Origin of the sequence: Streptomyces sp. NRRL B-1140, from assembly GCF_001280065.1 — a bacterium.
Lineage (GTDB): Bacteria > Actinomycetota > Actinomycetes > Streptomycetales > Streptomycetaceae > Streptomyces.
The window spans coordinates 57672-115342 of record NZ_LGEA01000036.1 but is presented as its reverse complement, the minus strand read 5'-3'; the positions used below and the strand labels follow the sequence as shown (position 1 = coordinate 115342).

General features: G+C 71.1%; 46 protein-coding genes and 1 riboswitch (2 of these 47 cut by a window edge). Of the genes, 31 read left to right on the top strand and 15 right to left on the bottom strand.

Annotated elements, in window-relative coordinates; all coding sequences use genetic code 11:
* The 4 genes from rlmN to ADK65_RS05785 form a co-directional block, all read left to right on the top strand.
* A protein-coding gene (gene rlmN / locus ADK65_RS05800) for a 23S rRNA (adenine(2503)-C(2))-methyltransferase RlmN (RefSeq protein ID WP_053668718.1) crosses the window boundary here: on the top strand, nt 1-629 show its 3' portion. It extends 478 nt beyond the left edge of the window; 629 of the gene's 1107 nt are visible here — the last part of the coding sequence; the start codon falls outside the window, past its left edge; the stop codon is at nt 627-629.
* 53 nt (nt 630-682) lie between these two features.
* A riboswitch (TPP riboswitch) is annotated at nt 683-789 on the top strand.
* Between the two features lie 76 nt (nt 790-865).
* Nucleotides 866-1951 (top strand): thiamine ABC transporter substrate-binding protein, encoded by a 1086-nt coding sequence (locus ADK65_RS05795; protein WP_053668717.1) that lies wholly within the window; start codon nt 866-868, stop codon nt 1949-1951.
* Nucleotides 1927-3591, top strand: a complete 1665-nt coding sequence (locus ADK65_RS05790; protein ID WP_107092219.1) for an ABC transporter permease — start codon at nt 1927-1929, stop codon at nt 3589-3591. Before ADK65_RS05795 ends, ADK65_RS05790 begins: the two co-directional genes overlap by 25 nt.
* A complete protein-coding gene (locus ADK65_RS05785; RefSeq protein WP_053668715.1) occupies nt 3591-4610 on the top strand; it encodes an ABC transporter ATP-binding protein in 1020 nt (339 codons plus the stop codon). The genes ADK65_RS05790 and ADK65_RS05785 overlap by 1 nt, the downstream gene beginning before the upstream one ends.
* A gap of 181 nt (nt 4611-4791) precedes the next feature.
* On the opposite strand, the gene ADK65_RS05780 is transcribed toward ADK65_RS05785, so the two are convergent.
* From ADK65_RS05780 to ADK65_RS05750, 7 genes are all read right to left on the bottom strand, one after another.
* On the bottom strand, nt 4792-5481 hold the full coding sequence (locus ADK65_RS05780; RefSeq protein WP_199825571.1) for an LAETG motif-containing sortase-dependent surface protein: 690 nt from the start codon (nt 5479-5481) through the stop codon (nt 4792-4794).
* A gap of 147 nt (nt 5482-5628) precedes the next feature.
* Nucleotides 5629-6750, bottom strand: coding sequence for an LOG family protein (locus tag ADK65_RS05775; RefSeq protein WP_053668714.1), 1122 nt, complete (start codon nt 6748-6750; stop codon nt 5629-5631).
* A gap of 24 nt (nt 6751-6774) precedes the next feature.
* Nucleotides 6775-7182, bottom strand: a complete 408-nt coding sequence (locus ADK65_RS05770) for a VOC family protein (RefSeq protein WP_053668713.1) — start codon at nt 7180-7182, stop codon at nt 6775-6777.
* Between the two features lie 115 nt (nt 7183-7297).
* Nucleotides 7298-8944, bottom strand: a complete 1647-nt coding sequence (locus ADK65_RS05765; RefSeq protein WP_053668712.1) for a hypothetical protein — start codon at nt 8942-8944, stop codon at nt 7298-7300.
* Nucleotides 8926-9675, bottom strand: coding sequence for an ABC transporter ATP-binding protein (locus ADK65_RS05760; protein WP_053668711.1), 750 nt, complete (start codon nt 9673-9675; stop codon nt 8926-8928). The genes ADK65_RS05765 and ADK65_RS05760 overlap by 19 nt, the downstream gene beginning before the upstream one ends.
* Nucleotides 9676-9881: 206 nt before the next feature.
* Nucleotides 9882-11249, bottom strand: a complete 1368-nt coding sequence (locus ADK65_RS05755) for an aspartate aminotransferase family protein (RefSeq protein ID WP_078955824.1) — start codon at nt 11247-11249, stop codon at nt 9882-9884.
* Nucleotides 11250-11262: 13 nt separating this feature from the next.
* Nucleotides 11263-11802 (bottom strand): Lrp/AsnC family transcriptional regulator, encoded by a 540-nt coding sequence (locus ADK65_RS05750; protein ID WP_053668710.1) that lies wholly within the window; start codon nt 11800-11802, stop codon nt 11263-11265.
* A gap of 164 nt (nt 11803-11966) precedes the next feature.
* On the opposite strand from ADK65_RS05750, the gene ADK65_RS05745 reads away from it, so the two are divergent.
* Both ADK65_RS05745 and ADK65_RS05740 read left to right on the top strand, forming a co-directional pair.
* Nucleotides 11967-13406: a gamma-aminobutyraldehyde dehydrogenase gene (locus ADK65_RS05745; protein ID WP_053668709.1), complete on the top strand. Its 1440-nt coding sequence runs from the start codon at nt 11967-11969 to the stop codon at nt 13404-13406.
* Between the two features lie 121 nt (nt 13407-13527).
* A complete protein-coding gene (locus ADK65_RS05740) occupies nt 13528-14073 on the top strand; it encodes a hypothetical protein (protein WP_053668708.1) in 546 nt (181 codons plus the stop codon).
* An 87-nt stretch (nt 14074-14160) separates the two neighbouring features.
* Here ADK65_RS05740 and ADK65_RS05735 read toward each other — a convergent pair whose 3' ends face one another.
* Both ADK65_RS05735 and ADK65_RS05730 read right to left on the bottom strand, forming a co-directional pair.
* Entirely contained in the window at nt 14161-14898 is a 738-nt protein-coding gene (locus ADK65_RS05735; protein ID WP_078955823.1) for a glycerophosphodiester phosphodiesterase, read from the bottom strand.
* A complete protein-coding gene (locus ADK65_RS05730; protein ID WP_053668706.1) occupies nt 14883-15944 on the bottom strand; it encodes an adenosine deaminase in 1062 nt (353 codons plus the stop codon). The genes ADK65_RS05735 and ADK65_RS05730 overlap by 16 nt, the downstream gene beginning before the upstream one ends.
* Before the next feature lie 218 nt (nt 15945-16162).
* Here ADK65_RS05730 and ADK65_RS05725 point away from each other — a divergent pair, with 218 nt between their 5' ends.
* Both ADK65_RS05725 and ADK65_RS05720 read left to right on the top strand, forming a co-directional pair.
* Nucleotides 16163-16816, top strand: a complete 654-nt coding sequence (locus tag ADK65_RS05725; RefSeq protein WP_053668705.1) for a DUF4190 domain-containing protein — start codon at nt 16163-16165, stop codon at nt 16814-16816.
* A 68-nt stretch (nt 16817-16884) separates the two neighbouring features.
* Nucleotides 16885-17361 (top strand): DUF4190 domain-containing protein, encoded by a 477-nt coding sequence (locus ADK65_RS05720; protein WP_053668704.1) that lies wholly within the window; start codon nt 16885-16887, stop codon nt 17359-17361.
* 102 nt (nt 17362-17463) lie between these two features.
* Here ADK65_RS05720 and ADK65_RS05715 read toward each other — a convergent pair whose 3' ends face one another.
* On the bottom strand, nt 17464-18039 hold the full coding sequence (locus ADK65_RS05715) for an NADAR family protein (protein WP_053668703.1): 576 nt from the start codon (nt 18037-18039) through the stop codon (nt 17464-17466).
* A gap of 199 nt (nt 18040-18238) precedes the next feature.
* On the opposite strand from ADK65_RS05715, the gene ADK65_RS05710 reads away from it, so the two are divergent.
* From ADK65_RS05710 to ADK65_RS05680, 7 genes are all read left to right on the top strand, one after another.
* The gene (locus tag ADK65_RS05710) at nt 18239-19774 is read left to right on the top strand and encodes a gamma-aminobutyraldehyde dehydrogenase (RefSeq protein WP_053668702.1); all 1536 of its coding nucleotides are present in this window, start codon (nt 18239-18241) and stop codon (nt 19772-19774) included.
* 57 nt (nt 19775-19831) lie between these two features.
* The gene (locus ADK65_RS05705; protein ID WP_053668701.1) at nt 19832-21079 is read left to right on the top strand and encodes a polyamine ABC transporter substrate-binding protein; all 1248 of its coding nucleotides are present in this window, start codon (nt 19832-19834) and stop codon (nt 21077-21079) included.
* Nucleotides 21080-21084: 5 nt separating this feature from the next.
* Nucleotides 21085-22230, top strand: a complete 1146-nt coding sequence (locus tag ADK65_RS05700; protein ID WP_420708974.1) for an ABC transporter ATP-binding protein — start codon at nt 21085-21087, stop codon at nt 22228-22230.
* Nucleotides 22230-23159, top strand: a complete 930-nt coding sequence (locus ADK65_RS05695; RefSeq protein WP_053668699.1) for an ABC transporter permease — start codon at nt 22230-22232, stop codon at nt 23157-23159. The genes ADK65_RS05700 and ADK65_RS05695 overlap by 1 nt, the downstream gene beginning before the upstream one ends.
* Complete coding sequence (locus tag ADK65_RS05690) at nt 23160-23960, top strand: ABC transporter permease (protein WP_053668698.1); 801 nt, start codon at nt 23160-23162, stop codon at nt 23958-23960.
* A gap of 18 nt (nt 23961-23978) precedes the next feature.
* Nucleotides 23979-25397 (top strand): NAD(P)/FAD-dependent oxidoreductase, encoded by a 1419-nt coding sequence (locus ADK65_RS05685; protein ID WP_053668697.1) that lies wholly within the window; start codon nt 23979-23981, stop codon nt 25395-25397.
* Between the two features lie 142 nt (nt 25398-25539).
* Entirely contained in the window at nt 25540-26010 is a 471-nt protein-coding gene (locus ADK65_RS05680; RefSeq protein ID WP_053668696.1) for a hypothetical protein, read from the top strand.
* Here the strand turns inward: ADK65_RS05680 and ADK65_RS05675 are convergent.
* Nucleotides 25992-26663 carry a phosphatase PAP2 family protein gene (locus tag ADK65_RS05675; RefSeq protein WP_053668695.1) on the bottom strand — a complete coding sequence of 224 codons (672 nt, stop codon included), beginning with the start codon at nt 26661-26663 and terminating at the stop codon, nt 25992-25994. The genes ADK65_RS05680 and ADK65_RS05675 overlap by 19 nt on opposite strands.
* 412 nt (nt 26664-27075) lie before the next feature.
* Complete coding sequence (gene gabT, locus ADK65_RS05670) at nt 27076-28410, bottom strand: 4-aminobutyrate--2-oxoglutarate transaminase (RefSeq protein WP_053668694.1); 1335 nt, start codon at nt 28408-28410, stop codon at nt 27076-27078.
* A gap of 251 nt (nt 28411-28661) precedes the next feature.
* Here gabT and ADK65_RS05665 point away from each other — a divergent pair, with 251 nt between their 5' ends.
* The 3 genes from ADK65_RS05665 (at nt 28662) to ADK65_RS05655 (ending at nt 34155) form a co-directional block, all read left to right on the top strand.
* Entirely contained in the window at nt 28662-30794 is a 2133-nt protein-coding gene (locus tag ADK65_RS05665) for a hypothetical protein (RefSeq protein WP_053668693.1), read from the top strand.
* A 119-nt stretch (nt 30795-30913) separates the two neighbouring features.
* Nucleotides 30914-32587: a PucR family transcriptional regulator gene (locus ADK65_RS05660; RefSeq protein WP_053668692.1), complete on the top strand. Its 1674-nt coding sequence runs from the start codon at nt 30914-30916 to the stop codon at nt 32585-32587.
* 122 nt (nt 32588-32709) lie between these two features.
* The gene (locus ADK65_RS05655) at nt 32710-34155 is read left to right on the top strand and encodes an aldehyde dehydrogenase family protein (protein ID WP_053668691.1); all 1446 of its coding nucleotides are present in this window, start codon (nt 32710-32712) and stop codon (nt 34153-34155) included.
* 108 nt (nt 34156-34263) lie between these two features.
* On the opposite strand, the gene ADK65_RS05650 is transcribed toward ADK65_RS05655, so the two are convergent.
* Nucleotides 34264-37098, bottom strand: a complete 2835-nt coding sequence (locus ADK65_RS05650; RefSeq protein ID WP_053668690.1) for a glycoside hydrolase family 3 C-terminal domain-containing protein — start codon at nt 37096-37098, stop codon at nt 34264-34266.
* A gap of 321 nt (nt 37099-37419) precedes the next feature.
* Here ADK65_RS05650 and ADK65_RS05645 point away from each other — a divergent pair, with 321 nt between their 5' ends.
* From ADK65_RS05645 to ADK65_RS05620, 6 genes are all read left to right on the top strand, one after another.
* The gene (locus tag ADK65_RS05645) at nt 37420-39099 is read left to right on the top strand and encodes an extracellular solute-binding protein (RefSeq protein ID WP_053668689.1); all 1680 of its coding nucleotides are present in this window, start codon (nt 37420-37422) and stop codon (nt 39097-39099) included.
* Nucleotides 39099-40151, top strand: coding sequence for an ABC transporter permease (locus ADK65_RS05640; protein WP_053668688.1), 1053 nt, complete (start codon nt 39099-39101; stop codon nt 40149-40151). Before ADK65_RS05645 ends, ADK65_RS05640 begins: the two co-directional genes overlap by 1 nt.
* On the top strand, nt 40148-41074 hold the full coding sequence (locus tag ADK65_RS05635) for a carbohydrate ABC transporter permease (RefSeq protein ID WP_053668687.1): 927 nt from the start codon (nt 40148-40150) through the stop codon (nt 41072-41074). Before ADK65_RS05640 ends, ADK65_RS05635 begins: the two co-directional genes overlap by 4 nt.
* A gap of 125 nt (nt 41075-41199) precedes the next feature.
* On the top strand, nt 41200-43404 hold the full coding sequence (locus ADK65_RS05630; protein WP_053668686.1) for a WD40/YVTN/BNR-like repeat-containing protein: 2205 nt from the start codon (nt 41200-41202) through the stop codon (nt 43402-43404).
* Nucleotides 43405-43552: 148 nt separating this feature from the next.
* Entirely contained in the window at nt 43553-44266 is a 714-nt protein-coding gene (locus ADK65_RS05625; RefSeq protein ID WP_053668685.1) for a glycoside hydrolase family 12 protein, read from the top strand.
* Nucleotides 44267-44437: 171 nt separating this feature from the next.
* A complete protein-coding gene (locus ADK65_RS05620; RefSeq protein WP_234352807.1) occupies nt 44438-44917 on the top strand; it encodes a chorismate mutase in 480 nt (159 codons plus the stop codon).
* A gap of 56 nt (nt 44918-44973) precedes the next feature.
* On the opposite strand, the gene ADK65_RS05615 is transcribed toward ADK65_RS05620, so the two are convergent.
* The gene (locus ADK65_RS05615) at nt 44974-47016 is read right to left on the bottom strand and encodes a TIM-barrel domain-containing protein (RefSeq protein ID WP_053668684.1); all 2043 of its coding nucleotides are present in this window, start codon (nt 47014-47016) and stop codon (nt 44974-44976) included.
* 100 nt (nt 47017-47116) lie between these two features.
* The gene (locus ADK65_RS05610) at nt 47117-48130 is read right to left on the bottom strand and encodes a LacI family DNA-binding transcriptional regulator (protein WP_053668683.1); all 1014 of its coding nucleotides are present in this window, start codon (nt 48128-48130) and stop codon (nt 47117-47119) included.
* A 348-nt stretch (nt 48131-48478) separates the two neighbouring features.
* On the opposite strand from ADK65_RS05610, the gene ADK65_RS05605 reads away from it, so the two are divergent.
* The 7 genes from ADK65_RS05605 to ADK65_RS05575 all read left to right on the top strand — a co-directional run.
* A complete protein-coding gene (locus ADK65_RS05605) occupies nt 48479-50419 on the top strand; it encodes an acyl-CoA dehydrogenase family protein (RefSeq protein WP_053668682.1) in 1941 nt (646 codons plus the stop codon).
* A gap of 96 nt (nt 50420-50515) precedes the next feature.
* Nucleotides 50516-51772: a 1-deoxy-D-xylulose-5-phosphate reductoisomerase gene (dxr, locus tag ADK65_RS05600; protein ID WP_053668681.1), complete on the top strand. Its 1257-nt coding sequence runs from the start codon at nt 50516-50518 to the stop codon at nt 51770-51772.
* A gap of 8 nt (nt 51773-51780) precedes the next feature.
* Nucleotides 51781-53073, top strand: a complete 1293-nt coding sequence (locus ADK65_RS05595) for a M50 family metallopeptidase (RefSeq protein ID WP_107092224.1) — start codon at nt 51781-51783, stop codon at nt 53071-53073.
* A 168-nt stretch (nt 53074-53241) separates the two neighbouring features.
* On the top strand, nt 53242-54399 hold the full coding sequence (gene ispG, locus ADK65_RS05590) for a flavodoxin-dependent (E)-4-hydroxy-3-methylbut-2-enyl-diphosphate synthase (protein ID WP_053668679.1): 1158 nt from the start codon (nt 53242-53244) through the stop codon (nt 54397-54399).
* Nucleotides 54400-54576: 177 nt separating this feature from the next.
* Nucleotides 54577-55425 carry a GNAT family N-acetyltransferase gene (locus ADK65_RS05585; protein ID WP_053668678.1) on the top strand — a complete coding sequence of 283 codons (849 nt, stop codon included), beginning with the start codon at nt 54577-54579 and terminating at the stop codon, nt 55423-55425.
* A gap of 90 nt (nt 55426-55515) precedes the next feature.
* Complete coding sequence (locus ADK65_RS05580) at nt 55516-56046, top strand: GNAT family N-acetyltransferase (RefSeq protein WP_053668677.1); 531 nt, start codon at nt 55516-55518, stop codon at nt 56044-56046.
* Between the two features lie 107 nt (nt 56047-56153).
* Nucleotides 56154-57671, top strand: partial view of a proline--tRNA ligase gene (locus tag ADK65_RS05575; RefSeq protein WP_053668676.1) — the 5' portion only. 183 nt of this gene lie beyond the right edge of the window; the window shows 1518 of its 1701 coding nt (coding positions 1-1518); the start codon lies at nt 56154-56156; its stop codon lies off the right edge, out of view.

The window sequence follows — 57671 nt, the reverse complement described above, 5'->3', positions numbered from 1 at the left end:
TGCGGGCGTTGCGGGACGGGGAAGTGCCCGGAGGGCCGGCGCGTCTCAGCAACATCGTCTTCATGGGCATGGGCGAGCCGCTCGCCAACTACAACCGGGTCATCGGGTCCATCCGGCGGCTCACCGACCCCGAACCCGACGGCCTGGGCCTCTCCCAGCGTGGCATCACCGTCTCCACCGTCGGCCTCGTCCCGGCCATCCACCGGTTCGCCGACGAGGGCTTCAAGTGCCGCCTCGCCATCTCACTGCACGCGCCCGACGACGAGCTGCGCGACACCCTCGTGCCGGTGAACACCCGGTGGAAGGTGCGCGAGGTGCTGGACGCGGGCTTCGAGTACAGCGCCAAGTCGGGGCGCCGGCTGTCCATCGAGTACGCGCTGATCCGGGACATCAACGACCAGGCCTGGCGCGGTGACCGGCTCGGGCGGATGCTCAAGGGCAAGCCCGTGCATGTCAATCTCATTCCGCTGAACCCGACGCCCGGTTCCAAGTGGACCGCCTCGCGGCCCGAGGACGAGAAGGCCTTCGTGGAAGCCATCGCGGCGCATGGTGTGCCGGTGACGATCCGGGACACCCGTGGTCAGGAGATCGACGGGGCGTGTGGTCAGCTCGCCGCCACCGAACGGTAGTCTGACTGTCGTCAGTACATCTTCATAAGCGGCACCTTCACATCCACACCTGCATATTCCGACAGGGGAGCGCCACAGCGCTGAGAGTGCGGCACACGGCCGCAGACCCTCCGAACCTGGCCCAGGTCATTCTGGGTAGGGAGATCGGTCACCACTCGAGCTGTTGCGCCCTGCCCGGGACCCCGGAAGTCCCGGGCAGGGCCGCGTCTTCTCCTGGCCACCCCAGGAGGAATCCAGTGAGCATCAACGCACAGCGGCTGACGGCGGCGGTCGCCGGGCTCGGCCTGGTCGGCACGCTCGCCGCCTGCGGGTCGTCCGACGGCGGTCAGGGGTCCGGTGACCCCAAGACCGTGACGCTCGTCAGTCACGACTCGTGGGCCGCGTCCGAAGACGTCATCGCGGCCTTCGAGAAGCAGTCCGGCTACAAGGTCCGGGTCCTCAAGGACGGCGACGCCGGGCAGGCCGTGAACAAGGCCATCCTGACCAAGGACAACCCGCAGGGCGACGTCTTCTTCGGCGTCGACAACACCCTGCTGTCCCGCGCCCTCGACAACGGCCTGTTCCAGTCGTACGAGGCGAAGGGGTCCGAGCGGGTCAAGGCCGAGTACCGGGTCGACGAGGAGAAGCATCGCGTCACGCCCGTCGACACCGGCGACATCTGCGTCAACTACGACAAGAAGTACTTCGCCGACCACAAGCTGCAGCCGCCGCGCGGCTTCGACGACCTGGTCAAGCCGCAGTACAAGAACCTCCTCGTCACCGAGAACGCCTCCGCCTCCTCGCCCGGGCTCGGCTTCCTGCTCGGCACCGCCGCCCGGTACGGCGACGCGGGCTGGGAGGGCTACTGGAAGAAGCTCGAGGCCAACGGCGTGAAGGTCGTCGACGGCTGGGAGCAGGCCTACAACCAGGAGTTCTCCGGTTCGGCCAGTGGCAAGAAGGCCAAGGGCGACCGGCCGCTCGTCGTGTCGTACGCCTCCTCGCCGCCCGCCGAGGTCGTCTACGCCGACCCCAAGCCGAAGACGGCCCCGACCGGCGTCGCCGAGGGCACCTGCTTCCGGCAGGTCGAGTACGCGGGGCTGCTCGCCAACGCCAGGAACAGCAAGGGCGGCAAGGCCTTCCTCGACTTCCTCGTCAGCAAGAGGTTCCAGGAGGACATGCCGCTCAACATGTTCGTGTACCCGGTGACCGAGGGCGCCCAGGTCCCGCCGGAGTTCGCGAAGTTCGGGCCGCAGGCGAAGGACCCGGAGACCATGGACCCGGCGAAGATCGCCGACCACCGTGACCAGTGGGTCAAGTCGTGGACCTCACTCGTACTGAAGTAGCCCGCACCAGGCGCGGAAGCGCGGCGCGGCTCGGTCTCCTCGCCGTGCCAGTCGCGTTCTTCGCCGTCTTCTTCGCCTACCCCGTGGCCGCGATCGTCGCGCGCGGTCTGAAGGCGGACGGGGTCTGGCATCTCGGGCGGATCGGGGAGGTGCTGGCGCAGTCCGACGTCCGGCACGTCCTGTGGTTCACCACCTGGCAGGCGCTGGCCTCCACGGCGCTCACGCTGCTCGTCGCCCTCCCCGGTGCGTACGTCTTCGCCCGCCTGGACTTCCCCGGCAAGCAGGTCCTGCGGGCGGTCGTGACCATCCCGTTCGTGCTGCCGACGGTCGTCGTCGGTACGGCGTTCCTCGCGCTCGTCGGCCGGGGCGGGCTGCTCGACGAGCTGTGGGGCGTACGGCTGGACACCACCGTGTGGGCGATCCTGCTCGCGCACGTCTTCTTCAACTACGCGGTCGTCGTCCGGACCGTCGGCGGGCTCTGGGCGCAGCTCGACCCACGGCAGGAGGAGGCCGCGCGCATGCTCGGGGCGTCCCCGCTGCGGGCTTGGCGGCAGGTCACGCTGCCCGCGCTCGCCCCGGCCGTGGCCGCCGCCGCGCTGATGGTCTTCCTGTTCACCTTCACCTCCTTCGGTGTCGTGCAGATCCTGGGCGGCCCCACCTTCTCCACCCTGGAGGTGGAGATCTACCGGCAGACGTCGGAGATCTTCGACCTGTCCACGGCGGCCGTGCTGACCCTGATCCAGTTCGTCGCGGTGGGCGCGATTCTCGCCCTGCACGCCTGGACCGTGCGGCGGCGGGAGGCCGCGCTGCGGCTGGTGGACGCGTCCGTGACCGGGCGCAAACCACGAGGAGCGGGACAGTGGGCCCTGCTCGGCGGGGTGCTCGTCACCGTCGCCGTGCTGCTCGTGCTGCCGCTCGCCGTGCTGGTGCAGCGGTCCCTGGGCGCGCCGGGCCTCGGTTACTACCGGGCACTGACCCGCGAGGACGGGGGAGTGTTCCTGGTCCCGCCCATCGAGGCGATCGGCAACTCCCTGTCGTACGCCGTCGCCGCCACGCTCATCGCCGTGCTGATCGGCGGGCTCGCAGCGGCCGCGCTCACCCGCCGGGACGCCGGACGGTTCGTGCGCGGCTTCGACGCGCTGCTGATGCTGCCGCTCGGGGTGTCCGCGGTGACCGTCGGCTTCGGGTTCCTGATCTCCCTCGACGAGCCGCCGCTGGACCTCAGGTCCTCCTGGATCCTGGTGCCGCTCGCGCAGGCGCTGGTCGGGGTGCCGTTCGTGGTGCGGACCATGCTGCCCGTGCTGCGCGCGGTGGACGTGCGGCTGCGGGAGGCGGCCTCGGTGCTCGGGGCCTCGCCCTGGCGGGTCTGGCGGGAGGTGGACCTGCCGATGGTGCGGCGGGCGCTGCTGATCGCGGCCGGGTTCGCCTTCGCCGTGTCCCTCGGGGAGTTCGGCGCGACGGTGTTCATCGCGCGCCCCGACCGGCCGACTCTGCCGGTGGCCGTGGCCCGGCTGCTCGGGAGGCCCGGAGACCTCAACTACGGCCAGGCCATGGCCCTTTCGACGATGCTGATGGTGGTGTGCGCGGTGGCCTTGCTGGTGCTGGAGAGGCTGCGGACGGACCGGACGGGGGAGTTCTGATGCTGCTTGACCTGCGGAACGCGACGGTCCGCTTCGGTGGGCGTGCCGTGCTGGACGCCGTCGGTCTGGAGGTCGCCGAGCACGAGATCGTGTGCGTCCTGGGCCCCAGCGGCAGCGGCAAGTCGACCCTGCTGCGGGCGGTGGCCGGGCTGCAACCGCTCGACGCCGGCCGGGTGGTGCTCGACGGGCGTGACCAGGCGGGCGTGCCCGCCCACCGGCGCGGGGTCGGGCTGATGTTCCAGGACCACCAGCTCTTCCCGCAGCGGGACGTGGCCGGCAACGTGGCGTTCGGGTTGCGGATGCGCGGCGAGCCGAAGCGTCGACAGGCCGAGCGGGTCCAGGAGTTGCTGGACCTCGTGGGACTGCCGGGCGCGGGCCGCAGGGCCGTCGCCGCGCTGTCCGGCGGAGAGCAGCAGCGGGTGGCGCTGGCCCGGGCCCTCGCGCCGAGCCCCCGGCTGCTGATGCTGGACGAGCCGCTGGGACAGCTCGACCGGTCGCTGCGGGAACGGCTGGTCGTCGAACTGAAGGAACTGTTCGGCCGGTTGGGAACGACCGTGCTCGCCGTGACACACGACCAGGGGGAGGCCTTCGCGCTGGCCGACCGGGTCGTGGTGATGCGGGACGGGCGGATCGCCCAGTCCGGTACGCCCCTCGACGTGTGGCAGCGGCCCGCCGACGCCTTCGTGGCCCGCTTCCTCGGCTTCGAGAACGTGGCCGAGGCGACCGTCGGGACGGAGGCGGCGGACACGCCCTGGGGCAAGGTGCCGGTCCCGGAGGGCGCCCCGCAGGGCACCCGTACCCTGCTGGTGCGGCCCGCCGGGGTCCGCCTGGTGGCCGCCGACACGGGCCTGCGCTGCACGGTGACCGCGCGTACGTTCAAGGGCACCCATGTCGCCCTCCACCTCCAGCCCCAGGACGCCCCGCGCCTGGAGGCGGCGTGCGCACTGCGGGCGGCACCCGGGGTGGGGGACGAGGTCGGCGTGGAGTTCGACGCGGCGGAAGTCGTGGTGCTCGACTGATCGTCCCGCCCTGGGGTGCGGGGCATGACACCACTCGCGCACGACCGCTACCGCGATGAGATCGCCCGCCAGGTAGGCCTGTTGAGGTCGGTGGTCACTTCTGGCGGGCGACGTTCGGGTGAGACGGGACGTGGCCCGCCCCCGGGTTGGGGGACGGGCCACGTCACGGTCTGCGCGGGCGTCAGCTGTCGCTGTTCGCTCCGCGGCGGCGCATGCCGAAGAACACCGCACCGCCACCGACGACGACCAGGGCCGCCGCGATGCCGGCGATGAGGCCGGTGTTGGAGTTTGCACCGGTCTCGGCGAGGTTGGAGTCACCGGCCGGAGCGGGCGCGTTGCCCGCCGGCGAGCTGCTCTGGCTCTCCGACGGCTCCGGCGCCGGGCTCTCGCTCTCCTCGGCGGGCTTCGACGGGGACGCCGACGGGGTCGGAGTCGCCGGGGGAGTCGAAGCCGGGGGCTCCTCCTCCTTCTTGCAGGCCGTGGCCGGGGTGACGAGGTTCGGCTTGATGTCCTCGTCGACGTACGAAGCGGCCTTGACGTGGATGCGGTACTCGGCGTTCGCCTTCCAGTCGTCGGCGAAGGTGATGGTGGTCCCTTCGCGCGAGCCCTTGACGACCTGCTCGCCGACCTTCTTCGCGTCGGCGCCGTTGTTCTGCAGGTAGACGGTGACCGTCGCCGGGATGCCGGCGGGGTCCACGTCGGTGACCGTGATGACGCCCTTGTCGCCATCGCACTTCGCCTCGGCGGAGAACTCGCTGATGTTGCAGGCGAGCGCGTTGCCGGCGGTGCCGAGCGCGAGCGCGGCCGAAGCGGAGACGACACCGAGGACACGCACGGCACGTGCGCGGCGGGATACGGACAGAACTGCCACGTTTGTCCTTTACAGGATTGCTGATGCGGGGGGGCTGGGGCAGTGTTGACTGGGCATCAGCACTACCGTGAGACCCTCAGGTCTATAAGCGCCGCATAAGTAGTGTCAACGCATATGCAGCCTGCAAGCACTTGCTTTGCCTTCTTATTAACCGCCGAGACGTTTCAACGCCTCGGGCGCCTCCTCGATCCGCTCCACCAACGCGATCCGCGCCTCCATCGAGCGCCCCGCGGCCAGCGACCGGAGCAGCGGCCACGTGGGCAGCTTCTCCGTCCAGTGCACGCGGTTCACCAGCACCATCGGCGTGGGTTCGCCGCGCGACTCGTAGTAGTTGGGCGTCGCGTTGTCGAAGATCTCCTGGACGGTCCCGGCTGCTCCCGGCAGGAATACCACGCCCGCGTTCGACCGGGCCAGCAGGCCGTCCTCGCGGGTGGCGTTGGCGAAGTACTTGGCGATGTGGGAGGCGAAGGCGTTCGGCGGCTCGTGGCCGTAGAACCAGGTCGGGATGCCGACCGAACGGCCGCCCTGGGGCCAGCGGGCGCGGATCTCGAAGGCGGCCGCGGCCCACTGGGTGATCGACGGGGTGAAGTGCGGCGCCTTGCCGAGGAGTTCCAGCGACTCGGTGAGCATCGTGTCGTCGAAGGGGGCGGCGTAGGCGCCGAGGTTCGCCGCCTCCATGGCGCCCGGGCCGCCGCCGGTCGCGATCGTGAAGCCGGCCCGGGCCAGCTCCCGGCCGAGCCGTGCGGCGCCCGCGTACTCCTCGGTGCCGCGGGCCATCGCGTGACCGCCCATGACGCCCACGACCCGGGCGCCGGACAGGAGTTCGTCGAGCGCGTCCGAGACGGAGTCGTCGTGGATCGAGCGCAGCATGGACGCGTGGATGTCGCGGTCCGCCTTCGTGCGCTGGAACCAGGCGTAGGCGAGGGCGTCGGGCGTCGCCTCGTAGCCCTCGGCGAGCGACGCGAAGAGTTCCTCCGGCGAGTAGACCAGGCCGCGGTAGGGGTCGAACGGCAGACCCGGTACCGGGGGGAAGACCAGGGCGCCGTCGCCGCGGACCTTGGCGGCCGCGTCCTCCCGCATCGCGCAGCCCAGGAAGACGGCGCCCACCGTGTCGTGGGTGAGCAGTTCGCGCGTACGGTCCGTCAGATCGACGGCCTGGACGCGGTATCCGGCGAGGGTGCCGCGCGCCGAGACGGTCGCGTCGAACTCCTCGAGGCTCTCTATCTCATGGTCGTCGTGGTGGGCCGCATGGGCGGGCATCGTCTGCACGCGCCCATGCTGGCACAGCCGCCGTCAGCCCTGGACGGCCGCCGGGTCCATCCACACGACCTCGAAGGTGTGGCCGTCCAGGTCGTCGAAGGCGCGGCCGTACATGAAGCCGTGGTCCTGGGTCTCGCCCGAGACGGAACCGCCCGCCGCGACCGCCTTCTCGACCAGCTCGTCGACCTTCTCGCGGCTCTCGGCGCTCAGCGCGATCAGCACCTCGCTGGTCCTCGTCGAGTCCGCGACCTCCTTCTTGGTGAACTGGAGGTACTTCTCCTCGGTGTGCACCATGACCACGATGGTGTCGCTGATCACCACCGAGGCGGTCGTGTCGTCGCTGAACTGCTCGTTGATCGTGAAGCCCAGCTCCGTGAAGAACTTCTTCGAGGCGCCGAGGTCGCCGGTGCACAGGTTCACGAAGATCATCTGCTGGTACATGCGAGGTCTCTCCCATCACGTCCGTGTCGTTACGCGGGATAGACCGGGGGCCGGACCGGAACTCATCGCCGCACGGAGATTTTTTTCGTACGGGTTTTCCGGCGGGGCCGCGGCCTCAGCGCGCCAGGGGCAGCGCCGCCAGTTCCGCGACCGTCAGGGTGAGGGGACCGAACAGGGCGAGCAGGGCGCACGCGCGCAGGGCGGCGGCGCCGCGCAGCAGTGTGGCGGGGGCGCCGAGCCGCATCAGTGCGGCGGTGGTGCCGGCCCGGGCCTGACGGGCTTCGACGGCGGCCGTCAGGAGCGTCGCCGTGGTGCAGCCGGTCACGAGGACCACGCCGAGCGTGGTGAGCGGACCGAGTGCGAGTCCGTCGGGGGCGTGCAGCAGCGCCATGGCCCACGCGGCGGACAGGACCGCGCAGACGACGCCCAGCGGGCGCCCGATGCGGACGGACTCCGCCATCAGGATGCGGCCGGCCAGGAGCCGCCGGGCGCCGGGGCGTGCCGACTGGAGCAGCCGTCCGCACAGATGCGTCAGGCCCGGGCCGGCCAGGGCCAGGCCGGCGGCGGCCAGGGCCCAGCCCGCCATCACGCCGGGGGAGGCGCCGGAGAAGGACAGGTCGGGGGGAGTGGGGGAGGTGCGGCTCGTGTAGCTCTCCACCGCCAGGCCCGCGGCCAGCACCGTGAAGCCCCAGGGCAGACCGGAGGGGGCGGCGGTGGTGTCCGGCAGGGCCGCGTCGGGGGCGGTGAAGCCGTCGGGGGCGTCGAGGGCCGCGGTGTGCGAGCCCGGGTGCATGGTCAGGGCCCCGGCGGGGCTGATGGCGCCTGCCGCGTCCGGATCCGCCGCGCGGGGGCTGAGCCACTGGGCGGGATCGCCGGCCGGGGCGCTCGCGGCCGCTGCCTCCGGGGAGGCCTGGTGGGGGGCCGAGGGAAGCCGGGCCGGGTTCCCGGCGTCCGTCTCCGGGCCGGCCGGTTCAGCCGGTCCGGCGAGCGCGCGGTCCGGCATCCCGGCCGGTGGGTCCGCGACCGCGCTCACCGTCCCGCCGGGGCCCGCGACCGCCGCCGTGGCAGGCTCGCTCGTCCGGGCGGCGGGCGGCCCGCCCTTCGCGGCGGGCCCGGTCGCAGGGCCGCCCGTGGGCCGGACGATCTGCCGGCCGAACCGGCCGTACGCCCCGAACGTCTCGCGGGCGCTGGTGCGCCGGTACGCGCCGAAGCGGCCGTACGTCCGGGCCGGCCGGGGCTCGGCGGGCACCGCCTCGCGCGGCCGCAGGGCCAGGGCCACCGCCACCGACGCGCCGACGGGCACCAGCGACAGCAGGGTCAGGGCGGCCGGGAACGGCAGGGGCAGGCCCGCGGCGAGGGACTCGGCGGCGGCGCCGTCGAAGGGCATGCCCGTCAGGTCGCCCCGCAGATGCAGGAAGACCAGCAGGGCCAGCATCGAGCCGAGCGTGCAGGACAACGCCGTCGTCGTCGCCGACACGGCCATCAGGCGCACCGGGCCGAGGCCGATCGCCGAGAGAGCGGCGCGGGGCCTGGTACCGGGGTCGGTACGGGCGACCGCGACCGCGAAGTACACGGTGGCGGCCGTCGGGGCCGCGCACCAGGCGAGCCGCAGCGCGGCGGAACCGGGGGCACCGGGGTGTCCCAGCGCGTAGCCGAGGGCGCAGAGCAGCAGGAAGCCCGTGCCCGCCGAGGCGGCCGCCACGAGGAGACGGCGCAGCTGGACGGCCGGGTGGGCGCCGCGGGTCAGACGGAGAGCGAGCACGCCGCCCGGCCTTCCGGCTCGTTGGTCTCGGCGACCGGCGGGAGATGCACCGTCTGCACGCGCCGCCCGTCGAGCAGGGACACCGTGCGGTCGGCGAGGGCCGCGGTCTCCGGGTCGTGGGTGGCCAGGACGACGGTGATGCGGTGGGAGCGGGCCGCGGTGGTGAGGGTGCGCAGCACATGGGCGCGGTCGGCGCGGTGCAGGGGCGCCGTGGGCTCGTCGGCGAACAGCACCGAGGGCGCGGGGGCCAGCGCGCGGGCGATGCAGACCCGCTGCCGCTGGGCCTGCACCAGCTGGTGGGGCCGCTTGCGGGCGCTGTCGCCGATGTCCAGGCGCTCCAGCCACTCCAGGGCCGCGGTCTTGGCGCGGCGCCGGCTGGTGCCGCGCAGCATCAGCGGCAGGGCGGTGTTCTCCCAGGCGTTGAGCTCCGGGACCAGGGAGGGGGCCGGGTCGATCCAGCCGAAGCGGTCGCGGCGCAGCCGCTCGCGGGTGAGGGGACCCATGGTGTGCACGGGCACGCTGTTGAACCAGACCTCGCCGCGCCGGACGGGCACCAGACCGGACAGGCACCGCAGCAGGGTCGTCTTGCCGCTGCCGCGCGGGCCGCTCAGGGCGAGGATCTCACCCTCGCGCACGCCGAGCGAGACGCCGCAGAGCGCGGGCGAGCCGTCGTCGTGCTGGAAGTGCAGGGCGCGTGCCCAGAGCACGTCGTTGTCCGGCGGGGCCTCCATGCGCGTACACCTCGGTTCAGATCCGTAGTTCCCGTGCCATCCCCCGTGCGGGGGAACGAAGGCAGGGCCGATCGGTCACTGGGCACGCTAGGCAGAAGGCGGCGGGACGCCGGACAGCACGCGGCCCCGGGCCGCCGTTTCTCACTCGAACGGGCGGCACCGGGGCCGGTGTTGATCATCCAGGCAGACGATCGGAGCGACGGGCGTCAGAGCTTCGTCCACGCCTCCGTGAGGGTGGCGCGCAGGATCTGCTCGATCTCGTCGAACGTCGACTGGTCGGAGATCAGCGGCGGGGCGAGCTGCACGACCGGGTCGCCGCGGTCGTCGGCCCGGCAGTACAGGCCGTTCTCGTACAGCTTCTTGGAGAGGAAGCCGTACAGGACGCGTTCGGTCTCGTCGGCGTCGAAGGACTCCTTGGTTGCCTTGTCCTTCACGAGCTCGATGCCGTAGAAGAAGCCGTTGCCGCGCACGTCGCCGACGATCGGCAGGTCGTGCAGCTTCTCCAGGGTGGAGCGGAAGTTGCCCTCGTTGTCCAGGACGTGCTGGTTGAGGTTCTCGCGCTCGAACAGGTCCAGGTTGGCCAGGCCCACGGCCGCGGAGACCGGGTGGCCGCCGAAGGTGTAGCCGTGCAGGAAGGTGTTGTCGCCCTTGTAGAAGGGCTCGGCCAGGCGGTCGGAGATGATGCACGCGCCGATCGGGGAGTAGCCCGACGTCATGCCCTTGGCGCAGGTGATCATGTCCGGCACGTAGTCGAACTTGTCGCAGGCGAAGTACGTGCCCAGCCGGCCGAAGGCGCAGATGACCTCGTCCGAGACGAGCAGCACGTCGTACCGGTCGCAGATCTCGCGCACCCGCTGGAAGTAGCCGGGCGGGGGCGGGAAGCAGCCGCCGGCGTTCTGCACCGGCTCCAGGAAGACCGCGGCGACCGTGTCCGGGCCCTCGAAGAGGATCTGCTGCTCGATCTGGTCGGCTGCCCAGCGGCCGAAGGCCTCCGGGTCGTCGCCGAAGAGCGGGGCGCGGTAGATGTTGGTGTTCGGAACCTTGTGCGCGCCCGGCACCAGCGGCTCGAAGGGCGCCTTCAGCCCCGGCAGGCCGGTGATCGACAGGGCGCCCTGGGGGGTGCCGTGGTAGGCGACCGCGCGGGAGATCACCTTGTGCTTGGTGGGCTTGCCGACCAGCTTGAAATACTGCTTGGCGAGCTTCCAGGCGGTCTCCACCGCCTCACCGCCGCCGGTCGTGAAGAAGACCTTGTTCAGATCGCCCGGGGCGTGGTGGGCCAGGCGCTCGGCCAGCTCGACGGCCTTGGGGTGGGCGTAGGACCACACCGGGAAGAACGCGAGCTCCTGCGCCTGCTTGAAGGCGGTCTCGGCGAGCTCGACCCTGCCGTGCCCGGCCTGCACCACGAAGAGGCCGGCGAGGCCGTCCAGGTAGCGCTTGCCCTTGTCGTCGTAGATGTACGTGCCCTCGCCCCGGACGATGGTGGGGACGGGGGCCTTCTCGTACGACGACATGCGCGTGAAGTGCATCCACAGGTGGTCGTACGCGGACTGGGAGAGGTCCTTGCTCACGGCTATCGGGTCCTCACGGTTATCGGGTTCCCCACATGTAGGTCTGCTTCTTGAGCTTGAGGTAGACGAAGCTCTCGGTGGAGCGCACTCCGGGTACGGCCCGGATGCGTTTGTTGATGACGTCGAGGAGGTGGTCGTCGTCCTCGCAGACGATCTCCACCATCAGATCGAAGGAGCCCGCGGTCATCACCACGTACTCGCACTCGGACATGGCCGACAGCGCGTCCGCGACCGCCTCCACGTCGCCCTCGACGTTGACGCCGACCATCGCCTGTCTGCGGAAGCCCACGGTGAGCGGGTCCGTGACGGCGACGATCTGCATCACGCCCTGGTCGAGGAGTTTCTGGACGCGCTGGCGCACGGCCGCCTCCGACAGGCCCACGGCCTTGCCGATGGCGGCGTACGGCCGGCGGCCGTCCTCCTGGAGCTGCTCGATGATGGCGAGGGACACGGCGTCCAGCTGCGGCGAGCTGCCGTTCCTGGACTCGCGGGAGGGCTCGCGGGACTCCCGCGAGCCCTTCTGATCTGCGCTTCGACTGGCCACGAGGTCACTGTGCACGAGGTCTCGACACTTCCGCAAGCCTGGATCGATGAAATTCGTTGTTTCGGTCCTCTACTCCTGCGGATTCCGCACGATCGAAGGGAGTAGGGGTGTTGAAAACGTGGGTCGGCCGACTAGGGTGGGTGTCTCAAGTACTGGACATCCGAACTGGAGGGCCGGCAGTGAGCACCGAGCTGCGTCGTCTGCGCAACTACATCGGCGGTGAGTTCAAGGACGCCGCCGACGGACGGACCACCGAGGTGGTCAATCCCGCGACGGGCGAGGCGTACGCGACCGCTCCGCTGTCCGGGCAGGCGGACGTGGACGCCGCGATGGCGGCGGCCGCCGAGGCCTTCCCCGGCTGGCGCGACACCACGCCCGCCGAGCGCCAGAAGGCCCTGCTGAAGATCGCGGACGCCTTCGAGGAGCGCGCCGAGGAGCTGATCGCGGCCGAGGTGGAGAACACGGGCAAGCCCATCGGGCTGACCCGCTCCGAGGAGATCCCGCCGATGGTCGACCAGATCCGCTTCTTCGCGGGCGCGGCGCGGATGCTCGAGGGCCGCTCGGCCGGTGAGTACATGGAGGGCCTGACCTCCATCGTGCGCCGGGAGCCGGTCGGCGTCTGCGCGCAGGTCGCGCCGTGGAACTACCCGATGATGATGGCCGTGTGGAAGTTCGCCCCGGCGATCGCGGCGGGCAACACCGTCGTGCTGAAGCCGTCCGACACCACCCCGGCCTCGACGGTCCTCATGGCCGAGATCATCGGCTCGATCGTCCCCAAGGGCGTCTTCAACGTCATCTGCGGCGACCGCGAGACCGGCCGCATGATGGTCGAGCACGACACCCCGGCGATGGCCTCCATCACCGGTTCCGTGCGGGCCGGCATCCAGGTCGCGGAGTCCGCCGCCAAGGACGTCAAGCGCGTCCACCTGGAGCTCGGCGGCAAGGCCCCGGTCGTGGTCTTCGAGGACACCGACATCGCCAAGGCCGTCGAGGACATCTCGGTCGCCGGCTACTTCAACGCCGGCCAGGACTGTACGGCCGCCACGCGCGTGCTGGTGCACGAGTCCATCCACGACGAGTTCGTCTCCGCGCTGGCGAAGGCCGCCTCCGAGACGAAGACCGGGCAGCCGGACGACGAGGACGTGCTGTTCGGCCCGCTCAACAACCCCAACCAGCTCAAGCAGGTCGAGGGCTTCATCGACCGGCTGCCCGCGCACGCGCGCGTGGAGGCCGGAGGCAAGCGGGTCGGCGACAAGGGCTACTTCTACGCGCCGACCGTCGTCTCGGGCCTGAAGCAGACCGACGAGATCATCCAGAAGGAGGTCTTCGGCCCGGTCATCACCGTGCAGTCCTTCCGGGACGAGGACCAGGCGGTCGAGTGGGCCAACGGCGTCGAGTACGCGCTGGCCTCCTCGGTGTGGACGAAGGACCACGGCCGTGCCATGCGGATGTCCAAGAAGCTCGACTTCGGCTGTGTGTGGATCAACACGCACATCCCGCTGGTCGCCGAGATGCCGCACGGCGGCTTCAAGAAGTCCGGCTACGGCAAGGACCTCTCGGGCTACGGCTTCGACGACTACACGCGCATCAAGCATGTGATGACGTCGCTGGACGCGTAGTCCTTCCCGCATCGCCGAACGGCCCCGGACGATTTCTCTCCGTCCGGGGCCGTTCCCGCGTCTGGAGGCGAAGCGGCCCCCACTTTTGAACGTGTTCAATTGCAGGCGTAGAGTGCGCCTCATGAGCGACAGAGCCGCCCTGCTGAAGGGCATCCGCGCGTGGCTGGTCTTCTTCGTCGTGTGTCTGGTGCTCAGCGGCGCCACGGCCTTCCCCCTGGTCCACGAGCTGCGGTGGACCGAGGGCCTGTTGCGCGGGCTGTCCGTGGGTGAGTACCTGCCCGGGCTGACTGAGTGGATCGGGCGGGTGCGGGCCGGTCTCGACGAGGCCGACACCGCCTACCCGTTCCTCCTGTACGGCACCGACTGGCTGGCCTTCGCGCACCTGGTGATCGCGGTCGCCTTCTACGGGCCCTACCGCGATCCGGTCCGCAACATCTGGGTCGTCGAGTTCGGGATGATCGCCTGCGCGGGCATCGTTCCCCTCGCCCTGATCTGCGGGCCGATCCGCGGCATCCCCTTCTGGTGGTCGGTGATCGACATGGCCTTCGGCGTGTTCGGCGTGATTCCGCTGTACGTCGTACGGCAGCGGATCAAGCGGCTGGAGGCGCTGACCGTGCGGGCGGCGGACCCGGTGCCGGGCGTCCGGAGAGAACCGTCGACCGGCTGAGGGTGCGTGCGGAACATCGGTGCACCCGGGCGCCGAGAGGCCATCGTGGCGGCACCGGCAGGGACAGCGCGCCGGTGCCGCAGTACCTCACGCGCCCGACCCCGGCCGATCCGGCGACGGTGCCGCAGCGCTCGCGCGCGCGGCGCACAGCACGTCGACGCGGTTCGTCGTGATCGAGTCCACGCCCGCCGCCAGCAGTCGACGCATGGAGCGGCGGGTGTCCGGGGTCCAGACGGAGACGAGGTAACCGTCGGCGTGCACGCGCTCGGCGAGGGGGCGGTCCACCAGGGAGAAGCGGTAGTTGAGCCAGCGCGGGCGGATCGCCTCCAGCAGCACCGGCCGGGGCGGGGCCAGTGTCGTCCACGTGAGGGCGATCTCGGCGTCCGGATCCGCCGCCCGCACGGCGAGCATGGCGTCGGCGCCCGCGCAGTAGTAGACGCGCTCCGCCGCCCCGGCTTCCGCCACGACTCCCATGATCCTTCGTACCGCCCGCACCTCGGGTGACCCGGGCAGGTCGATCATCACCCGGTGCCCGTCGGTCGCGCTCAGTGCCTCGGCCAGGGTCGGCACTCCGCCGTCGGTCAGTCCGCGCACCTCCTCGGACGACAGCGCGCACAGGGGCCGCTCGTGCTCCCAGAGCCGTTTCAGCGTCGCGTCGTGCAGCAGCACCGGAACACCGTCCCGGGTGAGCCGTACGTCGATCTCCACCGCGTCCGCACCCCGGCGCAGCGCGGAACGCAGTGACGCGACGGTGTTCTCGCGGACGCGGTAGGGGTCGCCCCGGTGGGCCACGGCGACCGGGGCGGGTGTCACCGGCTCAGCCACTGCGCGGTGTACGTGTCGATCTCGCCGGCGATCCGGGCCTTGCCCGCCGCGTCCAGGAAGGACGCCTCGACGGCGTTCTTCGCCAGCTCGGCCAGACCCCGCTCGTCGAGGTCCAGCAGCCGGGCGGCGACCGCGTACTCGTTGTCGAGGTCGGTGCCGAACATCGGCGGATCGTCGGAGTTGATGGTGACGACGACCCCGGCCCGTACGAACTCCTTGACCGGGTGCTCGTCGAGGGTGCGCACCGCGCGCGTGGCGATGTTGGAGGTCGGGCACACCTCCAGCGGGATGCGGTGCTCGGCGAGGTGCGCGAGCAGCTTCGGGTCCTGCGCGGAACTGGTGCCGTGCCCGATGCGCTCGGCCCGCAGGTGGGTCAGCGCGTCCCACACCGTCTGCGGGCCGGTCGTCTCACCGGCGTGCGGCACGGAGTGCAGCCCGGCGGCGATCGCCCGGTCGAAGTACGGCTTGAACTGCGGCCTTCCCACGCCCACTTCGGGTCCGCCGAGACCGAAGGAGACCAGGCCCTCCGGGCGCAGCCGGTCGTCGGTGGCGAGCCGGGTCGTCTCCTCGGCGGCCTCCAGGCCGGCCTCGCCGGGGATGTCGAAGCACCAGCGCAGCACGGTCCCGAACTCGGACTCGGCGGCCTTGCGGGCGTCCTCGATCGCGTCCATGAAGGCCTGCTCGTCGATGCCGCGCCGGGTGGACGAGAAGGGGGTGATGGTCAGCTCGGCGTACCGCACCTGCTGCCGGGCCAGGTCCCGGGCCACCTCGTACGTGAGCAGCCGGACGTCCTCCGGGGTGCGGATCAGGTCGACGACCGACAGGTACACGTCGATGAAGTGCGCGAAGTCGGTGAACGTGAAGTAGTCGACCAGGGCCTCGGGGTCGGTCGGCACCTTCGAGTCCGGGTGCCGCGCGGCCAGTTCGGAGACGATCCGGGGGGAGGCGGATCCCACGTGGTGCACGTGCAGTTCGGCCTTGGGCAGCCCGGCGATGAAGGCCTTCAGGTCGCGTGGGGCACGGGGGTCGACAAGGTGCTCGGTCAAGGGTTCCTCCCCGGAACGGCGCCGCTGCCGGCGGGGGCCGGCCGGGCGCGGGTGATCGGCTGATCGATTGACGCGAATTCATCGTATGCCGTGTGCTGCGGCGCCCTTTCCAACGGGCGCGGTCGGCCGCGCGACCAGCCCCGCACGCACCCGCCCTGTGGTGCGCGCCGGGCGGCCCCGTAGCATGACGGGACGATCGACCCAGGGGGGACCGCACGATGACGGACGCGACGCAGCCCGACGGAGGCAGCCACGACCCGTGGGCGCCGCCGGAGAGCAAGCCCTCGCTCGACAAGAACCAGACGCCGCAGCCGCCGTCCGTCCACGACCAGGCCACGGTCACCTCCATGCCGGGCTTCACCCCGCCCACCGGCACGCCGCAGTACGACCCGGCCGGTGCCGGTGCCGTCCCGCCCCCGCCCGTGGCCCCGACCGGCCCCGGAGCGCCCGGCGGCTACGGGTACCCCGGCTACCCGCAGTCCGGATACACCCAGTCCGGATACACGCAGTCCGGCTACGGCTGGCCCGGCATGCCCCCGGCCCCCCAGAACGGCCTGGGCATCGCCGCGATGGTGCTCGGCATCGTCTCCTGCACCCTCTTCTGCCTCTACGGTGTGGTCTCGCTGATCACCGGCATCCTCGCCGTCGTCTTCGGCATCAAGGGCCGCAAGCGCGCCGAGGCCGGGGTCGCCACCAACCACGGGCAGGCCCAGGCCGGTCTGATCATGGGCATCATCGGGGTCATCCTCGGCATCACCGTGATCGTCCTGATCGCCGTCGGTATCACGGCCGCGATCAACAGCGACAGCTACGACGACGACTCGTCCTACGGCACCCTCGGCCCGGTGGCCACCGCCCCGTCCCATCGCTGAAACTCGGGCTCTGCGCGGCCGACTTGGCCACTACGATGCCCTGGTCTGACAACGAGGGGAGATCGTCCATGTCGCACACCAATCCACCCCCGGGTGGCTTCGGCCCACCGGCCCAGCCGCCGCAGCAGCCCCCGGGCACCCCCGGCTACGGCTATCCGCAGCAGCCCCCCGCGGCCCCGGGCTACGGCTACCCCCAGGGCGGCCCCGGCTACCCGGCCGCGCCGCCCGTGGGTTACCCGCAGACGCCCGGCTACGGGATGCCCGCGCAGCCGAGCAACGGCATGGGCACCACGGGACTGGTGCTGGGCATCATCGGCGTGGTGTGCAGCGTGACCTTCATCATGTGGTTCTTCGGCGTGATCCTGGGCATCCTCGCGATCATCTTCGGCGCCATCGGCCGCGGCAGGGCCACCCGCGGTGAGGCCACCAACAAGGGCGCGGCGACCGCGGGCCTGGTCTGCGGCATCATCGCCACCGTGATCCTGCCGCTGCTGGGTTTCCTGCTGTTCGCCAGCATCATGGGCGGGCTCGGCGCGGCGTCCTGAACGGGACGCGCGGAGCCGGAGAGGGCCGGTCCCCGGGGCCGGCGACCTGACGGGGACCCGCAGAGCCGGGAGGGGGCCGGTCGCCGCGACCGGCCCCCTGGCTCATGCTCCGGCCGCCCGCAGCCGCTCCCGCGCCTCCATCAGCGCGAACCCCAGCAGATTGGGCCCCCGCCACCGCTGCGGATCGGCCGCCGCCTCGTCGTCCGCGGCCAGCCCGATGCCCCACACCCGGTCCACGGGGCTCGCCTCCACCAGCACCCGGTCGCCCGTGCCCAGCAGATACCCCAGAAGCTCGGGATGCGCGGCGAACTTGTGGACACTGCCCTCCACGACGATCCGGAACCGCTCGCGCGCCCAGGCCGCCTCGTCGAAGCCGCGTACCAGCCGCCCCGCCTTCTTCGCCTGGGCGGGATGCTCCGCGACCAGCACGGCCCGCTCCGCCGCCGCGTCCTCGAAGAGCCGCGCCTTGCCCGCCATCATCCAGTGCTCGGCCGTCGCGTAGACCACGCCGTCGACCGTGAACGGCGCCGGCCACCACTGGCTCAGACAGCTCGCCCCGATCCGGCCGTCCGGCCGCGGCCGGTGCCCCCAGAAATGCAGATACCTGACCCTGGCCCCCTCGCGGATCGCCCTGATCAGGGCCTCCCGCGAACCGACCGCCCCCGTGATCCTCTCCATGCACGCGAGTCTGGCACGCACCACGGACACAGCGTCCTGCCTTTTCGCGGCGAACTCGACACCTGGTCGACAGATTCCGTCGCGTAACCAAAAATCAACAACGGAATCACTTGTTGGAGTGGCATACCTCTGTCAGGATCGGCACTCAAATCGAGCTTGAGCCACGCCGGCCCCACCAGGGGACACGGAGGAGATCGACATGCACAACCCGGGCATTGCCACCCCGGACCGATTTCCGGCCGAGGAACGCTTCGCGGAGGGCGCGCAGTACATCGCGGGCCGTCCGGCCAGGGGCACCTCCGGCCGCACGCACGCGGTCGTCGACCCGGCCTCGGGCGAGGAGGTCCTCACCTACGAGCTGGCGGGCCCGGCCGACGTCGACCGGGCCGTCGCCGCCGCCCGCGCGGCCTTCCCCGGCTGGGCGGGGACCACCCCCGGCGAGCGGTCCGACGCCCTGCACCGGTTCGCCGCGGTGCTCGCCGACCAGGCCGAGGACTTCGCCCGCGCCGAGTCGCTCCAGTGCGGCAAGCCGCTGAAGCTGACCCGCGAGTTCGACGTACCCGGGACCATCGACAACGCCGCCTTCTTCGCCGGTGCCGCACGGCACCTGCAGGGACAGTCCGCCGGTGAGTACTCCGGCGACCACACCTCCTACGTCCGGCGTGAGCCCATCGGGGTCGTCGGATCGATCGCGCCCTGGAACTACCCCCTCCAGATGGCCGCCTGGAAGATCCTCCCGGCCATCGCCGCGGGCAACACGATCGTCCTGAAGCCCGCCGAACTCACCCCGCTGACCTCGCTGCTCTTCGCGCAGGCGGCCACCGACGCCGGAATCCCGGACGGTGTGATCAACATCGTCACCGGCACCGGCCGGGAGGCCGGAGAGCACCTCGTCGGGCACCCCGACGTGGCCATGACCTCCTTCACCGGCTCCACCGCCGTCGGCAAGCGCGTCGCCGAGGTCGCCACCGCCACCGTCAAGCGTCTCCACCTGGAACTCGGCGGCAAGGCGCCCTTCGTGGTCTTCGACGACGCCGACCTGGAGGCCGCCGCCCACGGCGCGGTCGCGGGCTCCCTGATCAACACCGGGCAGGACTGCACGGCCGCCACGCGCGCGTATGTGCAGCGGCCGCTGTACGAGGCTTTCGTGGAGCGGACCGCGGCGCTCATGAAGAGCGTCCGGCTGGGCGACCCCTTCGCCGCGGGCACCGACCTCGGCCCGCTGATCTCGCACGTGCAGCGGGACCGGGTGGCCGGGTTCGTCGACCGGGCGCGGGCCTACGCCCGCGTGGTGACCGGCGGCGAGGCACCCGGGGGAGAGCTCGCCAAGGGCGCCTACTACCGGCCGACCCTCATCGCGGACGCCGCCCAGGACAGCGAGGTCGTCCAGTCGGAGATCTTCGGCCCGGTCCTGGTCGTGCTGCCCTTCGACACCGACGACGAGGGCCTCGCGCTCGCCAACGACACCCCGTACGGCCTGGCCGCCTCCGCCTGGAGCCGGGACGTGTACCGGGCGAACCGCGCCACCCGCGAGATCAAGGCCGGCTGCGTCTGGATCAACGACCACATCCCGATCATCAGCGAGATGCCGCACGGCGGCTACAAGTCCTCCGGCTACGGCAAGGACATGTCCGCGTACTCGTTCGAGGAGTACACCCAGATCAAGCACGTCATGTTCGACAACACTGCGGTCGCGGCCAAGGACTGGCACCGCACCGTCTTCGGGGATCGATAGCCGTTTTGCAGGCCGCCTGACCAACGGCCGTCCACCCTCCGAAAGGGCACCACGCGCATGGAGCAGTACGAGCCCGACCGCCTGTCCGCGGCCCAAAGGGCCGCCGTGAGGCGCAGTTTTGCAAACGGCAGGGCCTCCCTCACCCGGCGGTCCCTGCTGCGCGCCTCGGCGGGCGGGGCGCTCGCGGCCGGCGGACTCGGCACGCTGAGCGCCTGCGGCATCCCCGCCGCCGGTCAGACGCAGGGCGGCGTCTCGGCAGAGGACCACTCGGCCAAGGAGAAGACGGTGAACTTCTCCAACTGGACCGAGTACATGGACGTCGACGACAGCGGCAAGCACCACCCGACGCTGGACCAGTTCGCCAAGCGGACCGGCATCAAGGTCAAGTACAGCGAGGACATCAACGACAACAACGAGTTCTTCGGCAAGATCAAGCCGCAGCTCGCCGCAGGCCAGGACACCGGCCGCGACCTGATCGTCCTCACTGACTGGCTGGCCGCCCGCCTGATCCGCCTCGGCTGGGTGCAGAAGCTCGACCCGAGCAACCTGCCGCACGCCTACGCCAACCTGTCGGCCCAGTTCCGCAGCCCCGACTGGGACCCGGGCCGCGCCTACTCGTACGTCTGGCAGGGCATCTCCACCGTCATCGCGTACAACAAGAAGGCCCTCGACGGCGTCGAGGTGAAGTCGGTGTCCGACCTGCTGGACAACCCCAGGCTCAAGGGCCGGGTGGGCTTCCTGTCGGAGATGCGCGACAGCATCGGCATGACGCTGCTCGACATGGGCAAGGACCCGGCAGACTTCACCGCCGACGACTACGACGCCGCCATCGCCCGCCTGCAGAAGGCCGTCGACAAGGGCCAGATCCGCCGCTTCACCGGCAACGACTACACCTCGGACCTGACCAGCGGCGACTTCGCCGCCTGTGTCGCCTGGGCCGGTGACGTCGTCCAGCTCAAGGCGGACAGCCCCGACATCGACTTCCTCATCCCGGACAGCGGATACGTGACGTCCACCGACAACCTGCTGATCCCCAACAAGGCACGGCACAAGACCAACGCCGAACGGCTCATCGACTACTACTACGAGCCGAAGCCGGCCGCCGAACTCGCCGCGTACATCAACTACGTGTGCCCGGTCGACGGCGTGAAGGCCGAGCTCGAGAAGATCGACAAGGACGCGGCGAACAACCCGCTGATCATTCCCGACAAGGCCATGGCCGCCAAGTCCCATGCCTTCCGCTCCCTGAGCTCGAAGGAAGAGACCGAGTTCGAAGCGAAGTTCGCGAAGCTGACGGGGGCGTGACCACCATGACGAACAAGACCGACCCCGGCGGCGACGTCCGCCTCACCGGCATCGCCAAGACCTACGGCGCCTTCACCGCCGTCCACCCGCTCGACCTGACCGTGCCGCAGGGCTCCTTCTTCGCCCTGCTCGGCGCCTCGGGCTGCGGGAAGACCACCACCCTGCGCATGATCGCCGGGCTGGAGGAACCTTCCGCCGGCACCGTCTTCCTGGGCGACCAGGACGTGACCGCGCTCCCGCCGTACAGGCGGCCGGTGAACACGGTCTTCCAGTCCTACGCCCTCTTCCCGCACCTCGACATCTTCGAGAACGTCGCCTTCGGCCTGCGCCGACGGGGCCTCAAGTCGGTGAAGAAGCAGGTCGACGAGATGCTCGACCTCGTCCAGCTCGGCGAGCAGGCCCGCAAGAAGCCGCACCAGCTCTCCGGCGGCCAGCAGCAGCGCGTCGCCGTGGCCCGTGCGCTGATCAACCACCCCAAGGTGCTCCTGCTCGACGAGCCGCTCGGCGCGCTCGACCTGAAGCTGCGCCGCCAGATGCAACTGGAGCTCAAGCGCATCCAGACCGAGGTCGGCATCACCTTCATCCACGTCACGCACGACCAGGAGGAGGCCATGACCATGGCCGACACGGTCGCCGTGATGAACGCCGGCCGTGTCGAGCAACTGGGCGCGCCCACCGACCTCTACGAGAACCCGCGCACCACCTTCGTCGCCAACTTCCTCGGCACCTCGAACTTCATCGAGGCGGAGGTCGACTCGAAGAGCGGCGAGGAGATCGTGCTGAAGGCGGGCGGCGGCAAGCTCGTCCTGCCCGAGGCGCGATGTTCCGCCCCCGCGACGACCGGCGGCAGGGTGCTGGTCGGTGTACGCCCCGAGAAGATCTCCCTCACCCACGCCGACGACGCCGGTGAGATAGCCGAGGGCCGCAACCGCATCACCGGCCGGATCGCCGACTCCAGCTTCATCGGCGTCTCCACGCAGTACGTCGTCGACAGCCCGGTCTGCTCCGACTTCGAGGTCTACGCCCAGAACATCGACCGCGATCCGCGCCTGGTACCCGGCGCCGAGGTCGTCCTGCACTGGAACCCGGCCCACACCTTCGGCCTGGACGCCGCCCAGGACGTCGACGCGGGCGTGGAAGAGGCGGCCTGATGTCGACACTCACCGAGGCGCCACCGCCCCTCGCACCCGAAGCGCCCGAACCGACACCCCCGAAGCGCCGGGGCCGTTTCACGCCGTACTGGCTGCTGCTGCCCGGCATCCTCTGGCTGGTCGTCTTCTTCGCGCTGCCGATGATCTACCAGGCCTCCACGTCCGTGCAGACGGGCTCCCTGGAGGAGGGCTACAAGGTCACCTGGCACTTCGCCACCTACTGGGACGCGCTGTCCGCGTACTGGCCGCAGTTCGTCCGCTCCGTGCTCTACGCGGGCACGGCGACGATCCTGTGCCTGCTGCTCGGATACCCGCTGGCGTACCTGATCGCCTTCCGCGCGGGCCGCTGGAAGAACCTGATCATGATCCTGGTGATCGCGCCGTTCTTCACCAGCTTCCTCATCCGCACCCTCGCCTGGAAGACGATCCTCGCGGACGGCGGCCCGGTCGTCGGCGCGCTGAACACGCTGCACGTCCTGGACGTCACCGACTGGCTCGGCATGACCGCCGGCGACCGCGTCCTGGCCACCCCGCTCGCGGTGGTGTGCGGTCTGACGTACAACTTCCTGCCGTTCATGATCCTGCCGCTGTACACCTCGCTGGAGCGCATCGACGGCCGGCTTCACGAGGCCGCGGGGGACCTGTACGCCCGGCCCTGGACGACCTTCCGCAAGGTCACCTTCCCGCTGTCGATGCCGGGTGTCGTCTCCGGAACCCTGCTGACGTTCATTCCGGCGGCCGGTGACTACGTGAACGCCGATCTGCTCGGCTCCACCGACACCCGCATGGTCGGAAACGTCATCCAGACACAGTTCCTGAGAGTGCTCGACTACCCGACGGCGGCGGCGCTCTCCTTCATTCTCATGGCGGCCATTCTGCTCATGGTGACGCTCTACATCCGCAGGTCCGGGACGGAGGATCTGGTCTGAATGGCTTTCGTCAACTGGCTCAAGAGAAATCTCGTCGTCCTGGCGGGACTGCTGACCCTCGGCTATCTGCTCCTGCCGAACGCCGTCGTGACGGTGTTCTCCTTCAACAAACCGAAGGGGCGCTTCAACTACGAGTGGCAGCAGTTCTCCCTGGACGCCTGGAAGGACCCGTGCGGGGTCTCCGGACTGTGCGGATCGCTGTCCCTCAGCCTCCAGATCGCCGTGTGGGCGACGCTCGGCGCCACCCTCCTCGGCACCCTGATCGCCTTCGCCCTGGTCCGCTACCGGTTCCGCGCCCGCGGCGCCGTGAACTCGCTGATCTTCCTGCCGATGGCGATGCCCGAGGTCGTCATGGCCGCCTCGCTGCTCACCCTGTTCCTCAACATGGGCGCCCAGCTGGGCTTCTGGACGATCCTCATCGCCCACATCATGTTCTGCCTGAGTTTCGTGGTCACGGCCGTCAAGGCTCGCGTGATGTCGATGGACCCGAAGCTCGAGGAGGCGGCCCGGGATCTGTACGCGGGCCCGTTCCAGACCTTCGTCCGGGTCACGCTGCCGATCGCGGCACCCGGAATCGCGGCGGGCGCACTGCTCGCTTTCGCCCTCTCCTTCGACGATTTCATCATCACCAATTTCAACGCGGGCTCGACCGTCACCTTCCCCATGTTCGTGTGGGGCTCGGCGCAGCGCGGAACACCCGTCCAGATCAATGTCATCGGCACGACGATGTTCATTGTCGCCGTACTGTTCGTCCTGATTTCCATGCTCGCCGGAAACCGTCGCAACAGACAAAAGGCATAACCGTAGGGAGTTGACATCATGGCCCCGAGTGCCATGAATCAGTGGACCCGTTCGCTTTCCGACGCCCAGCCGGTCCCGTACTGGCTGGACGACCCCGGCCGGCCCCGTCCCGAACCCGCCCTCACCACCTCCGAGACCTGCGACCTGCTGGTCGTCGGCGGCGGCTACAGCGGACTGTGGACGGCGCTGATCGCCAAGGAGCGCGACCCGCAGCGGGACGTGGTGCTGGTGGAGGGCCGCGAGGTGGGCTGGGCCGCCTCCGGCCGCAACGGCGGATTCTGCGCCGCCTCCCTCACGCACGGCCTGCCCAACGGCCTCGCCCGCTGGCCCGACGAGATCCACACGCTCCAGGAGCTGGGCGACCGCAACCTCGACGCCATCGAGGCCGCCGTCGCCCGGCACTCCCTCGACTGCGACTTCGAGCGCACCGGCGAGATCGACGTCGCCACCGAGCCCTACCAGGCGCGCGAACTGCGCGAGTGGCACGAGGAGATCTCCCGCCGGGGCCTGGCCGAGGGCGTCGAGTTCCTGGACGCCGACGCCGTACGGGAGCAGGTGAACTCACCCACCTTCCAGGCCGGCCTGTGGGACCGCAGAGGCGTCGCCATGCTGCACCCGGCCAAGCTCGCCTGGGGCCTCAAGCGTGCCTGCCGGGAGCTCGGCGTGCGCGTCTACGAGCACACCCCCGCCCTGACCCTCAAGCCCTACGGCGCGGGCATGGCCGTCCGCACCCCCTACGGCCGGATCCGCGCCCGCCAGGTCGCCCTCGGGACCAACATCTTCCCGAACCTCGTCCGACGCGTCCGCTCGTACACCGTCCCGGTCTACGACTACGCCCTGATGACCGAGCCGCTCACGGCCGACCAGCTCGCGTCGATCGGCTGGAAGAACCGCCAGGGACTGGGCGACAGCGCCAACCAGTTCCACTACTTCCGGCTGTCCGCCGACCACCGGATCCTCTGGGGCGGCTACGACGCCATCTACCCCTACGGCGGCCGGGTGCGTGCCGAGTACGACGACCGTCCCGAGACCTACGCCAAGCTCGCCGGTCACTTCTTCACCTGCTTCCCGCAGCTGGAGGGCGTCCGCTTCAGCCACACCTGGGGCGGCGCGATCGACACCTGCTCCCGCTTCTCGGCGTTCTTCGGCACCGCCCACCAGGGCAAGGTGGCCTACGCGGCCGGGTACACCGGCCTCGGGGTCGGCGCGACCCGCTTCGGCGCCGACGTGATGCTGGACCTGCTGAGCGGGCAGCGCACCGAGCGCACGGAACTGCGGATGGTCCGCAGGAAGCCCATGCCCTTCCCGCCCGAGCCGTTCGCCTGGACGGGCATCGCCCTCACCAAGTGGTCACTGGCCCGCGCGGACGCCCAGGGCGGCCGCCGCAACCTGTGGCTGCGCACGATGGACCGGTTGGGGCTGGGATTCGACAGCTGATCGACCGGGCGTGATCCGGTTCACTCCAACGAGGTACCGGAACCCGCGTAATGGCCGGGGGGACACCCCCTTCTCCCTCGTGATGCCCTCGGCGGCGCCCCGCGCGCCGTTGAGGTTCGCGAGAGAGAAGGGGGTCTTTCCGATGACCGGTGCGAAAACGGCGGTCGAGTGGCTCGCATCCGTCGCGCCCGATCCCGAGGCCTGCCGCCGGGAATGGGAGCGCAGTCCGCTCGGCGTCGCGCTGCTGCCGGCCGGCCGTGCCTGGGACGTGCTCATCCTGCCCGGCGAACTGGGGTACGCCACGCTCGACGTGCTCACCCGTGTCCTCGACCGACCGGGCCCCGTGCTCGTCAACTTCGGCGACGCCCGCATGGGATTCCTCGTGCCGGCGGGCACCGCGGCCCGGTGGCTCGGCACGGGCATCCGCACGGCGGGCGCCGGGACCTGGATCGTCGTGCCGTACCCCGGCCGCTCCTCACCCGGCGGCGTCCGCTGGCTGGTCCCGCCGGACGGCTCGGGCATGCTGACGGACCCGGCACTGCTCGAACTGGCGATGCACGAGGCGGTGGCGGCCCTGGCGACGGAGCACGGGGGTCAGCACTCCGGTGGCTGAGACCGGCCGGGCGTCGTCACGGTCCGGAGGAACCACCACAGCGCCGACAGCAGCACCGTGCACAGGCACCAGCTGCCCACCACGTCGAGTGGCCAGTGGTAGCCCCGGCGGACGAGTCCGTAACTCGCCCCGAGGATCAGCACGACGCACAGGGCGACCAGGGCGCGGCGGGCCGGGGCGGTGCGGAGCCAGGGGAGCAGCAGCAGCGTCGCGCAGCCGTAGGCGACGACAGCGGTGGCGGTGTGGCCCGAGGGGTAGTAGCCGGTCGCGGGCGGGACGGCCGGGGTACCGGGGCGGGCCGTGAGTTCCTTCAGCGGGACGACCAGCGCCGGGACCAGGGCCATGAGCAGCGCCCCGGCGGCGACGGGCAGCCACCAGCGGTCCGTACCGGCGCGCCGGTGGCGTATGGCGACGTACCCGAGCGCGAGGGCGAGGACCGGGACCGCGACCGGGACGTTGCCCAGGTCGGCGAGGAGCTCGGAGCAGCGGTCCGGGTTCACGAGCACCCGGCTGAGGCGTTCGTCGAGCCGGACGAGCGGGCCGTCCACGACGACCTGCCAGGTGATCAGCGCGAAGAGGAGGGCCGGGAGGGCGAACATGAGGGCGGGGGAGCCCGGGGGAGCGGCGCGGTCCTGATACGCGGGGATCGGCATGCGGCACAGCTTGGCACGAGGGCGGACGCCGGCTCGCGGGCCCCTGAAGGCCGCGACTCGCGGTGCCGTACCAGGGGCGGGGAAGAGAGGTCGGCCGCCCCGGAACAGGGGGGGGAGTTCCGGGGCGGCCGTTCCGGACCGGAACGTCGCGCGCCCCGGGGGGTTTGGGGCGGGCGACTGTCCGATCGGTGAGGAGATCCAGAGCCTCAGGCTCCGGTTGTGTGCGCGAGGGCACGACCAGGTCGAAGCTGGGGAGGCCCCGGCCTGATGTCACCCACAGTCCCCTGTGGGCGGGGTGTATCTCTCATCTGGGTAGAACCTACGACAGCGGCGAGGCGCAGGACAGGCCGTGGGACGCCCTGTCATCCACCTCGCACACCTTCTTCACACGCTCTGCCGGTCCCCCGGAAGGTCAGACGCGGGAGAACGCCTGCTCGATGATGTCGAGACCCTCGTTCAGCAGGTCCTCGCCGATCACCAGCGGCGGCAGGAAGCGGAGCACGTTGCCGTAGGTGCCACAGGTCAGGACCAGCAGGCCCTCGGCGTGGCACGCCTTGGCCAGCGCGGCCGTCGCCTCCGGGTTCGGCTCCTTGGTGGCACGGTCCTTGACCAGCTCGATGGCGATCATGGCGCCGCGGCCCCGGACGTCGCCGATGATCTCGAACTTCTCGGCCATGGCGCCGAGGCGGGCCTTCATGACCGCCTCGATGTTCTTCGCCCTGGCGTTGAGGTCGAGCTCCTTCATCGTCTCGATCGAGCCGAGCGCGCCCGCGCAGGCGACCGGGTTGCCGCCGTAGGTGCCGCCCAGGCCGCCCGCGTGCGCGGCGTCCATGATCTCGGCGCGCCCGGTGACGGCCGCGAGCGGCAGACCGCCGGCGATGCCCTTCGCCGTCGTGATGAGGTCCGGGACGATGCCCTCGTCCTCGCACGCGAACCACTGGCCCGTACGGCAGAAGCCGGACTGGATCTCGTCGGCGACGAAGACGATGCCGTTGTCCTCGGTGAACTTGCGGATCGCCGGCAGGAAGCCCTTGGCCGGCTCGATGAAGCCGCCCTCGCCGAGGACCGGCTCGATGATGACCGCGGCGACGTTCTCCGCGCCGACCTGCTTGCTGATCTGGTCGATGGCCTGCGCGGCGGCCTCGGGGCCGGCGTTCTCGGGCCCGGTCGGCCAGCGGTAGCCGTACGCCACCGGCACGCGGTACACCTCGGGCGCGAACGGGCCGAAGCCGTGCTTGTACGGCATGTTCTTGGCCGTCAGCGCCATCGTCAGGTTGGTGCGCCCGTGGTAGCCGTGGTCGAACACCACGACGGCCTGCCGCTTGGTGTACGCCCGCGCGATCTTCACGGCGTTCTCGACGGCCTCGGCGCCCGAGTTGAACAGGGCGCTCTTCTTGGCGTGGTCACCGGGGGTCAGCTCGGCGAGCGCCTCGGCGACCTCGACGTACCCCTCGTAGGGCGTGACCATGAAACAGGTGTGGGTGAAGTCGGCCAGCTGCGCCGACGCCCGCCGCACGACGGCCTCGGCCGAGGCGCCCACGGAGGTCACGGCGATGCCCGACCCGAAGTCGATGAGGCGGTTGCCGTCGACGTCCTCGATGATCCCGCCACCGGCCCGCGCGGTGAACACGGGCAGCACGGACCCCACGCCCTGCGCGACCGCGGCGGTACGGCGGGCCTGCAGCTCCTGCGACTTCGGACCGGGAATGGCGGTGACGACGCGGCGCTCCTGCGGAAGTGCGGTCATGCGGGGCTCCTGGGGTGGTGCGGATGGTCTCTGCGGACGCTTGGCTTCTTTTCTCGCAGGCTAGGGCCGGGGAAGGGGGGTGGGCATGCTCCATGTGGGCGTTGTCGGCGGGGCGCCTTGTCCGGGGTGGACATGGCACTCTCGTGGACCGGTGCCCACGACCCGGCCGTGTAAGCGGTGAACTCCCCAGGAGAGGGCGTTAGATTGGCTCGCTGATGGTGGACGGAGCGGCTGGTCAGGGGGCAAGGGCGATGGACAGCGACGGGACGCAGGAGGCGCGGGGTACGCATGCGAGTCCCGTGCCGCGTCCGGCGGGACCTCCGCAGGTGCCGGCCATGCCTCCCCTGCCGCCCCGGGCGGCGCCGGGGATGCCGCCGCCGGACGGGTCGGCTTTCCTCGCCTGGCTGCGAGCGCCGCGCCCCGAGGCCGCGCCGGGCGTGTGGCGGTTCGGGCACCGGCCGCGGCCCGCGGAGGAACCCGAGGAGATCCCCACCCGGCAGCTGCTGAGCGGGGCGCTGATCGCCTTCCTCGTGGGATGGCTGATCTGGTCGCTCCTGCAGAACGGTTACCTCGGCACCTGGTGGTGGGTGCCGTTCGACCTGATCGTCCCCGACGCCTGGCGGGGCGGCGACAGCGATCTCGGGGAGACCGGGACGTACATCGTCTACCAGGGGTACGAGGTGCTCGTCGCCCTGGCGATCATGATCGGGGCGGCCCGGCTCGGACGCTGGGGCGAGGTGTGGCGCCGCTTCGTCACCTCCCGCTTCCGCCGCCCGGAGGCCCAGGAGGCCCGTACGAGCCCCGAGGACGACCCGGCCCAGTGGAACGAGCTGCGTGCCGCCGGGGCTCCCGACGCCGCCGAGCGGCTCGCCGCCGAGGCCCGCTCCGGGCTGATGCGGGACGTCGACCACGCCCGGATCATGCGTGCCTGGCAGGGCGTGCGCACCGGGCGGCACAGCCTGGCCACCTTCAGCGGCGCCGTGCTCGAGGACGGCGCCGCCGCGTGCCTGCACCCCTCGGGGGAGCGCGACCTGCCCGCCCGGCTCGCCCGGCACGATCTCCTCACCGGACAGGTGCGGCTCGGCACCACCGTCGACGACGTCCGCAACCCCTACACCTACCGAGGCACGGGGCTCGCCCTCGGGCCCGAGCTGCTCGGCACCTCGCTCGTCGCCGTCGGACCCGCGGGATCCGGCAAGACCGGGACCGTCGTCCGGCCCCTCGCCGAGTCGCTCTGCCTGCACGCCCTCGCCGGGCGGGCCGCCGTGGTCGTCGTCGGGGCGGCCGGTGCGGGGCTCGGACCGGCCGACGCCTACGACGTGGTCGTGCGCGTCGGGAACCAGGAGTCCGAGTACGACCTCGACCTGTACGGCGGCGCCGGCGACCCGGACGAGGCCGCGGCCGTGCTCGCCGAGGCGCTCGTCGGGGATCTCGCGGACCCGCACCCCGGCAGCGACAGCCGCCGGTCCACCACCGTCCTCGCCCAGCTGCTCGGGCCGTTCCGGGCCGTGCACGGGCGTTTCCCCTCCGTACCGGAGCTGCGGCAGCTGCTCGACGGCGCGCCGGGACCGTTCGCCGCGCTGCGGCAGGGGCTCCAGGAGGCCGGGCAGGAGTCGCTGCTGCGGGAACTCGACGCCCGGGAGCGGCAGATGGGACAGCCCGGTGACGTCGGCGGAGTGCTGGGCGATCGCGTCGCGCTGCTCGACCGGCCCGCCTTCGCCGGCTTCTTCGACACCTCGGGGCAGTCCCGGCCGTTCACGCTCAAGGCCCTCGACCACCCCGTGCGGGTGCGCATCGACCTGCCCCAGCGCGGCCACGCCGACGCGTCCAGGATGCTCGCACGGCTGGTGCTGGCGCAGTTCACGGCGAGTGTCGCCGTCCGCGAGGATCGGTCGCTGTTCGCCTGCCTGCTGCTGGACGACGCGACGGGCGTGGTGACGCCCGAGGCCGTGCGCGGCATCCAGCGACTGCGGTCCGGCAACGCCGGGGTCGTGCTCACGCTGCGGACGCTCGACGACGTGGCCCGGCCGCTGCGCGGGCCGCTGCTCGGCGCGACCGGCTGCCGGATGGCGCTGTCGGGGCTCACGCCCTGGGACGGGCAGGACTTCGCCGAGGTGTGGGGCAAGGAGTGGACCGAGGCCCGGGACGTCACCGACCGGCAGATCATCGCGGAGACCCCGGCGGGCAAGGCCGTGCACATGCTCCGCCGGGTGATCACCGGCAAGGCCCCGACCGCGCGGGCGGTGACCGTGCGGCAGGTCGAGCGGGAGCGCTGGTCCGCCTCCGAGCTGGCACACGCCGTGCCGGCGGGCCACGCCGTGCTGTCACTGACCGACGTCAGGGGCGAGCACGCGCCTCCGCTGCTGGTGGACCTGCGGAACTGACGCCTACCCGCCGGTGCGGGTACGCGGGGACCGTACGGTGAGGCAGAATCGTCACAGGTCGTTCATACGTGGCGGCCAAAAGACCACAGCGACCACACAGTCCTGACGCAGAAGGCCTCATGCCCCCGACGCTCGCCTCGCTCGTCCATCACTCCGCGCTGAAACTGACCGTGCGGGCGGGCGGAGACCGCCTCGACGTGCCGGTCCGCTGGGCACACGTCAGCGAGCTCGCCGACCCCGTCCCCTACATGGAGGGCGGCGAACTGCTGCTGATCACCGCGCTCAAGCTGGACGCCGAGGACCCGGAGGCCATGCGCCGCTACGTCCACCGCCTGGCGGGGGCCGGAGTCGTGGGGCTGGGCTTCGCCGTGGGCGTCAACTACGAGGAGATCCCCCAGGCGCTCGTCGACGCGGCCGCGAAGGAGGGCCTGCCGCTGCTGGAGGTGCCGCGCCGCACGCCGTTCCTCGCCATCAGCAAGGCCGTCTCCGCCGCGATCGCCGCCGACCAGTACCGGGCCGTCACCGCCGGGTTCGCCGCCCAGCGCGAACTGACGCGGCAGGCCCAGACCGGCGGCCCGGAGGGGGTGCTGGCCGCCCTGGCCGCGCAGGTCGACGGCTGGGCGGCGCTGTACGACGCCTCGGGCGCGGTCGTCGCCACGGCACCGGAGTGGGCGGGGCGGCGTGCCGCGCGGCTCACCGGCGACGTGCAGAAGCTGCGGGACCGCCCGGCGCCCGCCTCCGCCGTGTCCGGCGGGCCGGAGAACGAGGACCGGGTCGAACTGCACACCATCGGCACCGGCCGCCGCCCCCGCGCGGCCCTCGCCGTGGGCACCGCCGCCGCCCTCGGCACCGCCGAGCGCTACGCCGTCCACTCGGCCATCGCCCTGCTGACCCTGACCACGGAACGCTCCCGGTCCCTCCAGGCGGCCGAGCAGCGCGTCGGAGCGGCGGTGCTGCGCATGCTGCTGGCCGGTGAGCCGGACCACGCGCGGGCGGTCGCCGGGGACCTGTACGGCGAGCTGCTGGACGCGCCGTTCCGGATGCTGGTCGCGGAACGGGTGCCGGTGTCGGCGTCGGCCGCGCTGGCCCGGGCCGAGGCGCGCAAGGGGGCCCCGCCCGCCGAACGGCCCTCGGCCGCCGCGCTCGCCGCGGCCGACACCGGCGGCGATCCCCTCGCGGTTCTCGCCGACGTCGTGGAGTCCGCGGCGGCCCGGGCCGGCGAGGCCGTACTGGTCGTGCCGGAGGGGGAGCGGCTGGTGGTGCTGGCCGCGGACGGCGGCGCCGCCGCGGCGGCCTGCGGGGAGTACGCCGCCGCCCTGGAGACCGCCCGGGCCGGAATACGCGAGAAGGTGCCGGGCGGCGAGGACGACGAGCTCGTCGTCGGCCTGTCGGCACCGGCCGGACCCATTGCCGCGTCCGCCGCGTACAAGCAGGCCGAGCAGGCGCTGTCGGTGGCGAGGCGGCGCGGGCGCGTCCTCGTGGAGCACGAGCGGATGGCGGCCGGATCGGTGCTGCCGCTGCTGGCGGACGACGCGGTACGGGCCTTCGCCGACGGCATGCTGAGGCCGCTGTACGAGCACGACGCCACGGGCCGCGGTGACCTCGTCTCCTCCGTACGCGCCTGGCTGTCCAAGCACGGCCAGTGGGACGCGGCGGCGGCCGACCTGGGCGTCCACCGGCACACCCTGCGCTACCGCATGCGCCGCGTCGAGGAGATCCTCGGCCGGTCCCTGGACGACCCGGACGTCCGGATGGAGCTGTGGCTGGCCCTGAAGGCGGCCTCCGGCGAATAGCCAAACCGGAGTGTCCGCGGCCCCCACTGCTACGGCTCGGACAAACGCCCTTCGGCCACCTCGCGCCTACCGTTGGTCCGGTAGCACAGGATCACCCCCAACGCCGAAGGGCCGGAACCCACATGACCTCCACCCACGCCTTCTGGCTCGCCGGCCGCCAGGCCACCGGCGAGGAAACCTTCGACGTCACCTCCCCCTGGGACGGGCGGCTCGTGGGCAAGGTGAGCGTGCCGACGGACGCCCAGGTCGAGGAGGCCGTGGCCGCCGGGCACGCCGTGCTGGACGAGTTCGCCGCCACCCCCGCCCATGTCCGGGCCGCCGCCCTCGACCACGTCAGCAAGCGCCTGGCCGAGCGCACCGAGGAGATCGCGCAGCTGATCTCCGCCGAGAACGGCAAGCCCATGAAGTGGGCGCGCGGCGAGGTCGGCCGGGCCGTGTCCGTGTTCCGGTTCGCGGCCGAGGAGGCCCGGCGATTCAACGGCGGCGAGGCCCAGCGCCTCGACACCGACCTCGGCGGCCAGGGCCGGCTCGCCCTCACCCGCCGCTTCCCCAAGGGCGTCGTGCTCGGCATCGCGCCCTTCAACTTCCCGCTGAACCTCTGCGCCCACAAGATCGCCCCGGCCATCGCCGCCGGCGCCCCGATCATCCTGAAGCCGGCCCCGGCGACCCCGCTGTCCGGCCTGATCATCGGTGACCTGCTGGCCGAGACCGAGCTGCCGGCGGGCTCCTGGAGCATCCTGCCGGTCGCCAACGACAAGATGCCGGCCCTGGTGCAGGACGAGCGCCTGCCCGTCATCTCCTTCACGGGCTCCGAGAAGGTCGGCTACGCGATCATGGACTCGGTGCCGCGCAAGCACTGCACCCTGGAGCTGGGCGGCAACGGCGCGGCCGTCGTCCTCGCCGACTGGGCGAGCGACGAGGACCTGGACCGGGCGGCGAACCGCATCGCCATGTTCTCCAACTACCAGGGCGGCCAGTCCTGCATCTCCGTGCAGCGGGTCATCGCCGACGCCGCGGTGTACGACCGGCTGCTGCCGCGTATCGTCGCCGCCGTCGAGGCACAGGTCACCGGCGACCCGAGTGACGACAAGACGGACGTCGGCCCGCTGGTCGACGAGAACGCCGCGAAGCGCGTCGAGTCGTGGGTCCAGGAGGCCGTGGACGCCGGGGCGCAGCTGCTGACCGGCGGCAAGCGCGACGGCGCCTCCTACGCGCCGACCGTCCTGGCCGAGGTCCCTGCCGACGTGACGATCTCGTGCGAGGAGGTCTTCGGGCCGGTCCTCACCGTGCAGAAGGCGGACGGCGAGGCCGCGGCCTTCTCCGCGGTCAACGACTCCAAGTACGGCCTCCAGGCGGGCGTGTTCACCCACGACCTGCAGACCGCCTTCCGTGCCCACCGGGCCCTGGAGGTCGGCGGCGTGGTCATCGGTGACGTGCCGTCCTACCGCGCCGACCAGATGCCGTACGGCGGCGTCAAGCAGTCCGGCGTGGGCCGCGAGGGCGTGCGGTTCGCGATGGAGGACTACACGTACGAGCGGGTGCTGGTCCTGACCGGCATCGACCTCTGACGCCCGCCTGGCTTATGGAAACCATTTTCATATAGGCTCTGTGAAAGGGCCCGGCGCCGATGCCTTCCGGTGCCGGGCCCCTTCTGCGTGCCGGCCTGCTCCGGACCCTCAGCCGGAGAAGCCGACGTGCGCGAGCCGCAGCGGGCCGCGCAGTCCGAGGCGCACGTCGTGGACGCCCGAGGCGTCGACGGCTGCGCCGAGGGAGACGTAGTCGTACGGGCCCGAGGCCGCGGTGGGTGACAGCGTCGCGAGGACCGGGCCGCCGTCGAGGGACAGCTCGACCGTGCCCTCGCCGGCCACCTCGACCGTCACCTCGCTGACGCCCTCACCGAAGTCACAGGCTCGGTAGACCAGTTCACCGGAAGCGCAGTCCGCGGGTGTCACGGCGTCGCCCGAGACCTTCGTCCGGTCGACGATCTCGATGCCGCTGTGCTCGTCGAACGACGCCGCCGGGAGGCCGACCGTGACGACCGCGCGCGGCCGGGCGGGTTCGCCGTCCAGCGCGACGGTCCTCCGCAGCCGGACGTCCTCACTGGACGCCCCGGCCAGCAGCTCGTACGCGCCGGGCTCCACACGCCACCGGTCCTGGGCGACGTCCCAGAACCCGAAGGCACTCAGCGGGACCTCGAAGTTCAGCTCGGCCGTCGCCCCGGGGGCGAGGGTGACGCGGCGGTGGTCCAGCAACTCGCGGCGCGGGCGCGGCACGGACGGACCGACGGCCCGGGCGTAGAGCTGGGCCACCTCGTCGGCCGTGACGTCGCCGGTGTTGGTGACGGAGAAGGAGACGCGCACCGCCGCCTTCTCGACCCGGGCCGTCAGGCCGCCGTACGCGAAGGACGCGTACGACAGGCCGTGCCCGAACGGAAACAGGGGCGTGCCCTCGAAGTAGAGGTACGTCTGGCGGGCGCCGATCACGTCGTAGTCGAGCAGGCCCGGCAGGTCGGTGTCGTCGGCGTACCAGGTCTGCGGCAGACGGCCGCCGGGGGAGACGTCACCGGCCAGGACGCGGGCCAGGGCGGTGCCCGCCGCCTGGCCGCCGTGCGCGCTCCAGAGCACGGCGGCCGGCCCCGCCGGGTCGACCGCGTACGGGTAGGCGGAAACCAGCGCCAGCACGGTCGCCGGATTCGCCGCCCGGGCCGCCCGCACCAGACGCTCCTGCTGCTCCGGCAGCCGCAGGGTCGTACGGTCCTCGGTCTCGCGGCCGTTGATGTGCGGGTCGTTGCCCGCGACCACCACGACCACGTCGGCGCCCGCGGCGGCACGCGCCACCGCCTCCTCGCCCCGCTCGACGACGACCAGCTCGAAGACCTCGGGATCTCCCTCGGCAACCTTCACACCGTCGGCGGAGACAGACACGTGCCGGCCCGTCCCCAGGTGCTTCAGGAGGTGCCCGTCACCGTGCGGTTCCAGGCGGAACGTCTCCTGCACGAACCAGCCGCCGGGCTGGTCGGCCGAGGCACGCACGCACCCGTCGTCGGCGACCGACAGATAGCGGCCGTCGGGGGCGCGCAAGGTCAGCACGCCCCCGCCCCAGTCGGCCAGCGCCAGCTCGGTGCCGGCCGCGTCGGTGGTGAGCGGGGGCAGATCGGTGCGGCCGGACAGCAGCGCCGGGTCCAGCGCGCCCTCGGCGCCGCGCACCTCGTCGGCGGCGCCCTCCACCACCGGCACGTGCAGGAACGCACCCGCGGAGGTCCTCAGCCGGACCCGGTCCACACCCTCGGCGAACTCCACCCGCTGCGCGCCGAACCGCTCGTACAGGCCCTCCAGCGGGGTCGAGCGGTGGATGAGCGTGCCGCTGTACCAGTCGAGCTTGCACTCGTCGGCGAGTGGCCCGACCACCGCGATCCGGGTGTCCGGTGCCAGCGGCAGCACCCCGTCGTTCTTGAGCAGCACGACCGCCTGTTCGGCCGCCTCCTGGGCGAGGGCCCGGTGCGCCGGGGTGTCGAACTCGGCGGTGGCGTGGTGCGGGTCGTCATCCGGATCGAACTCACCGAGCCGGAAGCGCACCGACAGCTGGCGGCGGACGGCCGTGTCGATGTCGGCCTCCGTCAGCAGGCCCCGCTCCAGCGCCCCGCGCGCCCGCCCGGTGATCTGCGAGGAGTCCGTGCCGTGGTCGGTGAAGCTGTCGACACCCGCGAGGAGGGAGGCGGCGGTGGCCTCCTCGTGGGTGTCGAAGTAGTGCTCGGCGTCGACGAGGTTGCTCGGCGCACCCGCGTCCGAGCAGACCAGCAGGTCCTCGTCGGTCCAGGTCCGCAGGTGCTCGGCCAGGTACGGGGAGACGTGGTTGGGGCGGCCGTTCACCAGGTTGTACGCCGGCATCACCCCGGCCACCGCACCCGCCTCCACGGTCTCGCGGAAGGCCCGCAGGTCGTACTCGTGCAGCACGCGTGGGCGCACCGAGCTCGACGTGGTGGCGCGGTCCGTCTCGTTGTTGTGGGCCAGCCAGTGCTTCAGCACCGGCGCGGTGCGCCAGTAGACCGGGTGGTCACCGCGCAGACCGTGCGTGTAGGCCGTGGCGATCGCCGAGGTGAGCTTCGGGTCCTCCGAGTAGCCCTCCTCGTTGCGGCCCCACAGGGGGTGGCGCAGCAGGTTGACCGTCGGGGCCCAGACGTTCAGGCCGACCCGGTCGTCCTTGGCGCGCATCGCGCGGACCTCCTTGGACACCGCGTCGCCGACCCGCCGCACCAGCTCCGGGTTCCAGGTCGCGCCCAGGCCGACCGCCTGCGGGAACACCGTCGCCGGGCCCATCCACGCCACGCCGTGCAGCGCCTCCTGGCCGGTGCGGAAGGCGGCGACGCCGAGTCGTTCGACGGCGGGTGTGCATTGGTGCAGGAACGACAGCTTCTCGTCGAGGGTGAGCCGTCCGAGCAGATCGTCGACGCGCTTCGCGAACGGCAGCCGCGGGTCGCGGAAGGGTGCGGTGGGTGGCGTGTGTGCGGTCACGTGGGGATCCCTTGCAATGGATCGGCGAGGCACTTTCGAAGCGCTTCGATGCTGGTGGCCGACGGGTCGAGTGTCAAGACATGAGCACCGTCACTTCAAGCAAGGCATGAGGAATGGTCCCTTCTGACGCCCGCGGAGAAGTTTGGGAACGACCCTTGTGCGCCCATGGGTGTTCACTTAACCTCACAGCAACATCGAAGCGCTTCGACTGATGAGGCACCTCTGGTCGGAGTCCCGCTTCCGCTCAGCCAGTTCCACTCGAGACACCGCAGCCGACGGCCTACCGCCGGGTGTCCTGGTGCGCCACGAAGGGTTGACGCAATGACGCCGAACGCCGCCTCCACCTCCTCCGGACCGAGCCGGAGAAGTTTCCTCGCCTCCACGGCGGTCGCCACCGCGGCCGTGGCGGGCGGGATGCCGCTGCTCGCCGCGTGCGGCGGGTCGGAGGGCGGGTCGCGGGACGGCACCACGTCGGGCAAGGACGCGGCGAAGCTGCTCCCGACATTCGTCACCAGCGCGTTCGCCAAGCCGGACCTTCCGCCCAAGAACGGGTCGGCGGCCGGATACACCGGCAAGGTCGATCTGAAGGCCCTTCCCGCTTCGGTGCCGGACAAGTTGGGCACCGGTGCCCCGCTCAAGATCATGTCGCCCTTCTGGGGCTCGCCGCCGAAGCCCGGATGCGCGTACTACAAGGCGCTCGACGCGGCGGCGGGCACCAAGGTCACCTGGCAGAACCAGGACGGCAACACCTACGGTGAGAAGCTCGGTGCCGTCCTCGCCTCCAGCTCCATACCCGACATGGTGGTCGTGCCCAGCTGGGAGCTGGTCGGCAAGATCTCGAGCGCGGTCACGGCGAAGTTCATGGACCTCGGCCCCTACCTGGCCGGCGACAAGGTCAAGAAGTACCCGAACCTGGCCGCCATCCCCTCGGACTCCTGGCGCATGAGCATCTTCGGCGGCGCGCTGCGCGGCATCCCGATGCCGGCCGCCTCCGTGCCCAACATCGTGCCCTTCTATCGCAAGGACGTCTTCGACAAGAAGGGCTACACCGTTCCGAAGTCGCCCGACGAGTTCCTCAGCTGGGCCAAGGAGGCCACCAGCGCCAAGGCCAAGGTGTGGGCGTGCAGTGACATGAGGTGGTCGGCGGCCGGCTTCTTCGGTGTCCGGCCCGCAGGGTCGCTCGGCTGGAACATAGGGGACGACGGCAAGCTGACCTACCGCATCGAGCATCCCGAGTACCTCGAACATCTGGAGTGGGTCCGCAAGCTGTTCGCCGCGGGCGTGGTGCATCCCGACGACAAGGCAAACACGGGCGACGCGAGCCAGCGGTTCACCGCCGGGCAGACTCTGGTCTTCAACGGCGACATGTCCGCCTGGTACGGCAAGACCACCGAACAGGCCCAGTCCAACCCGGAGTTCGTGATCGCGGGCATGGACTACTTCGGCGCCGACGGCGGCGACCCGACGCTGTACGCGGGCCAGCCCGCCTCCATCTGGTCGATGATCCGCAAGGGCGCCTCGAAGGAGACGATCGAGAACGCGCTGGCGGCCGCCAACTTCGCGGCGGCACCCTACGGCACCAAGGAGCGGATGTTCGTCGACTATGGCGTCGAGGGCACCCACTACACGGTCAAGAACGGCGCGCCGGTCAAGAACGACCTGGGCAACCAGGAGGTGAACAACGCCTGGTCGATGCTGGCGGCCCCCGCTCCCTACCTCGCGCACCCCGACTTTCCCGAGATCGCCCGCAAGCAGGTCGAGTGGCAGCAGCGGCAGGGGGCCTTCGTCAGGAGGACGTCCACCTACGGCATGAACATCGTCGAGCCCAGCCGCTACGCCACCCTCTCCAGCCAGTTCGAGCAGCTGGAGATCGACTTCGTGCGCGGCAACAAGAAGCTGTCCGACATACAGCAGGCCATCTCCACCTGGAAGTCCTCCGGCGGCGACAAGCTGCGCGACTGGTACAAGCAGCTCATCGACAAGAACGGCAGTGGCAACTGATGTCCCTCACGGCCGGGAGCAGGCCCGACGGGACGCGTCCCCCCGCGGCCGTCGAGGAGCCGACGGCCGCGGTCGCCGCAGCGGGGGCGAAGGAGCCGTTGCCGCGCCGCCAGGGCAGGGCGGTCAAGGTGCCGTTCCGGGTCCGGCTGCGCCGCGACCGCACGCTCATCCTGATGACGCTGCCCGTCATCGTCCTGCTCCTGATCTTCAACTACGTCCCACTGCTGGGCAATGTCGTCGCTTTCCAGGAGTACGACCCGTACGTCGCAGGCAACGGCGTCACGGCGATCTTCCACAGCCCCTGGGTCGGGGTCGAGCAGTTCTCGCGGATGCTCGACGACCCGCTGTTCTGGAGCGCCACGAAAAACACCCTCGTGCTGTTCGTGCTCCAGCTGGTGCTGTTCTTCCCCGTCCCCATAGCCCTCGCGCTGGTCATCAACAGCGTGATCCGGCCGCGAGTGCGGGCCGTGGCCCAGGCGATCATGTATCTGCCGCACTTCTTCTCCTGGGTGCTGGTGGTCACCGTCTTCCAGCAGATCCTCGGCGGCGCGGGCATCATCGCGCAGACGCTGGAGAAGCACGGGTGGAGCGGCTTCGACCTGATGACCGACGCGGACTTCTTCAAGTACCTCGTCACCGCGCAGGCGGTGTGGAAGGACGCCGGCTGGGGGATCATCGTCTTCCTCGCGGCGCTGGCCGCCGTCAGCACCGATCTGTACGAGGCCGCCGCCATGGACGGCGCGGGACGCTGGCGCCGCATGTGGCATGTGACGCTGCCCGCGCTGCGCCCCGTGATCGCACTGCTGCTGGTGCTGCGCGTGGGTGACGCACTCAGCGTCGGATTCGAGCAGTTTCTGCTCCAGAGGTACGCGGTCGGTGCGGGAGCAAGTGAGGTCCTGGACACCTACGTGTGGAACATGGGCATCCAGAACGGCGACTTCAGCTACGCGGCCGCGGTCGGCCTCGTCAAGGGAGTCATCGGAGTGTGTCTCGTCCTGGGTGCGAACAAGGTCGCGCATCTGCTCGGCGAGCAGGGGGTGTACAAGAAGTGAGTCTCAACACGCAGCTCGTCCGCAGCCTGAAGGCTCCCGCCCGGCCCGTGTGGGAGGAGCCTCCCAGCAAGGTGGGGCTCACCGCCAAGGGCGGATTCCTCGCCCTGTGCTGTCTGGGCGTCCTCGGGCCGCTGTGGATCGTGATCGTCACCAGCCTCTCGCCCAAGCCCGTGATCGACCGGGTCGGCGGTCTGGTCGTGATCCCCGAGGGCATCACCTTCGTCAACTACACCGAACTGCTCAGCGGCGGCCAGGTCAGCCGGGCGATCATGGTCTCGGTCGGTGTCACGCTCGTCGGCACGCTGTTCTCGATGACGGTGTCGGTGCTCGCCGCCTACGGGCTGTCCCGGCGGGGCACTCTGGGCCACCGGTTCTTCCTGATGACCATCATGGCCACCATGTTCTTCGGAGCCGGCCTCATCCCGACGTACCTTCTGGTGCAGTCGCTGAGGCTCACCGACACCTACCTGTCGCTGATCCTTCCGAGCGCGGTCAGTGTCTTCAACATCCTCGTCCTGCGCGCCTTCTTCATGGGCATCTCGCCCGAACTCACCGAGTCGGCCCGTATCGACGGGGCCGGTGACCTGCGCATCCTGCTGACCATCATCATGCCGCTGTCGCGCGCCGTGCTGGCCGTCATCTCACTGTTCTACGCGGTCGGTTACTGGAGCGCCTGGTTCAACGCGTCCATCTATCTCTCCGACCAGCAGATGATGCCGCTTCAGAACGTCCTCATCCAGCTCGTCCAGAAGAACACCGAGGCCCCCACCGGTCTCCAGCAGGCGGTCCGCACCGGACACCTCTCCCCGCTGGGCCTGCAGATGGCGGTCATGGTCCTCGCCCTCGTCCCCGTCGCGGTCGCCTCCCCGTTCGTCCAGCGGCACTTCAAGAAGGGCATGCTCACCGGGGCAGTCAAAGGCTGACCGACTCCCACCCGGTGGGGTGCCCCCTCGTCCGGCGGCCGCGGGCGCATGTGGCCGGTCGCGCAGTTCCCCGCGCCCCTTCAGGGCGCTTCCCCCCTCCCACTCAGAACGCCGAGGTGTGTGTCATGCATGCGTCCAGCCTCTCCAGACGTGCCGTTCTCGCCGGGACCGCGGCCGCCGCCGCGGCCGGGTCCCTGCCGCTGACCCAGGGGCGGGCCCGAGCCGCCGCCACCCCCGAGGCGCCGAGCGGCTACCGCTGGCGCAACGCCGTCCAGGGCGGCACCGGGTTCATCACCGGCGTGCTGTTCCACCCCTCCGTCGAAGGGCTCGCCTATCTCCGCACCGACATCGGCGGTGCCTACCGCTGGGACGACCGGACCGACCGGTGGATCCCGCTGACCGACCACATCGGCTGGGACGACTGGAACCTGCTCGGTGTGGAGGCCATGGCCGTCGACCCGGCGCACCCGGACCGGGTCTACCTCGCCCTCGGCACGTACACGCAGTCCTGGGCCGGCAACGGGGCCGTGCTGCGGTCCGAGGACCGGGGCGCGACCTGGCAGCGCACCGACCTCACCGTGAAGCTCGGGGCCAACGAGGACGGGCGCGGCTGCGGTGAACGGCTGCTCGTCGACCCGCGGGACAGCGACACCCTGTGGCTGGGCACCCGGCACGACGGACTGCTCAAGTCCACCGACCGGGGCGCCACATGGAAGGCCGTGAGCTTCCCTGCCACCCCGAGCGCCACCGGCCAGGGCGTCACCCTGCTGGTCGCCGCCGGCCGCAGCGTCTACGCCGGCTGGGGCGACTCAAACGGCACCTCCGGGAACCTCTACCGCACGTCCGACGGCGTCACCTGGGAGGCCGTCCCGGGGCAGCCCGCCGGCACCGCCGCCAAGGTCCCGGTCCGGGCCGCCTACGACCGGCACACGCGTGAGCTGTACGTCAGCTACGGCGACGCCCCCGGCCCCAACGGCCAGTCCGACGGCAGCGTGCACAAGCTGCGGACGACGACCGGGAAGTGGACCGAGGTCACGCCGGTGAAGCCCGGCGGGCCCACGGGGGACGGCGGGACCGACTCCTTCGCCTACGGCGGTGTCGCCGTGGACGCCCGGCGCCCGGGCACCGTCGTCGTGGCCACCAACAACCGCTGGTCGCTGGTGGACACCGTGTACCGGACCACCGACGGCGGCCGCACCTGGACGTCCCTCAAGGAAAGGGCCGTCCTCGACGTCTCGGAGACGCCGTTCCTCACCTTCGGCGCCGACAAGCCCAAGTTCGGCTGGTGGATGCAGGCCGTCGCCCTCGACCCGTACGACTCCCGGCACGTCGTGTACGGCACCGGCGCCACCCTGTACGGCACCCGTGACCTCAGGCACTGGGCCCCGCAGATCCGCGGAGTGGAGGAGGCGTCCGTACGGCACCTGGTCTCGCCCCCGGCCGGCAAGGCGCACCTGATCAGCGGATGCGGGGACGTCGGCGTGATGTACCACGAGCGGCTCACGGCGTCGCCCTCGCGCGGCATGGCGACGAACCCGGTCTTCAGCACGGCGACCGGCGTGTCGCTGGCCGCGGCCAGACCGTCCTACGTGGTCCGGTCCGGGTGGGGCGACCACGGCAACGGCGCCTTCTCGAACGACGGCGGCAGGACCTGGGCCCCCTTCGCGACCCAGCCCGCCGTCGCCAAGTCCGCGCCCGGCCCGATCGCCACCAACGCCGACGGCAGCGTGCTGGTGTGGTCCTTCGGCACGTCCGACCCGGGCCACCGCTCGGCGGACAACGGCGTCACCTGGTCCGAGACCGCCACCTTCCCGAAGGGCGCCAAGCCGGTCGCGGACCCCGTCGACCCGGCCCGCTTCTACGCCTTCGACACCACCACCGGCACGCTCTTCGCCAGCACCGACAGCGGCCGGACCTTCACCGCGCTGGCCACCGGCCTGGCTTCCGGAGACAGCGAGTTCCAGCTGGTCGCGGCACCGGGGCGCTCCGGTGACCTGTGGCTGAGCCTCAAGTGGAACGGGCTGTACCGCTCGACCGACGGCGGCGCGGCCTTCACCAAGGTCAGCAGCTGCTGGGCCTCGTACGCCCTGGGCTTCGGCAAGGCCGCCGAGGGCGCCTCCTACCCGGCGATCTACATGGTCGGCTCCACCGAGAACGTCACCGCCGTGTACCGCTCCGACGACGAGGCGAAGACCTGGACGCGGATCAACGACGACCGGCACCAGTGGGGCTGGACCGGAGCCGCCATCACCGGCGACCCGCGCGTGTACGGCCGGGTCTACATCGCCACCAACGGACGCGGCGTGCAGTACGGGGACCCCGTCCGGTGAGCGAAGGGAAACGGCCCCCGCTGCTCGACCCGAGGACTTCCACCGGCGCCGAACGCTCGACCCGGTCGCCGGAGAAGACCGCGTCCTCGCGCTGAGGGCGTGGTGATCCCCCCACCTCCGCAATCCCCCCACCCATGGAAGGGACACCATGGCATCACGCACGCCGAGCAGGGTCACCAAGGCCCTGCTGGCTCCCGCCCTGGCGCTCGGCGCCACGATCGGTCTCGCCTCCGCCCCCGCCTCCGCCGCGGTCTGGAACACCTGCGACCAGTGGGGCCAGACCAACCTGAACGGCTACACGCTCTACAACAACATCTGGGGCGGCGGCGCCGGCAGCCAGTGCATCTGGGCCAACTCCGGCACCAACTGGGGCATCTGGGCCAACCACCCCAACACCGGCGGCATCAAGTCCTACCCGAACCAGACGAAGGCGATCAACAAGTCGATCACCTCGCTGGGGTCGCTCTCCAGCAGCTACAACGTCAGCGTCCCGTCGTCCGGCGCGTACAACACGTCGTACGACATCTGGGACACGGACCACGACTACGAGATCATGCTCTGGGTCAACAAGACCGGGCCCGTGGGCCCGCTCGGCAGCTCGCAGGGCACGGTGAGTCTCGGCGGCCACTCCTGGAACGTCTTCAAGGGCACCAACGGCTCCAACGAGGTGTTCTCGTTCATCCGCACCTCCAACTCCAGCTCCGGCACCGTGAACATCCTGCCGATCCTGAAGTGGATCAAGGACACCAAGAAGTGGATGGGCAACGAGACGATCGGTGACGTGCAGTTCGGCTACGAGGTCACCTCGTCGTCCGGCGGCCTGAACTTCACCACCAACAACCTTACTGTGAGCAGCAGTTGACCTGATCTTGGGGAAACGTCGGGTTTGATGGGGACATGCGTACCACCACCCCCCTCCGACGTGCTCTGATCACCGTGACCGCGACCGCGGCCGTCGTCCTCACGGCGACGTTCCGCGGTCGCGGTTCCGCTCTCCGGCACCGCGACGGCCCCTCACGCCGCCGCCCTCTCCCTGTCCCCCCTGCACTCCGTCGCCGAGCTCGCCGCCGAACGCCTGGCCACCGCCGACCTGGTCGCCGCGGCCAAGTGGGGCACCGACAGCCCCATCGACGACCCCGCCCGCGAGCAGCAGGTCCTCGACAACGTGGCCGCCCAGGCCCGGCAGCTCGGCGCCGACCCGGACGAGATCCGTGCGATCTTCCGCGACCAGATCGAGGCCAACAAGATCGTGCAGCGCGGCCTCTTCCAGCGCTGGACCGACCATCCGGAAGAAGCACCGACGACCAAGCCGGACCTGAACGTCGTACGGCAGAAGATCAACCAGGTCACCGGTGCGCTCGTCGAAGCCGTCGCCGACAGCTCCGCGGACCGCGGCGCCTTCACCTGCCGCCCCGAACTGGCACTCGCCGGCCTCGAGGTCCACCACGAGAACCACCTCGACGCCCTGCACACCCGGGCCTTGGTCCGCGCGCTGGCCTCCGTCTGCCGCTGAACTCATGAGAACGCGGCCGTTCCCCCCCCTGGGCGGGAACGGCCGCACAGCTGAGATCACTCCGCGATCGGCAACTCCGCCCCGTCCCGCAGGAACAGCGGGATCCGGTCCAGCGGGGCGTCGACCGTCACGGTCCGCCCGCCCTCGTAGGTCTCACCCGTCCACGCGTCCGTCCAGGTGGCCCCGGCCGGCAGGTACGCCGCACGGGCCGTGGCGCCGGCCGTCAGCACCGGCGCGACCAGCAGGTCCGGGCCGAAGAGGTAGGAGTCGTCGACCGACCAGGCCGTCCGGTCGTCCGGGAACTCCAGGAACAGCGGCCGCATCACCGGCAGCCCCTCCTCGTGGGCGGCGCGCATGACGTCCAGCACATACGGCTTCAGCCGCTCGCGCAGCCGCAGGTACCGCTCCAGGATCGCCCCGGCCTCCTCGCCGTAGGACCACACCTCGTTGGGCCCGCCCGTCATCTGAGGGCCCAGCGGCATGCCGGGGTCGCGGAAGCCGTGCAGCCGCATCAGCGGGGACAGCGCGCCGAACTGGAACCAGCGGACCATCACCTCCCGGTAGGCCGGGTCGTCCGGGTCGCCGCCGTGGAAGCCGCCGATGTCGGTGTTCCACCACGGGATGCCCGACAGGGCCGTGTTGAGTCCGGCCGCGATCTGGCGGCGCAGGGTCGGGAAGTCGGTGCCGATGTCACCGGACCACAGGGCGGCGCCGTAGCGCTGACTGCCCGCCCAGGCCGAGCGGTTGAGGGTGACGATCTCCTCCTCGCCGGTGGCGGCCAGGCCCTCGTGGAAGGTGCGGGCGTTCTCCGCCGGGTAGGCGTTGCCGACCTCCAGGCCCGGGCCCGCCCAGTAGCGCAGGTTCTCCTGGAAACCCGGCTTCAGCTCCGGCTCGCAGGCGTCCAGCCAGAACGCCGTGATGCCGTACGGGTCGAGGTAGTTCTCCTTCACCTTCGACCACACGAACTCCCGGGCCTCGGGGTTGGTGGCGTCGTAGAAGGCCACCTGGACCGTGGAGGCGACCTCCTTGTCGGGCCAGTCCGCGTGCGCCATCGGTCCGTACTGGGTGCCGATGAAGTACCCGCGCTGCTCCATGACCGGATGGTTCTCGCTCAGCGGCGACACCGACGGCCAGACGCTCACCACCAGCTTGATGCCGAGCTCGTCCAGCTCGCGGACCATAGCCGCCGGGTCCGGCCACTCCTTCGGGTCGAACTTCCACTCGCCGAGGTGCGTCCAGTGGAAGAAGTCGCAGACGATCGCCGAGATGGGCAGCCCGCGCCGCTTGTACTCCCGGGCGACCGCCATGAGTTCGTCCTGGGTGCGGTAGCGCAGCTTGCACTGCCAGAAGCCCGCCGCCCACTGAGGCAGCATCGGGCTGCGGCCGGTCACCGCGCTGTAGCGGCGCTGGCCGGCGGCCGGGTCGCCCGCGGTGATCCAGTAGTCGATCTGCCGGGCCGAGTCGGCGACCCACCGGGTGCCGTTGTGCGCCAGCTCCACGCGGCCGATCGCCGGGTTGTTCCACAGCAGGGTGTAGCCGCGGCTGGAGGTCAGCACCGGGATGCCGACCTCGGCGTTGCGCTGGACCAGGTCCAGGACCAGGCCCTTCTGGTCGAAGCGCCCGTGCTGGTGCTGGCCGAGGCCGTACAGCTTCTCGTCGTCGTAGGCGGCGAAGCGCTGCTCCAGGCGGTGGTGGCCGTTGCCGACGGCCGTGTAGAGGCGGGAGCCGGGCCACCAGAAGTGGGCGCGGTCCTCGGCGAGGATCTCGGCGGAGTCCTCCGTCCGCAGGAAGCGGATCAGGCCCTCGGCGCTCACCTCGACGGTGAGCGCGCCGACGGTCAGCAGCCCGGTGCCGTCCTCGATCTTGACCGTGGCCGGGGTCGCGGGGGCCTCGTCGAGCAGGGCGCCCGGGAGTCCTTCCAGGACGGGACCGCCGAGCCGGGCACGCACCCGGACCGCGTCCGGGCCCCACGGCTCGATCCGGAGGGTCTCCTGGCGGCCGCTCCACTCCAGCGCACCGCCCCGCTCCCGGAAGGTGCCGACGGTGGGGGAGGACTGCGCCAGACTCACCTGGGGCTGGGTTTCAGCAGGCTGATTCACGCGTGCTCCTGTGCTCCTGGAGGAGGGCGGACATGGGGTGCAGGCATGGGGGTGCCCTGCGGGGAGGGCGGCGGTGTTCAGGACTGGTGGGGACGGGCGCCTACGACCGGCTCGGCGCCGGGCCCGTGCTCCCCCGCACCGTCAGCTCGGGCGAGATCAGCACGACCTCGTCGCTGCCGCGCCCCTCGAGCTTGGCGACCAGATGGTCCACGGCGTGCCGGCCCATCTCCTGCGCGGGGATGGCCACCGACGTGAGCCGCACCGAGGCCTGCGTCGCGACCTGGTCGGGGCAGATCGCGACCACCGACACGTCCTCGGGAACGGCCCGGCCCTGCTGTCGCAGCAGCGCGAGCAGCGGCTCCACCGCCGACTCGTTCTGCACGATCAGTCCCGAGGTGTCAGGGCGTTCGTCGAGGATCCGGGCGAGGGTGACCGCCATCGCGTCGTAGCCGCCCTCGCACGGCCGGTGCAGCAGCCGCACCCCCAGTTCCCGGGCACGGGAACGGAGCCCGTCGAGGGTGCGCTCGGCGAAGCCCGTGTGCCGCTCGTACACGGCCGGGGCTTCGCCGATGACGGCGATGTCCTGGTGCCCCTGCTTGGCCAGGTGCTCCACGCACAGTGCGCCCGTCGCGCGGAAGTCCAGATCGACGCAGGTCAGCCCGGTGGTGTCGGCGGGCAGACCGATCAGCACGGACGGCTGGTCCGTCGCGCGCAGCAACGGCAGCCGCTCGTCGTCGAGTTCGACGTCCATGAGGATCATGCCGTCGGCGAGCCCGCTGCCGGCCACGCGGCGCACCGCGTCGGGGCCCTCCTCGCCGGTGAGCAGCAGCACGTCGTACCCGTGGGCGCGGGCGGAGGTGGCGACGGCGATGGCGATCTCCATCATCACCGGCACGTACATGTCCGTGCGCAGCGGGACCATGAGCGCGATGATGTTCGACTTGCTGCTGGCCAGGGCGCGGGCCCCGGCGTTCGGGTGGTACCCGAGCTCGCGGATGCTCCGCTCGACCCGCTGCCGGGTGTTCGCGGAGATGGACCGCTTGCCGCTGAGGACATAGCTCACCGTGCTCGCCGAGACTCCGGCGTGCTGGGCGACCTCGGCGAGGGTGACCATCCAGCTCTCCAAGCTCTTGTGAAGCGCTTCGATAGTGCGCCTGGCTGATACGGGTGTGTGAGGGTGGTTCGACAGTAGCCCCAGTGGGAGTGGGTGTCCATAGATTATCGAAGCGCTTCGATACCTATTTCCGGAAGCGCCTCAAGGCCGGATCCGCCACGGGCCCGGCACCTCGATGCAACACCGTCGCCAGGCGGCCGACAAGGGCCGGGGGCGCTCCGCCCCCCTTCGGCTGAACGGACGCGCGAGGACTGGTGAGAGCGTCCGGATTCGGGTACCAACGATCCAGTAGCACTGGTCGGTAACGAAACGGTCCTCCATCTTCCTAGTTGCGGCGAGGTGCCCCTCATGTCCGCTTCCACCACCCCCTCTTCCCGTCCCGCCGTCACCGAGCGGGAGGCCCGTGAGGTGGCGGAGGCCGCCCGGGAACAGCACTGGCGCAAGCCCAGCTTCGCCAAGGAGCTGTTCCTCGGCCGCTTCCGGCTCGACCTCATCCACCCCCACCCCCTCCCCGCCGACGAGGCGGCCCAGCGCGGCGAGGAGTTCCTCGCCAAGCTCCGCGACTTCGTCGAGACCAAGGTCGACGGGGCCCTCATCGAACGCGAGGCCCGGATCCCCGACGAGGTGATCGACGGCCTGAAGGAGCTCGGCGCCTTCGGCATGAAGATCGACACCAAGTACGGCGGCCTCGGCCTCGGACAGGTGTACTACAACAAGGCGCTCGCCCTGGCCGGCTCGGCGAGCCCCGCGATCGGCGTCCTGCTCTCCGCGCACCAGTCGATCGGCGTGCCCCAGCCCCTGAAGCTGTTCGGCACGCAGGAGCAGCGGGAGCGCTTCCTCCCGCGCTGCGCCCGCACGGACATCAGCGCCTTCCTGCTCACCGAGCCCGACGTCGGCTCCGACCCGGCCCGCCTGGCCACCACGGCCGTGCCCGACGGGGACGACTACGTCCTCGACGGGGTGAAACTGTGGACCACCAACGGCGTCGTCGCGGACCTGCTGGTCGTCATGGCCCGGGTCCCCAAGAGCGAGGGCCACCGCGGCGGCATCACCGCCTTCGTCGTCGAGACGAACTCGCCGGGCGTCACGGTCGAGAACCGCAACGCCTTCATGGGTCTGCGCGGCATCGAGAACGGCGTCACCCGCTTCCACCAGGTCCGCGTCCCCGCCGCCAACCGCGTCGGCGAGGAGGGCCAGGGCCTGAAGATCGCCCTGACCACCCTCAACACCGGACGGCTCTCGCTGCCGGCCTCCTGTGTCGCGGCCGGCAAGTGGTGCCTGAAGATCGCCCGGGAGTGGTCGGCGGCCCGCGAGCAGTGGGGCAAGCCCGTCGCGCACCACGAGGCGGTCGGCTCCAAGATCTCCTTCATCGCCGCCACCACCTTCGCCCTGGAGGCCGTGACGGACCTGGCCTCCCAGATGGCCGACGAGGACCGCAACGACATCCGCATCGAAGGCGCCCTCGCCAAGCTGTACGCCTCCGAGATGGCCTGGACCATGGCCGACGAGCTGGTCCAGATCCGCGGCGGCCGCGGCTTCGAGACGGCCGACTCCCTGCGGGCCCGCGGCGAGCGCGGCGTCCCGGCCGAGCAGCTGCTGCGCGACCTGCGCATCAACCGCATCTTCGAGGGCTCCACCGAGATCATGCACCTGCTGATCGCGCGCGAGGCCGTCGACGCCCACCTCTCGGTCGCCGGCGACCTCATCGACCCCGAGAAGTCCCTGGGCGACAAGGCCAGGGCCGGCGCGAACGCGGGCGTCTTCTACGCCAAGTGGCTGCCGAAACTGGTCGCGGGCCCGGGCCAGCTCCCCGCCTCGTACGGCGAGTTCAAACACGACGTGGACCTCTCCGGCCACCTGCGTTACGTCGAGCGCACCGCCCGCAAGCTGGCCCGCTCCACCTTCTACGCCATGTCCCGCTGGCAGGGCCGGATGGAGTCCAAGCAGGGCTTCCTCGGCCGGATCGTCGACATCGGCGCCGAGCTGTTCGCCATGAGCGCCTCCTGCGTGCGGGCCGAGCTCCTGCGCAGCCAGGGCGACCACGGCCGGGAGGCCTACCAGCTGGCCGACGTCTTCTGCCGTCAGGCCAGGATCCGCGTCGAGGAGCTCTTCACCCGCCTGTGGACCAACACCGACGACCTCGACCGCAAGGTCGTCAAGGGCGTCCTGTCCGGCACGTACGAGTGGCTGGAGCAGGGCATCGTCGACCCGTCGGGCGAGGGCCCCTGGATCGCGGACGCGACACCGGGGCCGAGTCAGAAGGAGAACGTCCACCGGCCGATCAGGTAACCCCGGCTCTCCCGGGGGCGTGCACCGCTATGGCGCGCGCCCCCGGGAAGGGGATGCGCTGTCCTCACACACCGGCCTTACGGCAACAATGGAGCAATGAGCGACAGTCCAGCCCCCCTCGCCGACCCGCACCTCGTCTACGACCCCGTAGCGGGCAGTGGCCCGAAGGACGTGGTGATCCTCGGCTCCACCGGGTCCATCGGCACCCAGGCCATCGACCTCGTGCTGCGCAACCCCGACCGCTTCCGCGTCACGGGCCTGTCGGCCAACGGCGGTCGCATCGCCCTCCTCGCGGAGCAGGCGTACCGGCTGCGGGTGCGGACGGTCGCGGTCGCCCGTGAGGACGTCGTACCGGCCCTGCGCGAGGCGCTCACCGCTCAGTACGGCCCCGGCGAGCCGCTCCCCGAGCTCCTCGCCGGCCCGGACGCGGCCACCCACCTGGCGGCGTCCGACTGCCACACCGTCCTGAACGGCATCACCGGCTCCATCGGACTCGCCCCGACCCTGGCCGCCCTGGAGGCGGGCCGCACCCTCGCGCTCGCCAACAAGGAGTCGCTCATCGTCGGCGGCCCGCTGGTCAAGGCCCTCGCCAAGCCCGGGCAGATCATTCCCGTCGACTCCGAGCACGCCGCCCTCTTCCAGGCCCTGGCCGCCGGCACCCGCGCCGACGTCCGCAAGCTGGTCGTCACCGCCTCCGGCGGCCCCTTCCGCGGCCGCAGCAAGGCCGAGCTCGCGAGCGTCACCGTCGAGGACGCCCTCGCCCACCCCACCTGGGCCATGGGCCCGGTCATCACGATCAACTCCGCGACCCTCGTCAACAAGGGCCTGGAGGTCATCGAGGCACACCTCCTCTACGACATTCCCTTCGACCGCATTGAGGTGGTCGTGCATCCCCAGTCGTATGTCCACTCGATGGTTGAGTTCACGGATGGATCGACACTGGCCCAGGCGACCCCGCCCGACATGCGCGGGCCCATCGCCATCGGCCTCGGCTGGCCCGAGCGCGTGCCCGACGCCGCCCCCACCTTCGACTGGAGCAAGGCCTCGACCTGGGAGTTCTTCCCGCTCGACAACGAGGCCTTCCCCTCGGTGAACCTCGCCCGGCACGTGGGCGAGCTCGCGGGCACCGCCCCGGCGGTGTTCAACGCGGCCAACGAGGAGTGCGTGGAGGCGTTCCGCCAGGGCTCGCTGCCCTTCAACGGGATCATCGACACCGTCACCCGGGTCGTCGAGGAGCACGGCACGCCACGTGCGGGAACCTCGCTCACCGTGTCGGACGTCCTCGAAGCGGAGACCTGGGCGCGGACCCGGGCCCGGCAACTGGCGGCACAGACGGCGGAGGCCCGTGCATGACGACCCTGATGTTCATCCTCGGCATAGTCCTCTTCGCGGTCGGCCTGCTCGTCTCGATCGCGTGGCACGAGCTGGGGCACCTGTCCACCGCCAAGCTCTTCGGCATCCGCGTGCCGCAGTACATGGTCGGCTTCGGGCCCACGATCTTCTCGCGCAGGAAGGGCGAGACGGAGTACGGCATCAAGGCCATCCCCTTCGGCGGCTACATCCGCATGATCGGCATGTTCCCGCCCGGCCCCGACGGCCGGATGGAAGCCCGCTCCACCTCTCCGTGGCGCGGCATGATCGAGGACGCCCGCACCGCCGCCTACGAGGAACTCCAGCCGGGCGACGAGAAGCGCATGTTCTACACGCGCGCCCCCTGGAAGCGCGTGATCGTGATGTTCGCGGGCCCCTTCATGAACCTCGTCCTGGCGGTGGCGCTGTTCCTCACCGTCCTGATGGGCTTCGGCATCACCCAGCAGACCACCACGGTCAGCTCGGTCTCCCAGTGCGTCATCGCGCAGAACGAGAACCGCGACAAGTGCGAGAAGGGCGACCCGGCCGCCCCCGCCGCCGCGGCGGGCCTCAAGGCCGGCGACAAGATCGTCTCCTTCAACGGGGTGAAGACCGACGACTGGAACAAACTGTCCGATCTGATCCGCGCCACCCCCGGCAAGGAGGTGCCGATCGTCGTCGAGCGGAGCGGCCAGGACATCACCCTGCACGCGAAGATCGCCACCAACCAGGTCGCCAAGAAGGACGCGAGCGGCCAGATCGTCGAGGGACAGTACGTCCAGGCCGGCTTCCTCGGCTTCAGCGCCGCCACCGGCGTGGTCAAGCAGGACTTCGGCGACTCCGTGACCTGGATGGGCGACCGCATCGGCGAGGCCGTCGACTCCCTCGCCGCGCTCCCCGGCAAGATCCCGGCCCTGTGGAACGCGGCCTTCGACGGCGCCGAGCGCGAGGCCGACTCCCCGATGGGCGTGGTCGGCGCGGCCCGCGTCGGCGGTGAGATCTTCACCCTCGACATCCCGCCCACCCAGCAGCTGGCCATGGCCCTGATGCTGGTCGCGGGCTTCAACCTCTCCCTGTTCCTGTTCAACATGCTCCCGCTGCTGCCGCTCGACGGCGGTCACATCGCGGGCGCCCTGTGGGAGTCGCTGCGGCGCAACACGGCCAAGGTGCTGCGCCGGCCCGACCCGGGCCCCTTCGACGTGGCGAAGCTCATGCCGGTCGCCTACGTCGTCGCGGGGATCTTCATCTGCTTCACGATCCTGGTTCTGATCGCGGACGTGGTGAACCCGGTGAAAATCTCCTAGTCATACGGCGTTCACGGCGGCCCGGCAGGCTTTTCGCCGGGCCGCCTCCCATCGAGTGGCACAGCGGGTGGGATGTGCTCGCCCCGAGGCACGTGCCGTAATCTCGAAGCTCGGAGCCCGCTGCTCACGGGACCGGACCTTGATCCACGACTTGGGGTTGCACAGCAGATGACTGCGATTTCTCTCGGCATGCCGTCCGTTCCGACCAAGCTCGCCGAGCGCCGGAAGAGCCGCCAGATCCAGGTCGGAACCGTGGCCGTCGGCGGAGACGCCCCCGTGTCGGTGCAGTCGATGACCACGACGCGCACCTCCGACATCGGCGCGACCCTCCAGCAGATCGCCGAACTCACCGCCTCCGGCTGCCAGATCGTCCGCGTGGCCTGCCCGACCCAGGACGACGCCGACGCGCTGGCGACCATCGCCCGCAAGTCGCAGATCCCGGTCATCGCCGACATCCACTTCCAGCCGAAGTACGTCTTCGCCGCCATCGAGGCCGGCTGTGCGGCGGTCCGCGTCAACCCGGGCAACATCAAGCAGTTCGACGACAAGGTCAAGGAGATCGCCAAGGCGGCCCGCGACCACGGCACCCCGATCCGCATCGGCGTCAACGCCGGCTCCCTCGACCGCCGCCTGCTCCAGAAGTACGGCAAGGCCACCCCCGAGGCCCTCGTCGAGTCGGCCCTGTGGGAGGCGTCCCTCTTCGAGGAGCACGACTTCCGCGACATCAAGATCTCCGTCAAGCACAACGACCCGGTCGTCATGATCGAGGCCTACAAGCAGCTCGCCGCCCAGTGCGACTACCCCCTGCACCTCGGCGTCACCGAGGCGGGCCCCGCCTTCCAGGGCACGATCAAGTCGGCCGTCGCCTTCGGCGCGCTCCTCTCCCAGGGCATCGGCGACACCATCCGCGTCTCGCTCTCGGCCCCGCCGGTCGAGGAGGTCAAGGTCGGCAACCAGATCCTGGAGTCCCTGAACCTCAAGCAGCGTGGTCTCGAGATCGTCTCCTGCCCCTCCTGCGGCCGCGCCCAGGTCGACGTCTACAAGCTCGCCGAAGAGGTCACGGCCGGCCTCACCGGCATGGAGGTCCCTCTCCGCGTCGCCGTCATGGGCTGTGTCGTCAACGGCCCCGGCGAGGCCCGCGAGGCCGACCTCGGCGTCGCCTCCGGCAACGGCAAGGGCCAGATCTTCGTCAAGGGCGAGGTCATCAAGACCGTCCCCGAGTCGAAGATCGTCGAGACGCTGATCGAAGAGGCGATGAAGATCGCCGAGCAGATGGAGAAGGACGGCGTGACCTCGGGCGAACCGTCGGTGGCGGTCGCGGGCTGATCACTTGACGACGAGGGTGCCCGCGCCCCGCTCTTCCGGGGGCGCGGGGAACTGCGCGAACGGCCACGATGCCGTCGCAGCCGCCGTCATACCGCCGCTCCCGAGCTCCGGGGCGTCCCGCCCAGGCAGCGCAGCTATAGTGCGGAGACCAGCAACCCCAGTTCGTGAGGCCCGCACGTGTTGACGCAGACCACCTCACGGGTCCTCGAACCGAGCGACCTGGACGCCGCGCTCGCCGTCCTCGACCGCGAGCCGGTCGCGAACGCCTTCGTGACGTCCCGCGTCCAGATCGCCGGACTCGACCCGTGGCGGCTCGGCGGTGAGATGTGGGGCTGGTACGAGGACGGCATACTCACCTCCCTCTGCTACGCCGGCGCCAACCTCGTCCCGATCTGCGCCGGTCCGCGCGCCGTCCGCGCCTTCGCCGACCGCGCCCGCCGGGCCGGTCGCCGCTGCTCCTCCATCGTCGGCCCCTCCGGCCCCACCTCCGACCTGTGGCGGCTCCTGGAACCCCAGTGGGGCCCGGCCCGCGACGTCCGCCGCCACCAGCCGCTCATGGTCACCGACCGCCTCCCGGACGGCATCACCCCGGACCCCTACGTCCGTCGCGTCCGCAAGGACGAGATGGAGACGATCATGCCGGCCTGCGTGGCCATGTTCACCGAAGAGGTCGGCGTCTCTCCGCTGGCCGGCGACGGCGGCCTGCTCTACCAGGCCCGCGTCGCCGAACTCGTCGGCTCCGGCCGCGCCTTCGCCCGTTTCGACGCGGACGGCAAGGTCGTCTTCAAGGCCGAGATCGGCGCCGCGACGGACCGGGCCTGCCAGATCCAGGGCGTCTGGGTGGCCCCCGAATACCGGGGCACCGGCATGGCGGCTCCCGGCATGGCGGCGGTCCTGCGCTACGCCCTGGCCGACGTCGCGCCCGTGGTCAGCCTGTACGTCAACGACTTCAACACGCCGGCCAGGCGGGCCTACCAGCGCGTGGGCTTCCAGGAAGTGGGAGCTTTCATGAGCGTCCTGTTCTGAAGCGCCCTCAGAGGCGCGGGGAACTGCGCGATCAGCCACATCCGGCCTGCACCCGGCACGGAACGGGAACCCCCCTGTAGGCTCCCCGCCATGGACCTGGTGATCGGCCCACTCGACCTCTCCGCCCACGTGGACGAAGCGCTGGCCGTCCAGGCCGTGGCCTTCGGCCTGGGCCCGGACGAGGTAGCCGTCCGCCGCCAGATCGTCCTGCGCCACATGACCTACCCGGGTGCGAGAGCCCTCGGCGCCACAGCCGACGGCAACCTCGTCGGTTTCGTCTACGGCATGCCCAACGACCGCACCCACTGGTGGTCCACCGTCGTCGAGCCCTACCTCCGCGCCCAGCACAACGACCACTGGCTCGACGACTCCTTCGTGATCACCGAACTGCACGTCCACCCGGCGTACCAGAACCGCGGCCTCGGGCGTTCCCTGATCACCACGATCACCGACGGCGCCGACGAACCCCGCTCGATCCTCTCCGCGATCGACACGGACAGCCCCGCCCGCGCCCTCTACCGCTCGCTCGGCTACCAGGACCTGGCCCGCCAGGTGCTCTTCCCCAGCGCGCCCAAGCCGTACGCCGTGATGGGCGCCCCTCTGCCCCTGCGCCGCTCATAACCGATTTCCACCCCCGCGCACCCCCCGGATAACCTCCTGCCATCACCTTCCCCCACTCAGGGCTCCGCTCGAGCGGGGGGACCCCCAGCAGCAGGAGCAGAGGAACCATGGCGAACGTACCGGTCCAGCGCATGTCCCAGTTGTTGGCGAAGACGTTGCGCGACGACCCGGCCGACGCCGAGGTCCTCAGCCACAAGCTCCTCGTCCGCGCCGGCTACGTGCGCCGCACCGCCGCCGGTGTCTGGAGCTGGCTGCCCCTCGGCAAGAAGGTGCTGGCCAACGTCGAGCGGATCGTCCGCGAGGAGATGGACGCCGTCGGCGCCCAGGAGGTCCTGCTCCCCGCCATCCTCCCGCGCGAGCCCTACGAGGCCACCGGCCGCTGGGACGAGTACGGCCCCGAGCTGTTCCGCCTCCAGGACCGCAGGGGCGGCGACTACCTCCTCGGCCCCACCCACGAGGAGATCTTCACCCTCCTGGTCAAGGACCAGGCGTCCTCCTACAAGGACCTGCCGGTCATCCTCTACCAGATCCAGAACAAGTACCGCGACGAGGCCCGCCCCCGCGCCGGCATCCTGCGCGGCCGCGAGTTCCTGATGAAGGACTCCTACTCCTTCGACACCGAGGACGAGGGCCTCGCCAAGTCCTACGCCCTGCACCGCGAGGCCTACCAGAAGATCTTCGCGCGTCTGGGCCTCGACTACCGCATCTGCGCCGCGACCGCCGGTGCGATGGGCGGCTCCAAGTCCGAGGAGTTCCTCGCCCCGGCCGAGGCGGGCGAGGACACCTTCGCCGACTGCCCGAACTGCGACTTCGCCGCCAACACCGAGGCGATCGCGTACGAGTTGAAGCCCGTCGACGGCTCGGACGTGCCGGCCGCCGAGGACATCCCGACCCCCGACACCCCGACCATCGAGACCCTCGCCGCCCACCTCGGCGTCCCGGCCTCGGCCACGCTGAAGAACCTCCTCGTGAAGGTCGACGGCGAGATCGTCGCCGTCGGCGTCCCCGGGGACCGCGAGGTCGACATGGACAAGGTCGAGGCGCACTTCGCCCCGGCCGCCGTCGAGCTGGTCACCGAGACGGACTTCGCCGCCCGCCCCGACCTGGTCCGCGGCTACGTCGGACCGCAGGGCCTGGACAAGGTCACCTACATCGCCGACCCGCGCGTCGCCCCCGGCACGGCCTGGATCACCGGCGCCAACAAGGCCGGCACGCACACGAAGAACGTCGTCGCGGGCCGTGACTTCGAGGTCGACACGTACGTGGACGTCGTGGTCGTGCAGGAGGGCGACCCCTGCCCGAAGTGCGGCACGGGCCTCGTTCTGGACCGCGCCATCGAGATCGGCCACATCTTCCAGCTGGGCCGCAAGTACGCCGACGCCCTAAAGCTCGACGTCCTCGGCCAGAACGGCAAGCCGGTCCGCGTCACCATGGGCTCCTACGGCATCGGCGTCTCCCGTGCGGTGGCCGCCCTCGCCGAGCAGAGCGCCGACGACAAGGGCCTGTGCTGGCCCGCCGAGGTCGCCCCGGCCGACGTCCACGTGGTCGCCGCCGGCAAGGCCCTCCAGACCGAACTGGCCCTGGACATCTCCCAGAAGCTGGCCGCCGCCGGTGTCCGCGTCCTG

What these genes read in the sequence shown, in the direction of transcription:
- ADK65_RS05770 (WP_053668713.1), bottom strand. Translation starts at nt 7,182, where the DNA reads ATGTACCAGCAGATGATCTTCGTGAACCTGTGCACCGGCGACCTCGGC.
- ADK65_RS05655 (WP_053668691.1), top strand. Translation starts at nt 32,710, where the DNA reads ATGACCTCCACCCACGCCTTCTGGCTCGCCGGCCGCCAGGCCACCGGC.
- ADK65_RS05645 (WP_053668689.1), top strand. Translation starts at nt 37,420, where the DNA reads ATGACGCCGAACGCCGCCTCCACCTCCTCCGGACCGAGCCGGAGAAGT.
- ADK65_RS05580 (WP_053668677.1), top strand. Translation starts at nt 55,516, where the DNA reads ATGGACCTGGTGATCGGCCCACTCGACCTCTCCGCCCACGTGGACGAA.
- ADK65_RS05660 (WP_053668692.1), top strand. Translation starts at nt 30,914, where the DNA reads ATGCCCCCGACGCTCGCCTCGCTCGTCCATCACTCCGCGCTGAAACTG.
- ADK65_RS05705 (WP_053668701.1), top strand. Translation starts at nt 19,832, where the DNA reads ATGGAGCAGTACGAGCCCGACCGCCTGTCCGCGGCCCAAAGGGCCGCC.
- ADK65_RS05725 (WP_053668705.1), top strand. Translation starts at nt 16,163, where the DNA reads ATGACGGACGCGACGCAGCCCGACGGAGGCAGCCACGACCCGTGGGCG.
- ADK65_RS05610 (WP_053668683.1), bottom strand. Translation starts at nt 48,130, where the DNA reads ATGGTCACCCTCGCCGAGGTCGCCCAGCACGCCGGAGTCTCGGCGAGC.
- ADK65_RS05665 (WP_053668693.1), top strand. Translation starts at nt 28,662, where the DNA reads ATGGACAGCGACGGGACGCAGGAGGCGCGGGGTACGCATGCGAGTCCC.
- ADK65_RS05715 (WP_053668703.1), bottom strand. Translation starts at nt 18,039, where the DNA reads ATGGAGAGGATCACGGGGGCGGTCGGTTCGCGGGAGGCCCTGATCAGG.
- ADK65_RS05785 (WP_053668715.1), top strand. Translation starts at nt 3,591, where the DNA reads ATGCTGCTTGACCTGCGGAACGCGACGGTCCGCTTCGGTGGGCGTGCC.
- ispG (WP_053668679.1), top strand. Translation starts at nt 53,242, where the DNA reads ATGACTGCGATTTCTCTCGGCATGCCGTCCGTTCCGACCAAGCTCGCC.
- ADK65_RS05720 (WP_053668704.1), top strand. Translation starts at nt 16,885, where the DNA reads ATGTCGCACACCAATCCACCCCCGGGTGGCTTCGGCCCACCGGCCCAG.
- ADK65_RS05595 (WP_107092224.1), top strand. Translation starts at nt 51,781, where the DNA reads ATGTTCATCCTCGGCATAGTCCTCTTCGCGGTCGGCCTGCTCGTCTCG.
- ADK65_RS05630 (WP_053668686.1), top strand. Translation starts at nt 41,200, where the DNA reads ATGCATGCGTCCAGCCTCTCCAGACGTGCCGTTCTCGCCGGGACCGCG.
- ADK65_RS05640 (WP_053668688.1), top strand. Translation starts at nt 39,099, where the DNA reads ATGTCCCTCACGGCCGGGAGCAGGCCCGACGGGACGCGTCCCCCCGCG.
- gabT (WP_053668694.1), bottom strand. Translation starts at nt 28,410, where the DNA reads ATGACCGCACTTCCGCAGGAGCGCCGCGTCGTCACCGCCATTCCCGGT.
- ADK65_RS05740 (WP_053668708.1), top strand. Translation starts at nt 13,528, where the DNA reads ATGAGCGACAGAGCCGCCCTGCTGAAGGGCATCCGCGCGTGGCTGGTC.
- ADK65_RS05695 (WP_053668699.1), top strand. Translation starts at nt 22,230, where the DNA reads ATGTCGACACTCACCGAGGCGCCACCGCCCCTCGCACCCGAAGCGCCC.
- ADK65_RS05675 (WP_053668695.1), bottom strand. Translation starts at nt 26,663, where the DNA reads ATGCCGATCCCCGCGTATCAGGACCGCGCCGCTCCCCCGGGCTCCCCC.
- ADK65_RS05760 (WP_053668711.1), bottom strand. Translation starts at nt 9,675, where the DNA reads ATGGAGGCCCCGCCGGACAACGACGTGCTCTGGGCACGCGCCCTGCAC.
- ADK65_RS05690 (WP_053668698.1), top strand. Translation starts at nt 23,160, where the DNA reads ATGGCTTTCGTCAACTGGCTCAAGAGAAATCTCGTCGTCCTGGCGGGA.
- ADK65_RS05625 (WP_053668685.1), top strand. Translation starts at nt 43,553, where the DNA reads ATGGCATCACGCACGCCGAGCAGGGTCACCAAGGCCCTGCTGGCTCCC.
- ADK65_RS05680 (WP_053668696.1), top strand. Translation starts at nt 25,540, where the DNA reads ATGACCGGTGCGAAAACGGCGGTCGAGTGGCTCGCATCCGTCGCGCCC.
- ADK65_RS05685 (WP_053668697.1), top strand. Translation starts at nt 23,979, where the DNA reads ATGGCCCCGAGTGCCATGAATCAGTGGACCCGTTCGCTTTCCGACGCC.
- ADK65_RS05710 (WP_053668702.1), top strand. Translation starts at nt 18,239, where the DNA reads ATGCACAACCCGGGCATTGCCACCCCGGACCGATTTCCGGCCGAGGAA.
- dxr (WP_053668681.1), top strand. Translation starts at nt 50,516, where the DNA reads ATGAGCGACAGTCCAGCCCCCCTCGCCGACCCGCACCTCGTCTACGAC.
- ADK65_RS05605 (WP_053668682.1), top strand. Translation starts at nt 48,479, where the DNA reads ATGTCCGCTTCCACCACCCCCTCTTCCCGTCCCGCCGTCACCGAGCGG.
- ADK65_RS05700 (WP_420708974.1), top strand. Translation starts at nt 21,085, where the DNA reads ATGACGAACAAGACCGACCCCGGCGGCGACGTCCGCCTCACCGGCATC.